The organism is Larkinella terrae, assembly GCF_009668025.1.
In the GTDB taxonomy this organism is placed as follows: Bacteria; Bacteroidota; Bacteroidia; order Cytophagales; family Spirosomataceae; genus Larkinella; species Larkinella terrae.
This window is the reverse complement of record NZ_WJXZ01000005.1, coordinates 113,456-169,778: the sequence shown is the minus strand read 5'-3', so window position 1 is coordinate 169,778 and position 56,323 is coordinate 113,456. Positions and strand designations below refer to the sequence as shown.

At 52.1% G+C, this 56,323-nt stretch carries 47 protein-coding genes (1 of these 47 only partly in view); 25 read left to right on the top strand and 22 right to left on the bottom strand.

The genetic code is table 11. From position 1 onward, the window contains the following. Positions 1–50: 50 nt before the first annotated feature. The 13 genes from GJJ30_RS10445 to GJJ30_RS10385 form a co-directional block, all read right to left on the bottom strand. The gene (locus GJJ30_RS10445) at positions 51–1,313 is read right to left on the bottom strand and encodes an MFS transporter (protein WP_154175090.1); all 1,263 of its coding nucleotides are present in this window, start codon (positions 1,311–1,313) and stop codon (positions 51–53) included. A gap of 1 nt (position 1,314) precedes the next feature. After that, positions 1,315–4,113 carry a TonB-dependent receptor gene (locus tag GJJ30_RS10440; protein ID WP_154175089.1) on the bottom strand — a complete coding sequence of 933 codons (2,799 nt, stop codon included), beginning with the start codon at positions 4,111–4,113 and terminating at the stop codon, positions 1,315–1,317. A gap of 7 nt (positions 4,114–4,120) precedes the next feature. Continuing rightward, positions 4,121–6,379: a CRTAC1 family protein gene (locus GJJ30_RS10435; RefSeq protein WP_205880553.1), complete on the bottom strand. Its 2,259-nt coding sequence runs from the start codon at positions 6,377–6,379 to the stop codon at positions 4,121–4,123. 136 nt (positions 6,380–6,515) lie between these two features. Then, the gene (locus GJJ30_RS10430; RefSeq protein WP_154175088.1) at positions 6,516–7,076 is read right to left on the bottom strand and encodes a carboxymuconolactone decarboxylase family protein; all 561 of its coding nucleotides are present in this window, start codon (positions 7,074–7,076) and stop codon (positions 6,516–6,518) included. Between the two features lie 50 nt (positions 7,077–7,126). Next, on the bottom strand, positions 7,127–8,179 hold the full coding sequence (locus GJJ30_RS10425) for a cobalamin-independent methionine synthase II family protein (protein WP_154175087.1): 1,053 nt from the start codon (positions 8,177–8,179) through the stop codon (positions 7,127–7,129). Between the two features lie 41 nt (positions 8,180–8,220). Continuing rightward, positions 8,221–10,437, bottom strand: coding sequence for a TonB-dependent receptor family protein (locus GJJ30_RS10420; protein WP_154175086.1), 2,217 nt, complete (start codon positions 10,435–10,437; stop codon positions 8,221–8,223). A 9-nt stretch (positions 10,438–10,446) separates the two neighbouring features. Then, positions 10,447–11,994 carry a vanadium-dependent haloperoxidase gene (locus GJJ30_RS10415; RefSeq protein WP_154175085.1) on the bottom strand — a complete coding sequence of 516 codons (1,548 nt, stop codon included), beginning with the start codon at positions 11,992–11,994 and terminating at the stop codon, positions 10,447–10,449. A gap of 62 nt (positions 11,995–12,056) precedes the next feature. After that, positions 12,057–12,959, bottom strand: coding sequence for a hypothetical protein (locus GJJ30_RS10410; protein ID WP_154175084.1), 903 nt, complete (start codon positions 12,957–12,959; stop codon positions 12,057–12,059). Positions 12,960–13,318: 359 nt separating this feature from the next. Further along, the gene (locus GJJ30_RS10405) at positions 13,319–13,870 is read right to left on the bottom strand and encodes a hypothetical protein (RefSeq protein ID WP_310588227.1); all 552 of its coding nucleotides are present in this window, start codon (positions 13,868–13,870) and stop codon (positions 13,319–13,321) included. A gap of 182 nt (positions 13,871–14,052) precedes the next feature. Then, the gene (locus GJJ30_RS10400; RefSeq protein ID WP_154175083.1) at positions 14,053–14,286 is read right to left on the bottom strand and encodes a hypothetical protein; all 234 of its coding nucleotides are present in this window, start codon (positions 14,284–14,286) and stop codon (positions 14,053–14,055) included. 58 nt (positions 14,287–14,344) lie between these two features. Next, positions 14,345–15,115 carry a DUF2490 domain-containing protein gene (locus GJJ30_RS10395; RefSeq protein WP_154175082.1) on the bottom strand — a complete coding sequence of 257 codons (771 nt, stop codon included), beginning with the start codon at positions 15,113–15,115 and terminating at the stop codon, positions 14,345–14,347. A 65-nt stretch (positions 15,116–15,180) separates the two neighbouring features. Then, positions 15,181–16,002, bottom strand: coding sequence for a hypothetical protein (locus GJJ30_RS32180; protein ID WP_205880552.1), 822 nt, complete (start codon positions 16,000–16,002; stop codon positions 15,181–15,183). A gap of 208 nt (positions 16,003–16,210) precedes the next feature. Beyond that, on the bottom strand, positions 16,211–17,674 hold the full coding sequence (locus GJJ30_RS10385) for a sodium:solute symporter (protein ID WP_154175081.1): 1,464 nt from the start codon (positions 17,672–17,674) through the stop codon (positions 16,211–16,213). A gap of 134 nt (positions 17,675–17,808) precedes the next feature. Between GJJ30_RS10385 and GJJ30_RS10380 the strand changes: the two genes are divergently transcribed. Both GJJ30_RS10380 and recR read left to right on the top strand, forming a co-directional pair. Next, positions 17,809–18,087 (top strand): ATP-dependent Clp protease adaptor ClpS, encoded by a 279-nt coding sequence (locus GJJ30_RS10380; RefSeq protein ID WP_154175080.1) that lies wholly within the window; start codon positions 17,809–17,811, stop codon positions 18,085–18,087. Positions 18,088–18,168: 81 nt separating this feature from the next. Further along, positions 18,169–18,780, top strand: a complete 612-nt coding sequence (gene recR / locus GJJ30_RS10375) for a recombination mediator RecR (RefSeq protein WP_154175079.1) — start codon at positions 18,169–18,171, stop codon at positions 18,778–18,780. A 16-nt stretch (positions 18,781–18,796) separates the two neighbouring features. Here the strand turns inward: recR and GJJ30_RS10370 are convergent, their stop codons facing one another. Further along, positions 18,797–19,762 (bottom strand): c-type cytochrome, encoded by a 966-nt coding sequence (locus GJJ30_RS10370; protein ID WP_154175078.1) that lies wholly within the window; start codon positions 19,760–19,762, stop codon positions 18,797–18,799. A 201-nt stretch (positions 19,763–19,963) separates the two neighbouring features. On the opposite strand from GJJ30_RS10370, the gene GJJ30_RS10365 reads away from it, so the two are divergent. The 4 genes from GJJ30_RS10365 (at position 19,964) to GJJ30_RS10350 (ending at position 24,010) form a co-directional block, all read left to right on the top strand. Beyond that, positions 19,964–20,674, top strand: a complete 711-nt coding sequence (locus tag GJJ30_RS10365) for a superoxide dismutase (RefSeq protein ID WP_154175077.1) — start codon at positions 19,964–19,966, stop codon at positions 20,672–20,674. A gap of 136 nt (positions 20,675–20,810) precedes the next feature. Further along, the gene (locus GJJ30_RS10360; protein ID WP_154175076.1) at positions 20,811–21,767 is read left to right on the top strand and encodes an isopenicillin N synthase family dioxygenase; all 957 of its coding nucleotides are present in this window, start codon (positions 20,811–20,813) and stop codon (positions 21,765–21,767) included. Positions 21,768–21,871: 104 nt separating this feature from the next. Then, positions 21,872–23,083, top strand: a complete 1,212-nt coding sequence (chrA, locus tag GJJ30_RS10355; RefSeq protein ID WP_154175075.1) for a chromate efflux transporter — start codon at positions 21,872–21,874, stop codon at positions 23,081–23,083. Positions 23,084–23,146: 63 nt separating this feature from the next. Continuing rightward, complete coding sequence (locus GJJ30_RS10350; protein WP_154175074.1) at positions 23,147–24,010, top strand: tetratricopeptide repeat protein; 864 nt, start codon at positions 23,147–23,149, stop codon at positions 24,008–24,010. A gap of 31 nt (positions 24,011–24,041) precedes the next feature. Here the strand turns inward: GJJ30_RS10350 and GJJ30_RS32305 are convergent, their stop codons facing one another. Next, positions 24,042–26,441 (bottom strand): PAS domain-containing sensor histidine kinase, encoded by a 2,400-nt coding sequence (locus GJJ30_RS32305; protein WP_170299163.1) that lies wholly within the window; start codon positions 26,439–26,441, stop codon positions 24,042–24,044. A 364-nt stretch (positions 26,442–26,805) separates the two neighbouring features. Here GJJ30_RS32305 and GJJ30_RS10335 point away from each other — a divergent pair, with 364 nt between their 5' ends. From GJJ30_RS10335 to GJJ30_RS10250, 18 genes are all read left to right on the top strand, one after another. Further along, positions 26,806–29,688 carry an FG-GAP repeat domain-containing protein gene (locus tag GJJ30_RS10335; RefSeq protein ID WP_170299162.1) on the top strand — a complete coding sequence of 961 codons (2,883 nt, stop codon included), beginning with the start codon at positions 26,806–26,808 and terminating at the stop codon, positions 29,686–29,688. Between the two features lie 196 nt (positions 29,689–29,884). Continuing rightward, on the top strand, positions 29,885–33,217 hold the full coding sequence (locus GJJ30_RS10330) for a putative Ig domain-containing protein (protein WP_154175072.1): 3,333 nt from the start codon (positions 29,885–29,887) through the stop codon (positions 33,215–33,217). Between the two features lie 927 nt (positions 33,218–34,144). After that, entirely contained in the window at positions 34,145–35,416 is a 1,272-nt protein-coding gene (locus GJJ30_RS10325) for a site-specific integrase (RefSeq protein ID WP_154175071.1), read from the top strand. After that, entirely contained in the window at positions 35,409–36,215 is an 807-nt protein-coding gene (locus tag GJJ30_RS10320) for a hypothetical protein (protein ID WP_154175070.1), read from the top strand. Before GJJ30_RS10325 ends, GJJ30_RS10320 begins: the two co-directional genes overlap by 8 nt. 121 nt (positions 36,216–36,336) lie before the next feature. Then, positions 36,337–36,702, top strand: a complete 366-nt coding sequence (locus GJJ30_RS10315) for a helix-turn-helix transcriptional regulator (RefSeq protein WP_154175069.1) — start codon at positions 36,337–36,339, stop codon at positions 36,700–36,702. A gap of 261 nt (positions 36,703–36,963) precedes the next feature. Next, positions 36,964–38,682, top strand: a complete 1,719-nt coding sequence (locus tag GJJ30_RS10310; protein ID WP_154175068.1) for a YfjI family protein — start codon at positions 36,964–36,966, stop codon at positions 38,680–38,682. Positions 38,683–38,767: 85 nt separating this feature from the next. Continuing rightward, positions 38,768–40,012 (top strand): DUF6371 domain-containing protein, encoded by a 1,245-nt coding sequence (locus tag GJJ30_RS10305; RefSeq protein WP_154175067.1) that lies wholly within the window; start codon positions 38,768–38,770, stop codon positions 40,010–40,012. 34 nt (positions 40,013–40,046) lie between these two features. Next, positions 40,047–40,391, top strand: coding sequence for a hypothetical protein (locus GJJ30_RS10300; protein ID WP_154175066.1), 345 nt, complete (start codon positions 40,047–40,049; stop codon positions 40,389–40,391). 32 nt (positions 40,392–40,423) lie between these two features. Next, positions 40,424–40,660, top strand: a complete 237-nt coding sequence (locus GJJ30_RS10295; protein WP_154175065.1) for a ParB N-terminal domain-containing protein — start codon at positions 40,424–40,426, stop codon at positions 40,658–40,660. 8 nt (positions 40,661–40,668) lie between these two features. Continuing rightward, entirely contained in the window at positions 40,669–40,902 is a 234-nt protein-coding gene (locus GJJ30_RS10290; protein WP_154175064.1) for a hypothetical protein, read from the top strand. Continuing rightward, a complete protein-coding gene (locus tag GJJ30_RS10285) occupies positions 40,889–41,545 on the top strand; it encodes a methyltransferase domain-containing protein (protein ID WP_154175063.1) in 657 nt (218 codons plus the stop codon). The genes GJJ30_RS10290 and GJJ30_RS10285 overlap by 14 nt, the downstream gene beginning before the upstream one ends. Continuing rightward, positions 41,533–42,534: a DNA cytosine methyltransferase gene (locus tag GJJ30_RS10280; RefSeq protein ID WP_170299161.1), complete on the top strand. Its 1,002-nt coding sequence runs from the start codon at positions 41,533–41,535 to the stop codon at positions 42,532–42,534. Before GJJ30_RS10285 ends, GJJ30_RS10280 begins: the two co-directional genes overlap by 13 nt. Positions 42,535–42,558: 24 nt before the next feature. Continuing rightward, positions 42,559–42,984 carry a DUF5681 domain-containing protein gene (locus GJJ30_RS10275; RefSeq protein ID WP_154175061.1) on the top strand — a complete coding sequence of 142 codons (426 nt, stop codon included), beginning with the start codon at positions 42,559–42,561 and terminating at the stop codon, positions 42,982–42,984. Continuing rightward, a complete protein-coding gene (locus tag GJJ30_RS10270) occupies positions 42,893–44,446 on the top strand; it encodes a terminase large subunit domain-containing protein (RefSeq protein WP_154175060.1) in 1,554 nt (517 codons plus the stop codon). Before GJJ30_RS10275 ends, GJJ30_RS10270 begins: the two co-directional genes overlap by 92 nt. 251 nt (positions 44,447–44,697) lie before the next feature. Further along, positions 44,698–45,462 (top strand): hypothetical protein, encoded by a 765-nt coding sequence (locus GJJ30_RS10265; RefSeq protein ID WP_154175059.1) that lies wholly within the window; start codon positions 44,698–44,700, stop codon positions 45,460–45,462. A 76-nt stretch (positions 45,463–45,538) separates the two neighbouring features. After that, positions 45,539–48,418, top strand: a complete 2,880-nt coding sequence (locus GJJ30_RS10260) for a coiled-coil domain-containing protein (protein WP_154175058.1) — start codon at positions 45,539–45,541, stop codon at positions 48,416–48,418. A gap of 29 nt (positions 48,419–48,447) precedes the next feature. Then, positions 48,448–48,912: a hypothetical protein gene (locus GJJ30_RS10255; protein ID WP_154175057.1), complete on the top strand. Its 465-nt coding sequence runs from the start codon at positions 48,448–48,450 to the stop codon at positions 48,910–48,912. Between the two features lie 99 nt (positions 48,913–49,011). Then, complete coding sequence (locus GJJ30_RS10250) at positions 49,012–49,515, top strand: hypothetical protein (RefSeq protein ID WP_154175056.1); 504 nt, start codon at positions 49,012–49,014, stop codon at positions 49,513–49,515. A gap of 146 nt (positions 49,516–49,661) precedes the next feature. On the opposite strand, the gene GJJ30_RS10245 is transcribed toward GJJ30_RS10250, so the two are convergent. The 7 genes from GJJ30_RS10245 to GJJ30_RS10215 all read right to left on the bottom strand — a co-directional run bounded on the left by GJJ30_RS10245 (position 49,662) and on the right by GJJ30_RS10215 (position 55,660). Next, on the bottom strand, positions 49,662–50,237 hold the full coding sequence (locus GJJ30_RS10245) for a hypothetical protein (protein ID WP_154175055.1): 576 nt from the start codon (positions 50,235–50,237) through the stop codon (positions 49,662–49,664). A 367-nt stretch (positions 50,238–50,604) separates the two neighbouring features. Beyond that, positions 50,605–50,781, bottom strand: coding sequence for a hypothetical protein (locus tag GJJ30_RS10240; RefSeq protein WP_154175054.1), 177 nt, complete (start codon positions 50,779–50,781; stop codon positions 50,605–50,607). Between the two features lie 1,059 nt (positions 50,782–51,840). Next, a complete protein-coding gene (locus tag GJJ30_RS10235) occupies positions 51,841–52,341 on the bottom strand; it encodes a hypothetical protein (RefSeq protein ID WP_154175053.1) in 501 nt (166 codons plus the stop codon). An 84-nt stretch (positions 52,342–52,425) separates the two neighbouring features. Then, a complete protein-coding gene (locus GJJ30_RS10230; protein ID WP_154175052.1) occupies positions 52,426–53,280 on the bottom strand; it encodes a transglutaminase family protein in 855 nt (284 codons plus the stop codon). Between the two features lie 20 nt (positions 53,281–53,300). After that, positions 53,301–54,203, bottom strand: coding sequence for an SAM-dependent methyltransferase (locus tag GJJ30_RS10225; protein WP_154175051.1), 903 nt, complete (start codon positions 54,201–54,203; stop codon positions 53,301–53,303). A gap of 23 nt (positions 54,204–54,226) precedes the next feature. After that, on the bottom strand, positions 54,227–55,318 hold the full coding sequence (locus GJJ30_RS10220; RefSeq protein ID WP_154175050.1) for a fatty acid desaturase family protein: 1,092 nt from the start codon (positions 55,316–55,318) through the stop codon (positions 54,227–54,229). 9 nt (positions 55,319–55,327) lie between these two features. Further along, entirely contained in the window at positions 55,328–55,660 is a 333-nt protein-coding gene (locus tag GJJ30_RS10215; protein WP_154175049.1) for a winged helix-turn-helix transcriptional regulator, read from the bottom strand. A 444-nt stretch (positions 55,661–56,104) separates the two neighbouring features. Here GJJ30_RS10215 and GJJ30_RS10210 point away from each other — a divergent pair, with 444 nt between their 5' ends. After that, positions 56,105–56,323: the 5' portion of a hypothetical protein gene (locus tag GJJ30_RS10210; protein WP_154175048.1), read on the top strand. The gene runs 75 nt beyond the window's last position; only the first 219 of its 294 coding nucleotides appear in the window; it begins with the start codon at positions 56,105–56,107; its stop codon lies off the right edge, out of view.

Here is a 56,323-nt window from a genome sequence, read left to right as displayed (position 1 = left end):
TCGAAGACCCTGTCAGCGGCTAAAACGGTTTCTTAATTAAAAAATATTAACTATTTCAAGCCGCTGACAGGGTCTTCGACCGTACGACGGCCCGGCGCTGTCAGGGCGTTCCCAATCCAGATGGCGATGAAGCCGATAACGAAGGTGCCGGAAAAGGCAAATATCGCGGAGCCATACCCGCCCAGCGCCGTGACCAGGGTGCCAATGAAAAAAACCGCCGTTGCCGTAACCAATCGTCCGATGTTGAAACAGAAACCGGTAGCGCGTCCTCTAAGCTGGGTTGGGAATAAGTCGGGCAAATACGCCGACATCGTGCCCTGACTCATGCCGAACAGCAGCGCCAGCAGGGCGATTTCAACATACACGAGGGGCGTCAGAACCGAATTGGTTTTGAACACCACCGCCACCATCACGAAACAAGCGGCAAACACGAACAACATCGTTCGGCGGTGACCAATGGCTTTGACAACAAAGCCGGACAGGATTCCCCCGATTACGCCCCCGCTCCCCATCAGCATCATCGACAAACCGCGTGCTTTCTGCGCATCGCCGATCACCAGACTCTGCACCCAGGTCGGCACCCAGGAAAAAACCGCCCATAAGCCCACCAGCATGGAGCCGAACGCCAGTGAACCCAGCCACAACGACCGCCGGTAGTGCGGATCGAACAGACTGATGTCTGCCGATGCCGCTTGCCGGTTCACCTGCTTCCAGCCTTCGGGTTCCTGCATCAGACTGGCAATCAGCAGCCCCACCAACAGCGGAAGTCCGCCAATCCAGAACGCCTGCCGCCAGTCCGGCAGCAGATTGTTGACCAAACCGGACAGCATAATGCCCACCGGAAACGCGACGGCCAGAATCCCCAGCGCAACCGGACGGTTACGTTCCGGCCAGATTTCGGCCACGATAACGGTGGTCAGGACCAGCACCCCGCCAATGCCGAAACCAACGGCAAACCGCAACAGGACGACCGTGATCCAGTTGGGCGCAAAAGCCGTCAGCAGCGTGCAACCACCGTATAAAATGACCGCGCCGACCAGCGAACGCACGCGCCCCAGCCGGTCACCGAAATAGCCGAAACTCATCCCGCCCAGCATCCAGCCGTACAGGAACGTTGCCCCGATATAGGCACTGACCCGGTCGAGTTCGGCTTTGTCGGCCTGACCGAGCAAATCGCGAACGACCACCGGCAGGTATGTCGACATCAGCGTCGAAACCGTTCCGCTGAAAATATATACCAGCATACAAAGCGTGAATACCAGGCTTCGGTAAGCCACTGTGGGCTGGGCAGTTGGGACTTGAATCGTTTCCATGTTAGCGCATGCCTTGGTCGAAGGTCAATGATACATAGTACAAGCCGCCCACAGCCGGCGAGCCATACGCCTGCACGACATATTGGTTCGTCAGGTTACTGGCTCCCAGTTTTACGGCGGTTTTCAGCGACGGCACCCGGTAGGTTACCTGTGCATCGAGCAGGCTGTAGGCCTGAATCCGGCCCGGACGAAGTTCATTGAACGAACCGACCCAATCAAAGGCATCCTGCCAGTGCCAGGCCACGTTGAAGCCGAGGTTTTTGGCGATGTTCCGATTACCGACCGTCACATTCGTTTTGTACCGGGGCGTGTTGAACGACGGAATATTGTTCGGATTGGCACCTTTCAGATTAAAGTCCGACCAGGTTCCGTTGCCGCCGATCGTGTAACCGCCCGGCACGAAATAGGTCAATCCCAGCGTGGCACCCTGTGCCGACACCTTGTCCGACGCGTTGGTATAGAGCTGAAAAACCTGGTATTTAGAGTTCAGAATGTCCTGCGCGGCTGCGGGGTTGATTTTTCCGTCGCTGCCCAAAACCGGGCTGTCGGGCCGGATAACGACCTGATTCAGAATAAAATTCTGGTATTCTCCGAAGTAATAATTCGCATCAACCGCCAGCCGGTTGTTGATCAGGCCCCGGTAGCCCACCTCGAAACTTTGCACTTTTTCCGGTTTGATGTAAGCGACATTCGATTTCTGTAATTTATCCTTATTATTTCCAACGGCCTCCTGGGGCGTTTTGCCCGACTGCATATCGGCCAGAAAACCGTTTACAAAACCGCCCACCGTCGGTGAGTTGATCGAATTTTCGTAAACGTTCATGCCCGCGCTGTTGGAAGGTGCCCCACCCAGGATGGTGATCGGGCCGACATTGAGTTTGATAAACTGGTCGCTCGGCGTCGGGTTACGAAAACCGGTCTGAAACGACGCCCGGAAATTATGCGCTTCCGTGGGCGAGAAGACGATCGACGCGCGCGGGGTAAAATAACCGGCAAAATTCTGGTTCTTGTCGTACCGCCCCGAAACCGTCAGTTTCAGTTTGTCGGCCAAAAGTCGCTGACTCGCCTGCAAAAACGCCCCGTATTCATAGTACAGAATCCGTCCACCTTTGTCATCGAACAGGGTTCCGTTCGTGAACAGGCTGTACTGGCGAAAATTCCCCCCGGCGAGCACTTCGGTTTTCGACAAACCCGCCTTTTCCAGCGCCGATGAGAAATTGTACTGGGCATCGGTATGGTGCATTTTGGTCTGGCTCAGAATACCGGCACCGGCCAGGCCCTGAATCCCTTCCAGCCGTGCTTTCTCGCGGTTAAATTCTGCCGAACCGGGCAAATACCGTCCCTGATCGGCAAACGCGCGGGCGGCTGCGTGGTTGGCCGCCGTTATACCCGATGCTTTCCCCTGATAAGCCGTCGTGTACCGCGTAAACCACATATCGTCGGCCTGGTTGGCCGGAACAACGTTTCCGCTCAGGTCGCGCACCCAGGTCCGGTCGATTTGCTGACCCAGCGACCGGGTGTTGAATGAATCGTGCGAGTCTTCCTGATTGGTATACCAGCGAACAAAATAATTGGCTCCCCGCAACTCAATCCGGTGTTGCAGCAACGAAAAACCGTTGACCGAAAACCGGTTGCTGCCCGTATAATTGGCCGTTCCCTTGGCGTAATTGTACGAATAGATCGCTTCCAGATTCGGTGTAATCCGGTAGTGCAAAGCGCCGTTCAGCTTCAGGCTGTAGACGTTATAATCGGTCAAATCGCGTTCTTCGTAGCCGGTGCGGGCCACTTTGCCAATGCCGGTGATTGTGCGGTTTACCTCATCGCCGTAAATGTTCAGTCCGTTGTACGCCGGATTGTTACGCCCTTTTTGTTCGGTCGGGGTGGTGGCATCCACATCCGTGTAATCAGTCGCAAACCAGTCCAGCCCTTTCATGTACGACACATTCAACTTGAAAGCCAGTTTGTTATTGAAAGCCTTCGCATACCGCAGCGCGTAATCGTGGTAGAGTGCCGCGCCGGTGTTCGGATCGTTAATGTGGTTGACGCCGACTTTGGCCTGGGCGCTCAATCCCTGATACTGAAACGGATCTTTGGAATGCATCAGCAAGGCACCGTTGAAAGCCGCCGGACCATACAGCGCCGAAGCCGCACCCGGAACCAGTTCGACGCTTTCGACGTCCAGGTCCGACAAACCGTACTGGTTTCCAACCGAAAATCCAAAACCGGCTGGCTGGTTATCAATGCCGTCGATCAGTTGCAAAAACCGGCTGTTACCCGTGCTCGCAAAACCGCGCGTGTTGATCTGCTTGTAGGTTAGCCCGCTGGTGACCATATCGACGCCCTTGAGGTTGTTGATACCCTCGTAAAAACTGGCCGAGGGCGTTTCACGAATGGCCCGAATGTCCATTTTTTCGATGCTGACGGGCGCTTTCAGGATGTTTTCTTCCACCCGTGAAGCCGCCACAACGACGTCCTGCAACACCTGCGTACTGACTTTCAGCGCAACGGCAACGGGCTGGTCGGCGTTGGTCACCGGAATGACCTGTCTTTCGTAGCCAACCATCGTAACGATCAGCGTCCACGGCCCCCGTCGGTTGGTTGCCAGGCTAAATTTGCCGTTGGCGTCGGCCACCGTGCCCGACAACTGGTCTTTCAGGACGACGGTAGCACCGGCCAGCGGGGCTTTCGTGTCGGCGTCGGTCAATGTTCCCGACAGGCGGGTTTGCTGGGCGACGGCCACGCCACTCAGGAATAAAGCAAGGCAAAGACTGAATAAGAACGTAAACGGTTTTTGATACATGATTTGGTTACGGTTTTTGAGATAGTAGTGCTAGCGGGGTCCGGCAAAGCACCCCTTTTTCGTCTTTGAATTCGATTTTTTTAAGACTGATTTTCTCCACCTGGTCGTTGCCTTCGGTCAGCCGGAGAAACTGGTTGGGTTTGATGTTGCGGAAAACCTGCTTTTTCCCGTTGGCCTGCCACTGAACTTCGATTTCATCAATGACGGTCGCCTTCCCGATGCCGATTTCCCGGCGCAACGGAGAGGCTCCAAAGCTTCCGCCCGAATTCACATCGCGGTAAACGCTGCGCAGGACGCCGTTTTCCCGGAAGGTCACCCTGACCCGGCTGCCAATGGCGGCCCGGTTGGTGCTGGTGCCCTGGAGCGAGAGGCAAATCCAGTTGTTGGCATTCTGGCCCGGATTCAGGAATAACGAATTGGGATAAATGTCGCCAATGTAGGCCCCACCCATTTCAATGAAGATGTCCTGATCCCCATCGTTGTCCAGATCGGCAAAGGAAACGCCGTGGCCCTTCTGAACATTCCCGACGCGGGCCGAAGCCGTCACATCGGCAAATTGTTTACCGTCTAGATTTTTAAATAATTTATTGGGAACCAGCGACCTGTAACTGGGGTTACCCGAACCCAGGTACATATCCAGCCAGCCATCGTTGTCGATGTCGCCAAAATTGGCACCCATCGAGAAGACGGTTTTCCGCACATCGGCCGATGCTGCAACGTTGGTAAATGTGCCGTCCTGGTTGTTGCGGTACAAATAGATCGTTCCGTTGGCACCTTCCGGTTTGTGCAGGGCTTCGGCGGCTTCGTAGAAGGAAAGGGCTTTGTGGAAGGTGTAATCGCATACGAAGATGTCCAGCCAGCCGTCGTTGTTGTAGTCCCAGAACCAGGTCGTAAACGAATTGCCGTTTTCTTTCCGCAATCCGGCCTCATCAGAAACATCTTCAAAATGCACGATTCCACCCATCATGCCCTGGTTTTTTAGCAAATACCGGTTGCCGTCCATCGTTGACAGAAATAAATCCGCCAGACCGTCGTGGTTGTAATCCCCCGATGTCACTCCCTTGACATAGCCGACAATGGCGCATCCGGCTTTTTCCGCAATTTCCGTGAACGTGCCGTCGTGGTTGTTGATGTACAGTTCGCAGGGGTGGGTTTTCACGACAGACATCATCGAACCCGACGTTTCGTTTCCGATGAATACGTCCACCCAGCCGTCGTTGTTAAAATCGTTCCAGGTAGCGGTTTGGGTGGGATGGAAAGACAGCAGACCGCTGACGGTGGTTACATCAGTAAACGTGCCGTCGCCGTTGTTTTTCAGCAGCGAATTGGGTTGTTCCCCAAATTTGCCCATCCAGGCCCCTCGCAATACGAAAATATCGATCAGGCCGTCGTTGTTGTAATCCGTCTGGGTCAGGTTCAGGCCGCCGGTGATGCGGTGTAGACCCGATTGCGCCGACTGGTCACTGTACGTGCCATCGCCGTTGTTTTTGAAAAAATGCATCGGATCTTTCAGCCCCCAGGCCGAAGTCACCAGATCCAGGTAGCCGTCGTTATTAAAATCCTCGATGATGACGCCACCGGCCATGTTGCTGGTGTTCAGTTTGAGCCCCGGCGCAATGTCCTGAAACGGCGCAATCTGGTGGGTCAGGTCGGTCATTTTCGGAATAAACCACTTCGCTGGCACTTTCGACGGATACTGACCGAGAGTCATGTAAGCCAGGTTCACTAACCAGCGCGATTCCAGATCATCAGGGTATTTTTCCAGAATTGTTTCGTACAGTTCAATTGCTTTTTTCGAACCGGTCTGAATGGTATGAATTCCCCCGCCCTGAAGCGGCAATACGCAGGATTCCACCGAATGCAGACCAACGCAATTGGTCTGCTCACCCAGGCGCAGGTACGCCATTGCGAGATCGGTCATCACCAGTTGCGTTCCCCGCGTATTCCCCGTATCGATGTGCTGAACGATATCTTCCAGTATTTCAATGGCTTTCTCTTCCTCGCCCAGCTTCAGATACGCATCCGATTTCGCGAAATTGTACATGATCCGCTGCTGTTCGCCGGTAACGGTTTTCAGCTGGGAATTGGTGTAGTTCAAAACCGCTTCCGGACAGAAGCTATTTTCAGGATCGCTGTATTTGACGGAAAGCTCCTGTAAAATCTTAATCATCTCCTCGTGCGACGACGGTTTCTGCTGGCAGCCAACCAGCATCCCGATCAGGAGGGTCAAAACTAAAAACCGGTTATATACACTCTTCTGGATCATTTGAGTAGGCGTTAACCTGTGACGTATGTGGATATATTCTCAGTGAAAAACCAGCTTTTCAGACCCGTGGCTCCGCAATTCCGAACCGTCCGGACAGACCTCTGTCAAAGACTGGTGTTTCAAATCACAAAAGATGCTACGATTTTTGCGGAACTGGGAAACCGTCTTTCGGACGCAAGTACCCGTTCACAATGCGCTCGCCCAGCCGCTGGTAATACGCCGGATCGGTTGGGGTCACGGTGGCCATGCCATCTACGTACTTGTTGTACAGACAGAATAGCGCCGTAATCAAAACCGTGTCGTGAATTTCCCGGTCGGTGGCTCCGGCCTGCCGGGCGCGTTCGACGGCTTCGGGCGTTACGTCCTTGCCACTGTTTTGAGCACGGGCCGCAATGGCCAGCAAAGCCTTCATCTTCTCGCTGACCGGGGCGGTTTCGTAATCCTGCTTGACGTGCCAGGCGGTTTCGTTTTCGCCCAGCAGCAGGTCGGCGGCTTTCGTGTGGGCTGCCGTACAAAACCGGGTCTGATTCCGATTCGACACCAGGGCCGCAATCAGTTCGCGCTCACCCGGTGACAGGGTCGATTCTCCGCGTAGCAAAATCTGCGTCAATTCCCGGATGGGTAAAGCCGTGTCGAGCCGATACTCGAGCAGGCCGGTGATTCCCGGCAAATGCTCAGGAAGGGGTATATGGGGCATTTTGGTAAGGTCGAAAAGGTGATAAACAGAAAACCGATGCGGAATAAGACTTACGCGAAGAGTTGTTCTTCCGCCAGTCTTGTCCCCTCAACACGCGCTTTTATTTTCGCAAAAGCGGTTTCGCGGCTGGTCGAAACATCATCGGAAAACGGCGAGAAACCGCAATCGTCGGTAGTTCCGAGTTGCGCCAGTGGAATGTATTGGGCCGCTTCCAGCACCCGGTCGCGTACTTCTTCGGGCGTTTCAACCACCGGATTCAGCACGTCAATCACGCCGACAAACACGAACTGGTTGGATTTCAGGTTTTCCCTGATCGCTTTTAATACCTTCCCCCGATCGGGTTCACTCGCCAGCTGGAGGTAAAAATTCCGGACATCCAGATTGAATAATTCGGCCAGCAGATCGGCGTAATCGACATCGGCACTGTGCGTCGAATCCTGATCACCACCGGGGCAGACGTGAACCCCGATCCGGGCTTTTTCTTCTTCCGAAAACCGGGCAAGCACCTGGTTGTTCAGGGCGATAAAATGACGCAAAACGCCACCCGACGGGTCCAGTTTCAGCGATAACCGGCCTTCCGTGAAGTCGATCTGCACCTTAGTAGCACCGTTATCCAGGCAGCTGCGGATGTCTTTTTCGGCTTCGTCGATCAGGTCGCTGATGAATTCGGGCTGCGAATAGCCTTCAATGCCGTCGGCCGGATAGATTAAACTCAGCGCCGACGCGGAGATAACTGCCTGTTTCAATGGCATATCCGTACATGATTTCGCCTTTGCCAGGTAGCTACCGGCAAATTCGCCGAAACGAAACGGCGTTTTTTTCAGCAAGGGTAATTGCCGGAAATGGCCATCCGCAAAATCAATTCGCATACCTCCCGGCACAATCATATCGGCCCCGCTTAAGGGATAGGTAGCAAAGCTGGATTTGGTCTGTTCGCCATCCGTCAACACCGGCGAACCCGTGTTTTCGAGTTCCAGCAGGGTCTGCCGAACGGCTTTGTCGTATAAAAGGTCCAGTTCTTCAGCGGGTACTCCCGACTGAATGGCCTGAATCAATTCAATGGGGCGGGGTATACTCCCTATGGATTCCGTTTGTAGCTTCATAAAAGTCTGGTCTATCGCACCGGATATTTCCGGCACGCGATTTACAACTTGATTCCCAGCGTCAACACCCCGGACCGACCGTCAGACGGCCAGATTCCCGGACCCGGATAGAATGTCGGGCGTTTGGTGAAGTACGAGGTATTCAGCAAATTATTGACACTTCCCCGCAGGGTAAAGTGCCGACCAATGCGCCACGTCGCGTTCAAATCCCAGATTCCGTAGGCCGGAACCGGACCTTTTGAGCCATTTGGCAAGGCAACCGGTGTATTCAGGGCGTCGGAGTAGGTTTTGCTTACGTAGCTAAATTGGGCCGTCAGACTAAAGGTTCGGTAACGGGCCGTCAATCCGTTGCGGCTGGTCCAGCGCGGAGCCGATTCGACCTGGTTGCCATTGATGGTTTTGTTATCCGTGCCGGTCGAAACGCGGGCGTTGGTATACCGGGCGTCGACATAGGCGGTGGATGTAAAGCCGGTCAGGGCAAACTGGTTGGTCCGGATAAACTGGGCCTCGATCAGGGTTTCAACTCCTTTCGTGCGGCTGTCGCCTACGTTCGTGCGGAATACGGTGCTCTGGCCATCGGCATTGTTCAGAATCAGGCTTCCCAGGCGGTTTTTGTACGGCAGATAAAAAGCCGTCAGGTTAACGTGCAGCGCGTTCCAGTATCCGTCCATTCCCACTTCGGCGTTAAAACCGGTCGCATCCTTCAGGTTTTTGTCCACCTGCTCATACACCGAGGTCGGAATGATGTCCTTGAAAATCACCGGGCGATAGGCTTGTGACCAGCCGCCGTAGAACTTCAGTTCCGGGTTGACGCGGTATTGGGCGTTGACGCCGAGCAGCGCAAACCGGTGGTCGATGTCGTTCGGCAGATTCAGCGGATCGTAGTAACTGATGGTTCCCCGAAGCTTGGTCAATCCGCTTTCGACCCGAATACCGGGCGACACGGTCAGCTTCTGCGTCAGGTGAAACTGGCTTTCCGCAAAAACCGCCAGGTTGCTGGTGTAAAAATGCAGATCGCGGGTAAACGGTCCGGTAATCGACAAATCGAAATCCGAGCCCGTCGTGCCTTTGCCCAGTTGCCGCCGGTTGAGGTCGTTGTTCATCATCTGAACACCCACCACGCCGGTTGCCGACACATTCCCAAGGTGGTAGGAATGCAGCAGACGCAGTTCAGACGTATAGCTATGAAACTTGTCGATATCGACCTGCCGGTTTCTGGGCAATCCGGTTGCTTTGATCAGGGTGTCGGGCACGTTGGCCAGCGCATCGAACATGACGCTGTTGCGGGCACCCAAAACCGCCGACGCGAGTCCCATCAGCCGGGTCCGGTCGGTGATTTGCCAGTCCAGTTTCAGCGAAGGCACGTAGATATCGGGATTGAAATAATTCCGACTGCGCGTTGCCTGACGCGGATTCTGGGCAAACATCTCTTCGGTCAGCGGCCCCGGAATGCGAAATGTGTATTCCGAACGGCCCAATTCCGCGCTGATTTTCAACCGATTCGTAGCCTGATATTGCAAACTGACAAACTGCGCCTGGGCGTTGGAGGTCGCGTTGTCGCGGTAACCGTCCGAATGCCGCCGGTAGTAATAGCCGTAGTAAGTCAATTTGCCAACCCGTCCGCCGATGGCGTTGTAGGTGCTCCGCAAACCGTAGGAACCCACCGAATTGATGGTCTCAAAACCAAAGCGACGCGTCGTGTCGCCCGATTTTGTCACGTAGTTCAGCATACCGCCAAACTGCGCCCCGTATTGCAGCGAAGCCGTTCCGCGCACCATTTCAACCCGCTCGATGCTTTCCATTGGAGCCGAATAATGGCTGGCCGGATAGCCGTACATGTCCGAATTGGTCAGAATACCGTTCTGGCGAATGTTATACTCCCAGGACCGGTGCGGATCGAGACCCCGCGTGGCGACGTTCATCTGGTTGCCGGTTCCGTCCATGTCGTAAACAAACAGCCCCGGAATTCGGGCGAACACCTGCCGGGCATTTTTCTCCGCGATGTTGGCGTCGACTTCGGTCAGCCGAATGACTTCACTCCGTTTGCCACCCAACAGGTATGTTCCCTGAATGTCGGGCAGCGACTGGGTCAGTCCTTCCCGCATACCGGTCACGTTCACTTCCTGAAGCATCCGGGTTCGGACGGAATCGGCCGGTGCTTTCCGCGTTTGCGACTGGGCAAAACCGGGCACTAACGAACTCAATACCAAACCGGTAGACAGGCTTAACGTAATTAAGCCTTTTTTATCGACCATCATACTGTTTGATTAAAAGCCCGAACCGTCGGCTTTACCCCGTGCAATGGCGTATTTACCGACTTCGGTGCCTGCTTTCAAACCTTCCGTACAATCAAAGCGATAGTGAATCAAACCGTAGATCCGCGACACGGATGCTTCCTGGGCCTGTTTGTTAAATGTTTCAGCCTGATCCGGGAAGATGTAGCCCAAAACCGTTGCCGCAGCCGCCGAAAATGTCGAGTGTCCGGACGTGTAAGACGGAAAGTTGGGCAAACCAACCGAGGTTTTCACCTTGAACTGCTGCGGACGCGGATAGTAGTAGTAATACTTCGTGTCCCAGCAAACAATGGCGGCATCCATCTCGGCGGTTCCCAGCAGGGCCAGCGTACGCGCCATCCGAACTTCGCTGTGTCTGGCTTCGTAGCTCACGTTAGCCGCCGTCCGGTGCCAATGGCCGGGGGGCGTGTAGCTCCCGGCACCATCGGCCCAGTAATTGGCAATCCGTGCCTGTTCCCGGGTCTGGTTTTTCTGGATGTTCTGCAACTCCTCCAGGTCCCTCTTGAAATCCGGGCTGTCGAGTGCCGGTGGTGGCACGGCGCGCAGCGCAACGACCGTTGCCTTGTCGAAGTTCCAGGTCATAACGGCTCCGTAGTTCGGCAGCATCGGCGGGCGAAGCGGTGTTTCCTGGCTCACCCAGGCTTCCCGAAGCCCCCGCGCTTTAGCGTTTTCAATCATTCCAGCCGTTAACGCCTGGTTGTTGGCAGCCGCCATACCATCGGTTTTTGCGCGGGCCATTACTTTGGCAGCCACGGCATTACCCAGGTCCACCCCCGCTACCAGATCGCTTTCCACGTTCATTCCGGCCAACAAACGGCTTTCCCGGTGTTCCTTCAGTTTAGCTTCCAGAAAAGGAACCTCGCCGGGAAACATCGCCTTCAGAATCGTCACCGAAGCCGCGGCAACCACGGCATCTTCCGACGGGTAGGTCGGAATCGTGGAAACCGGTAAGGAAACGGTGATCGTGGCGTCGGTTTTGGAAGGAGCCGCGCGGTTGAACTTGTACTTGTAGTTCCAGGCAGCCACCAGCGCGTCATACTGCGCCACGCTCAGGTAAGCCAGCGCACGGGACGCATAAGGCGGATTGGCAAACGGAAATTTCGGATCAGCCAGCGGATTGGCCGCGTCGGGCACCGGATACTTTCCCTCGGCATTGTAGGCCGGTGGAATGTTGTAACGGGCCGCCAACTCGCGGGCAATTTCGTTCCAGCGATACACGGCTCCGGTGCCCCAGTACGTCACGGTTTCCCGCTGCTCCTTCGTCAGGCTGGCCGATTTCTGTTTCAGGCTGGCCAGTTCCGCGATGTATTCGGGCGAAGAAACCGCTTTCGGCTCGGCCACCGGGATTTCGGAGGAAGACGTCAGCAGGTACGTTTTCCAGGTACCTGCTTTTTCATCGGCCGAAGCGGGCGCGTAAGCACTGCGTTGCGGTTCGTCAATCGTTTTGTCACAGGCAGCCAGAACAGCTACCAATCCCAATCCAATACCTACTGTCTTTATACAATCAATATACTTTTTCATGCGATTACTTTTGTTAACGAGGGTCAAAAACCGGCCATTTCTGATCTGGCCCGGCTAACCCATTACTGGTTTTTCCACAGTTTGAACTGGTACAGCACGCCCACCATCAGGTTTGTACTCTGTCCAACATTCCGTCCGTCGGTCACGTAGCCAACGCGCGCATTCACGCCAATTTGTTTCGGCTGGAATTTACCGTAAACACCCACCGTCGTAGCCTGCATGTTGTTGGTCGGGAACGGCATGTCGTGCCGGCGAATGTAGTCGCCGTGGGTGCAGGACGTCCGTTCGGCCCACAATTCAGCCTGCCAGCCTTTCCGCAAAACGCCCAGGCGCAAACCCATGTCATACGCATTTGGCACGCTCACTTCGTGGGAGTTGTAAACCCGGTCGTCGGCCTGATAGGCATCCCGGTCCACCTTGATGTTGCTACGCCACGAATACGTGCCGTGGGCGTTGACATAAATACCGGTTTGGGGATGTTTGTAATTGGCGATCAGGCGGCCGGAAACCGTCCGGCACTGCAAACCGATGGACATGGGCAGAAAATCCGGAACGTAGTTGCCAACCGGCACCGAGCCCCCCACCACGGCATGAACCGAAAAACCGTGGGTGTTCAAAACCCGGTATTTCAGCCAGCCCGACAGATCCTGAAAGCCTTTCTGGCCGAGCAAATTCCCGGCGCTGGTTTGGGTCCAGACATAAGGCAGACTCAGGATCACGTTGAGGCCTTTGGCAATACCAATTGCGGGCATCACCATCACATTCTGCGTGGTGTGTGTTCCGATGTTGGAATTTGAACGTTTGAGCGAATTTTCCCAGTACTCCGTCCAGGTGCTGCGGCCATACATCGTGGCCACGCAAATCTGACCTTTTCCCATGTAAATGGCATCGTGCGGCATTTGTGCTTTCACCTCGCCCGTTAGTAATACGGCACTGATAACCAGTAATTTGATAAAATTTTTCATTGCATAAAAAAGTGGATACGTGTCGGAAAGACAGCTCATTGTCAATCGATCAGCGAATCAGGTAAGCGTGCTGCGCACTCCGGCGAAAGCTGGATATGTTTTTACCGAAATCCGATCCATCTGATTGATAGACTGGATTTCCCGCACGACCTGAAAGCTGGTCTGACGAAAAACCGTTCCTGAGGTCAATAACCGCAGTTGAAGATTTACCCCGGAGTCGGCGCTCCGTTCAGCATCAACACCTGCTGGCTTGACTCAAATAAATTGGAAAGAAATGGATGATGAACGCAACCGCGTACAGTACTGAACTGCTATCCTTCACGAATCGCAGGTAATCAGCCAATTACGTCAGTTGGATATCAGGAAAGAGACTCCGGTGGCGGAGAAAAAACCGGTAAGCTCCGGCTCGAAAGATAAGAGGTAAAGGAAGGAATTCGCGCGGCTTTCTCGGTCCAGTCGTACAGAAAGAACCAGATGCGGGCGCGGCTAATGGGAGAATAATCCTTCAGAAATAATTTAAGGAGGTTGCTTGCTTTTTTGGCGGTTTCGGAAGTGCCGGTGGCAAATTGCTCTTTCACGAACGAAAGCAAATCCCGCTGAAAAAACGATTTGGTTTTGTTAACGTAGCCGGAAATGTGCAGCGTGTCGCCCGTTACGTCCAGTTTGACAATTTCATAATAACTGCCCCGGTATTTGAAACCCTCCGGTTTTTGTTGCGTCAGAATGGCTTCGTTCGGGTGTTTCTGGAGCGGTATCTGAAACTCAACGATGTGATCGACAGACGAATAAACCGTTAATCGCTCCGATAATTCGTGTTGTTCCTGCCACTGCACGCTGAACAGCACCAACAGATGCCCCAGCATGTGGTAAAGCAAAACGACGAATAAACCGAACGAGATAAACCGTTTCACAAATCTTTGTTTGGCAAATTTTACTCAAATATACTACATCCTTGAAATCTTACTACTTTTTGTCAATATTTTCAAGTTGTTTTTCCGGACTTACCGGACAGTACGTATGCCGGTAAAAGTAACCCAATATAATCCGTTCAACGGTTTTTTCCAACGACGCGCCTGAAAACCGGTTTCTCCGTTTACCGAGCCCGTAAAAAAATGTCGGCTTTGAAGCCATCCGTGCCCAGTTCGCGTCCCAGAAACGGATTCTCCCTGGCGTCATTCACACTCAGCAGAGCAGCCGTTTCCAGCTCATCCGCCGAAAAAGGGTCATTCTTTCCGGGTGATCCTCGCCTTTTCCGTACGGAAGGCTCCCCACTTCGATCAGCTTTTCCGGTTGGCCAGAATGCCGTTTTTCCACCGGATGGTTCCAAACCGGTGGCTCCGCGGACCCGAAGCAGCGTATTGAACAGATCAATAAAAACCGCTGGCTCAATATGGAGTGTACAACCAAACCATCAGGTCGTCTAATCGGAAGGTGGCGCTGTAGGTAACCTGAAACAGATGCAGATACCGGTGGTCCCGGTGCGGATTTCGAACCAGATTCTGGAGCATATAACCCGCTTCGATCCGACCGGTTTTGGCGGTGGTGTACCCAACGCCAACGAATGACCAGTTTTCTCCGCAAAATGCGTTTTTGGAGCTAATCGGGCTGTTGGTAGCCCCGGTCAGGCATAGAAAAAATTCGTGGGTTGCCGAAAGAGAAAAACCTTGTTTCTGCTTTTTTAAATCGTACAAAGGCAAATTATACCCTAGTTGATACCGGAATAAGGTAGCTTTTGACTGAATATCCGTCTTTTTATTCAGCGGATACCGCTCTTCGTACCGCAACCGATGCGTCAGACGACCGATTGGCAGGGGGTGATTGTAGCCCGTTTGCGCCCAAAGGCGGTTTTCGTTAACCCGCAGCCCAAACAGATTGTGACGGGCGAAGGCATACCCCAGGGCGGCAGTCCAGTCCGGTTTTAGTTTGTAAATGATTCCCGGTTGAACGTACAGTTGCAGCTGCGTGGCCGGATAATGAACATTCTCAACGGTTTGGTTAAAGGCGTCGACCGTCGACGACGCCAGGACGTTGTACAGAAATTTCGAGTGGATCGTACCGGTTTGGGAAACCGACGGAAAAACCCCGAAAAAATGCAGCGGTTGAGCCGCCAGTCCATGAATCGACAGCGTCAACAAAATCACGAAAACAGGCTTCATGGTAAGACAGGAGAACGGAAATTGCTCTACACCACTCACCAAAAGCTATGCCAGTTTTAGGACCATTATTGAGCAGCCAGGTCGACCGTTACTGAAAACCGGGTTGGTGACATGGTCGGACCGCTGTAACCGCCCCCTCCTCCACCGTAGCCATAGCCACCGTAACCTCCGTATCCACCATACCCGCGACGACCGTACATCCCCCCCATGCCACCCATGCCCATGTTGCTGGAGTTCGACATGCTCTGTTTGGGTTTTTCGGCCACGCCGGATTCAAAACCGATGGCCAGCGGAGTGCCCGGTTTGGCGTTGATCAGGGCCAGGGGAATGGTGAATTGATACACCAGCCGACCGGCTTTGTCTTCCAGATGCCCGGTAATTCCGGATGGGTCGCGGGAAGCCGGAACCAGCATTTCATCATCTGCCACCAGACGGATGAGTTTCATTTCGATTTTCCGATCGATCATCTGCTTCATCATCGTCGATTTGTCGGTCGGACCGGCTTTGGGGCCCATCGACAGCGGCCGACCCGTAGCGGGGTCCATTTCTTCCGCGAGCGGGAACTGAATGCCTTTCCAGTTTTTCCGTTTGCCCTTTTGATCGAGCCAGATGGTGCTGCCGAACAGCAGGGATTTGAACTGATCCTGATCGCTATCCAACTGGATGGTCAGGAACAATTTATCGGCGTTGTTGGTCGCAACGACGTGAACCTTAGCACCTTCCATGTACACTTCGTTGGGCGCAGCTCCTTTGCCAGTCGTGGTGTCGGCAGAGGCTTCTGCGACGGGTGCCGCGGCCCAGATGCTTTTCACCGATCCTGATTTTTGACCAAATGCCACGGTTGCCGTCAAAACAAGCGCCGTGCTGATCAATGCGTTTAGTTTCATTACCTGAGTTGAGAAATAGTTGAGAACGGGTTTGTAACTCGTTCTGATAAGGCTTGCTAAGGTACAGTTTTTTCAACCGATCCCTTACAAATAAACCTGTAAGGTCTCCAAGACCTTGCAGGTTTGGATTTACTCTTACTGTTGGCTTTTACTTATAAATAAACCTGCAGGGGTTGGGCGGCCCCGTCTTTAAGACCTTACAGGTCTATTAGACAGCTACCGGTTCGTCAACGGCTTTCTTTCTGGAAACCGCCCACAAGCCGATGTACGTAATTAAGCCATTGAGAACCAGCCGTTCAAAACCAAATTTGTAGCCATTGAACCACTCGGCTGAATGGTTATTGATGAACAGCGTCAGGAACGGCGAGGCCAGGCAAATGAACGGCACCCAACCATCCCGAACGGGCCGTTTGGTGAATAATCCGAAGGCGTATAAGCCCAGCAGAGGTCCATAGGTGTAACCGGCCAGATCGAAAACCGCCGTGACCACATCCTGACTATTGAGTTGGTTGAAGACAATAATGACTAGGAAAAACAAGACCGAAAAACCGATGTGTACCCAGTGTTTGATACGCGCCCGCTCGGTTTCAGGGCGACCTTCCACGTTCATGAAGTCGATGCAGAACGAGGTGGTCAGCGCGGTCAGGGCGGAGTCGGAACTGGCGTAAGTGGCCGCCGTAATTCCCAGTAAGAATGTAATTCCAACCACCAGACCGAAGTGATTGAGCGCCAGCAGCGGGTACAAATCGTCGGATTTGGCCGGGATGGCAATGCCTTTGGAATTGGCATAAATGTAAAGCAATGCACCCAGCGAGAGGAACAGGAAAACGACGATGGCGAAGGTTGTCGTAAACCAGAGCATGTTTTTCTGCGCTTCGCCGATGTTCTTGCAGGTCAGGTTTTTCTGCATCAGGTCCTGATCCAGCCCGGTCATGACGATCGCGATAAAAACGCCGGAAATGAATTGCTTGAAGAAGTTTTTCGGATCATTGGCGTCCCAGAAAAAGATCTGGGAATAATCGCTTTTCGATATGGTCGAAACCATTTCACCGAATGAGAGGCCCAATTGCCGCGAAATCAGGATAATGGTTAACACCACGGCCGTCACCAGAAACGTGGTTTGCAGCGTATCGGTCACGATAATGGTTTTAACCCCACCTTTGAACGTATACAGCCAGATCAGCAGAATGGTGATGCCCACCGACACTTCAAACGGAATGTGGAAGCTGTTGAAAATCGCGATTTGCAGCACCCCGGCGGCAATGTACAGCCGGATAGCCGAGCCCACCGTCCGGGCCAGCAAAAAGAAACCCGCCCCGGTTTTGTACGACCAGAATCCGAACCGCTTTTCGAGGTAGCCGTATATCGAAATCAGGTTCATTCGGTAATAGAGCGGCATCAAAACCGTAGCGATGACGTAGTAGCCCACAATGTTCCCCAGAATCACCTGAAAATAGGAAAAAGCCTTGGCGCCCACGGAGCCCGGCACCGAAATAAAGGTGACGCCCGACAACGAGGTACCGATCATCGCAAAGGCCACCAGGTACCAGGGTGTCTGGCGGTTAGCGGTGAAAAATGTATTCGTATCGGCTCCTCTGGCAGTATACCAGGAAACCGTGATCAGCATGGCAAAGTAGGCAATTAATATCGTTAGCGCGATGTTGGGATTCATACCGGACGGGGCAACTTTTTACGGATACAATGGGTTATAATTCCGGAGGTTTGGTTAATTCTCCAGATTGAAAAAACGTGGCAAAAGCAGCTAAAATTTCGTAAATTTGCTAAACAAACAAGAAATTCCGTGTAATGCAACCGTTCGAAGAAAATGACGTCGAGGTATTGGAAGAAGTTGTTGATACCGACCTGTATAACCTGGTGGTTTTCAACGACGATGTGAATACATTCGATCACGTGATCGATACCTTAATTGATGTGTGCGAACACACGCCCGAGCAGGCTGAGCAGTGCACGATCATTATCCACCACAAAGGAAAATGCCGGGTCAAAAATGGCTCCTGGGAAGAACTCGTTCCAAAGCGTAACGAAATCTGCCGCCGGGGTATTTCCGCTGAAGTTTTAAAATAATTGAGTGAATGTGCGATTGAGTGAATTAGTGAATAAAACTCAATCACTCATCCGCTCAATCACTCATTCACTCAATTTTTCATGGAGTTTCCTTCCAAACTGATAGAAGACGCGGTCAACGAAGTATCCAAACTGCCGGGGATCGGGAAAAAAACCGCCCTTCGGCTCGTGCTGCATTTGTTGAAGCGGGATGAAGAACAAACCAAAAGTCTGGCCGAAACGCTGGTGGCCGTCCGGTCGAAAGTCAAGCACTGCCGGAAGTGCCACAACCTCTCGGACCACGACCTGTGCGGAATTTGCGCCAGCCACAAACGGGACCGTTCGCTGATCTGCGTGGTCGAAGACACGCGCGACGTGCTGGCCATCGAGAATACGGCGCAGTACAAAGGCATGTACCACGTGCTGGGCGGCATCATTTCGCCCGTCGAGGGCGTTGGACCCAGCGACCTGAAAATCGACTCACTCGTCGAGCGGCTCCGGAACCCGGACAGCGAAGCGGTGAAAGAAGTCATTCTGGCCCTCAGCCCCACGATGGAAGGCGATACGACGGCTTTTTACCTCCAGAAAAAACTCAAAGGGTTGCCGGTTAAAATTTCCACGATTGCGCGTGGTGTCCCCATCGGCGGTGATCTCGAATACGCCGACGAAGTAACGCTGGGTCGCAGTATTCTGAGCCGGATTACCTACGAATAAAATGCGTACCCACGGATTAGGGTCTGTGGGTACTGAAAATTTCTACTTTATTGCGCACCGGTTTGACGGTTTTCAAATACTCATAAATTGCTCCCAAATCCTGTTCGGTCATTCCGGCATAGAACTGCCACGGCATCACCGTGTTAAAACCGCTCCCGACTTCGGGGGCTTTGAACGTGGCCGGATCGTAGGTTTTAAAGCGCCGGATGAAGTCGGCTTTCGTCCACGACCCAATCCCGGTTTCGGCATCCGGCGTAATATTGGCGGTTTTCAGCAATCCACCCGCCAGCCGGATTTCGGTTCCGCCCGCAAAAGCGGCTTTTTTCGATAAACCGCCCATGCCCCGCCGGGTATGGCAATCACCACAACCGGCCATCGTGACCAGATACCTCCCGTAGTCAACGCCACTTTTTTCCGTCGGCATGGCCTGAAAACGCGCTTTATGCGGCATCATTTTCATCGCCAGTTTGATGGGCGCTGCCGGTTTTGATTTCTGAACGACGTTTTCAACCGGTTCGAGGGTGCGCAGGTAAGCCAGAATGGATTTGGCGTCGTTTTCATCCATTTTTCCGTAATTCGAATAAGGCATCAACGGGAACAGCGGTTTGCCGTCTTTCGAAACCCCGGCCGTCATGGCCAACAGAAACTCCGTATCGCTCCAGTTTTTCAGCGCAAACGGGGTGATGTTTTTGGCGTAATACGTCCCCGGCAACCCGTAGTTTTTCCCGAACTCCTCGCCCCCTCCGCCGAAGGTTCCCGGCACAACCGGCCCGGCCAGACGCGCATAATCCCGTTTCGAATGACAATCCATACAAACCGCAACGTGATTGGCTAAATAGCGACCCCGCTCAATTTGGGCGGCTGTTTTTGGAAGGGAAACCGTGCGAATCCGCCCCGTGGCTGGCGAGTAAGCTTTCGGATGAACACAGGAACCGGCAACGGCCAGGAAAACCGGGGCCAGAAGGACAAAAAAACGATTCATTTCAGGAGCTGTTTACTGATTGGGCAAAAATACGCAACGGCGCGCGTTTCATCTTCACCGGATTACCGCTCTTGAGCGAACGGAAACCGAAACCGGTGTCATTTGTTACAAAAAAGTCGCTTTCTTTGCGATTCGCGAAAACAATGCTCTAAGGGGCGTGTTTTCCAACAAACCGAGTATCTCACCTCAAACCAGTCGGATATGAATCGCAGTGAGTTTTTGAAATTAGCCTTTGGTAGCGCCTTAACCCTGAAAGCCCTCCAGTCATCCGCTTTTGCCGGATCGTTCCAGGCCGAAGGTCCGTTTAAATTAGCCCCGCTTCCCTACGATGCCGGGGCGCTGGAACCGCACATCGACAAGCAGACGATGGAAATCCACCACGATAAACACCACAAAGCATACGTCGACAACCTGAATAAAGCCGTTGCGGGTTCACCGATGGCGTCGTTGTCGATTGACGAACTGGTGAAGAAAGTAGACAGTAGCACGCCCGCGGCCGTTCGCAACAACGGGGGCGGCCACTGGAATCACACCTTTTTCTGGAATATCCTCGGCGCCAACGGCGGCAAACAACCCTCGGGCAACCTGGCTGAAGCCATCACTAAAAAGTTCGGTTCGTTCGACAAACTGAAGGAAGAATGGGGCAAAGCCGCGACGGGCCGTTTCGGTTCCGGCTGGGTGTGGCTGATCGTCAACGGCAAAGACCTCGAGATCGTTTCAACGCCCAACCAGGATAATCCGCTCATGGCCCTCGCCGAGAAAAAAGGCACCCCGGTTTTGGGTCTGGACGTTTGGGAACACGCGTATTACCTGAAATACCAAAACCGTCGGCCCGATTACGTGGCCGCTTTCTGGAACGTAGTCAACTGGTCGAAAGTCAACGAACTATACAATGCGGCCATGAAGGCATAAGCTGGATAATCAGGCTTTTAGACTTGTCGGTTATGAATTTTACGGCCAAACATCCGCGCTGTAAACGCTAAAACCGGTACGTCTGAAAGCCTTTTTTTGTACTTTAGCGCCCGAATCAACAAAGGACATCAACAACATGAGCGACATTTTATACGACCAAATTCCGTCGCTGGATCTGGCCGATTTCAACTCCGGGGATTCGGAACGGAAGGCCAGATTTGTGCGGGATTTGGGAGCCGCGTTTACTAACATCGGTTTTGTTTCGGTCCGGAATCACGGCCTGACGGATGAGTTGACGGCGAATTTGTACGATTCGGTCAAGGCATTTTTCTCGGCCGACGACAACACGAAAAAGAAGTATGAGTTTCCCGAACTGCACGGCCAGCGCGGTTACGTGGGTAAAAATAAGGAAACCGCCAAAGGATTCAAGGTGGCCGATTTGAAGGAATTTTACCACATCGGACAGCCGGAACCGATTGACGGAATGCCGGATAATGTGTTTCCCGACGAATTTCCCGCGTTCAGGGAAAATACACTGGCGACCTACCAAACGCTGGAAAATGCGGGCCGGGCGCTGCTGCGGGCCATTGCCTTATACCTCGAATTGCCGGAAGATTATTTTGAAGACAAGGTTGCCCACGGCGACAGTATTCTCCGGGCCATTCATTATTTTCCGCTCAACCCGGATCTGGTCCAGCCCGGCGCCGTTCGGGCGGCCGCTCACGGTGATATCAACCTCATTACGCTCCTGATGGGCGCCAGCGCCGAAGGGCTGGAAGTGCTGCGTCGCGATGGCAAATGGATTCCGATTACGGCCCTTCCCGACCAGATCATTGTCAACGTCGGCGATATGCTCGACCGGCTCACCAATCACAAGCTCAAATCGACCATCCACCGCGTGGTGAACCCGCCCCGCGAGAAAATGAATAGCCCCCGGTTTTCGATTCCCTTCTTTATGCACCCCCGGGGCGACATGGACCTGACGAGTCTGGAGAGCTGTATTTCGACCGAACATCCAAAGATTTACGAAAACATGACCGCCGGTGCTTTTCTGGATGAGCGCTTACAGGAATTGGGGTTGAAAAAGAATTAAATTCCCGTATCTTTAATTCGAGTAACCCGCTTGTTTTTGTCGCATTGTGATCCGTTTTTTGTAAAATATCTGGTCACAATGCGACAGAATATAGAATTCTCTGTATGGCCTCTTACCTATCTACGCTCTCTCCTATCGCTCCGGTAAGGCGCATACGTTATATTATTTTCCTGAAAGATGTCTATATTCTGGCCTGCACCACCTTTGGCGGCCCGCAGGTGCATCTGGCCATGATGCTCGACCGGTTTGTCAATAAACGCCGGTACCTCACCGAAGCCGAGTTACTGGAACTCAATGCGTTGTGTCAGATTCTGCCCGGCCCCACGTCCACCCAAACCATTACGGCGCTGGGTTTTAAAATTGGTGGACCCAATCTGGCGTACCTGACCCTGATTGTCTGGTCGTTTCCAAGCGTGTTGATCATGACCTCGGTAGCCATCGGAATTTATTACGTGCAGCAACGGTCGATTTCGCTCAATTTCACGCGGTTTATCCAGCCCATGGCGGTTGGTTTTCTGATTGTTGCCGGTTACCGAATCGCCAAAAAAGTAATTTCAAACCAACGGGGCGTGGTTCTGGCGATTGTTTCGGCGCTCGCATCCTACGCATTTCCGTCGCCGTATATAACCCCCGTTTTGCTGGTGGCGGGCGGATTTGCCACGGCTTTTCTCTATGAAAAACACGAAAAGATGGAAAAAGCCCCGATCAAGATTCGCTGGGCCAACTTCTTCCTCTGGATCGGCGTCCTAGTCGTAGCCGCTACGCTGGGTGCCATTACCAAATCGCTGCCCCTCCGTTTATTCGAAAACTTTTACCGCAACGGCAGTCTCGTGTTCGGCGGTGGTCAGGTGTTGACGCCCATGCTGTATAACGAGTTTGTCGAATTTAAACATTACCTGAGTCGGCAGGAGTTTTTGTCGGGGCTGGCCATTGTGCAGGTGACGCCGGGGCCGGTTTTTTCGTTCGCTTCTTACATTGGCGTCCTGTCAATGCGGGCTTCCGGTTTGAGCGGCCAGCTTCTCGGTGGTTTTGCGGCTACCGCCGGAATTTTTCTCCCCGGCACATTCCTGATTTTCTTCGTTTACCGATTCTGGAATCAACTGAAACGGTACCGCGCCGTTCGGGCGTCGCTGGAAGGCATCAACGCGGCCAGCACCGGCCTCACGGCATCGGCGGCCATCTCCCTTTTTCAGCCAATGGCCGAGCACGGGCTATCGGTTTTGGTGGTCGTCGGGACCATTTTGCTGTTGGAGTATTCCAAAATACCGCCTTATTTGTTGATTATTACCGGGCTATTCCTCGGTTTTCTGGTTTGAAACAACCGGTTTCCGCGACGAAAAAACCGCTCGATTAAGCTTATCACGACCGATCCGGCCCGTATGGAAATTTTAGTAACCGGCGCCATCATTGGCTATATCATTTATCTCCGCTATTACGCGGATTTGCGGACGCCATCCGAGAAGGAGCGCGACCAGTTGCAGACCGGCATCAAACTCTATGCAAGTTGTCAGTTTGAGGAGGCATTCGCTTATTTCAACGAAAAGATTCGTGCCAAACCGCAATCGAGCATTGCCTATCTGTACCGGGCCCGTTACCAGCGAATGCGCGGAAATCTACCGGCGGCTCTGGACGATTTACAAACCGCTATCGGCTACGACGACACGGTCGTGGATTTACACCTGGAGCGCGGTCAGATTCTCTTTGAACAGCACGATTATGAAGCAGCTTTTCTGGAATTTGACAAGGCGGTTTTTCACGCACACGGCAACCTGGCAGATCCGTTTCAGTGGCGGGGACTGGCTCTTCAGCAACTCAATCAGCTCCAACAGGCCCGGAACGATCTGGAGCGGGCGCAGGCCATTGTGCAGGAACAAAAAGACGGAACGGGTACTTCTGCAGGCAAAGAGCCTTTTTTCGACCGGCGGTTTTTGTTCAATGCCCTGCTGGTTCTGATCAACAGTTGCGTGCTGCTGTTTGTCATCAAAGAAACCGCCGTTGTCCACTGGCCGTATCTGTTAGCCGCGGTTTCGGCGGCCGCCATCGGTTTTGCGCAGCCCCGGAAAGGCTGGCTGCTGGCGTTGCTCCAGGCCGCTATCTTGTGGATCGGGTACACGTTTTTTACTTCTCCGCCCCAGGGCGGTGGCGACAGGGAACTGGAGTTGTTCTGCCTCTATGGTTCGATCGGCCTGACGTTTGTGGGTAGTTTTGTGGGGGGCGTTCTCAAACGGGCCATGGGAACGTGAACCGGTTAGTAGCGGTTTCAGTGGCTTCGATTCAGGCCGGAAGGTACACGCTGAAAACCGCCCCCTGCCCCGGTTGACTCCTGGCCGTAATCGCCCCGCCGTGGTTGTCTACCACCCGCTGACAAATCGCCAGACCAACACCGGTTCCCGCATATTCGCTTTTGCCGTGAAGCCGCTGAAAAACCTGAAAAATACGGTTTGCGTATTTTTCGTCAAATCCAATCCCGTTGTCCTGCACATCAATCTGGTGATACATCGCCGATTCTTCACTGGGTTGCACCCCGGGTGGTAACTCGCTCTGCGGACGAAGGAAATAGTCAACGCGGATTTGGGGCAATTGACCGGGAGTCACAAACTTAATGGAATTGGCCAGTAAGTTCTGAAATAACTGCCCCAGTTGTGACTCGTCCCCCCGGACCACCGGCAGCGCGTCGACCGTAATCTGAGCCCCCGACTGGCTAATGTTCCAGTCCAGCGTAACAAGCACTTCGGCCATAATGGCTTCCAGCGAAACCGGGCCGAACACCTGCTGACGGGTTGAGATCCGCGAATAAGCGAGCAAATCCTTGATCAGCGTAGACATGCGGGCACCGGCCGCCATGATCCGCTGCAGGTGATCCTTGCCTTCCTCGTTCAGTTGCTCATTCAGTTGCTGGGTAAGCAACGAACTGAACGACTGGATTTTGCGCAGTGGTTCCTGCAGGTCGTGACTGGCGACATAAGCGAACTGTTGCAGGTTGTCATTGGAGCGCTTCAGATCCACGTTGGCCTGGCTCAGGTCGTGGGTTCGGGCGTTCACCCGTTCCTCCAATTCCGCAGACAGACGCCGGTACCGTTCTTCACTCTGCCGAAGAGCTTCCTCCGCGCGCTTACGTTCGGTCACATCGCTGGCCGTTCCAAACCACTCCAGAATCTGGCCCTTCTCGTCCAGAATGGGTACGGCCCGCGAAAGGGTCCACCCCACGGTTCCATCCACCCGGATAATCCGGTGTTCCAGCTCAAACACCCGTTTGTCCGCAATAACCTTGTCGATCGCACTCTCGACCCGGAGCTGATCCTCCGCCGGGATGTATTTCAGCAGCCAGTCGCGGCTGGGCTCCCGGGTATCGGCCAGAAATGTCTTGCCTTCCAGTTGATTCATCTGCCGCCAGTCGGCGCTCATAGTATAGACCACGTCGGAACTGGCCGTCACAAACAGGCGAAAACGCGCTTCACTGGCTTTCAGTGCGGCCTCAGCCCGTTTCCGTTCGGTAATTTCGTCGAACAGCACCGCAAACCGCTCCTCGGCGAACCAAAAAGCCGTCAGGGAATACCATTCATCAAGGGGTTGAAAATATTCTTCCGCCCGGATAGTCTGGCGGGTGTCGATGACCTGCTGATAGGTGGCAAACCATTTTTCGTCCAGTCCCGGCAGAATTTCCCAGGCGGTTTTCCCCAGCGTTTGCGCCGGATCCAGCCCGGTCAGTTTTCCAAACGCGGAATTTACCTGCAAAAACCGGTAATTGATCATCTTGCCGCTGTCGTCGCGGATGGCCTCGCAAACCGTGTAGCCTTCCTGCATGGACTCAAAAAGAGTGCGGTAATTTTTTTCCGATTCTCTAAGCGTCTCCTCGGCCCGCTTGATTTCGGTAATATCGCGGGTCGTACCGGCCACGGCTTCCACCTCGCCCCGTTCATTCAGCACCGGAGCAAACACATAGTCGTAAATTCGTTTGCCAAGCGTGGCGTGGGGAAAAGACACCTCGCCCCGAATGAGCTGTTTGGTGGCCACGACCTGATCGATTTCCCGTTCGTGCATCTCGGCGTGCCAGGGCTCATACCCATTTTCCAGCAGGTTGTTCCCGATCGCATTGTCCCAGGTTCGGCCCCACATGTCGAGCAGCGCCCGATTGGCGTAAATAAACCGGTAGCTCAGATCAAAGACGTACATCAGGTCGGGGGTGCTGCCCGCAATGGCTTCGTAAATTCGCTGCTGCCGCTGGGCCTCCTGACGGGTGGCTGCTTCCCGCTGCTGAGCCAGAATCTGTTCAGTTACGTCCTGCGCCACGCCCGCAAAGCGGTAAACTTCACCGGTTTCTGAAAAGTAACTTCGTCCGTAGAAACGCACCCAGCGCATCTGCCCATCATCGGCGCCCAGCGTCCGGTAAGTTTCATCGAACAAACCGTTCGACCCGGCATTCATCGCCCGCGCCACGGCCTGGGTGACCCGGTCCACATCATCGGCGTGAATGTATTGAATTGCCTGCTCATAGGACAGATGGTTTTCTTTTGCCAGTCCGAATAACGCCCGGCAGCGGTCGTCCCAGAGAACCTGATTAGTAGCAGGGTCTAACTCCCAGACACCCAGCCCAGCCGCCCGGAGGGCAAAATCAATATCCAGTCGCTGGGTAAGCTTTTGGGTTGAGTCTAAAGGCCGTTGATCGCCGTTCATGGTTGAATCACGAAAAAATAATATCTCCCGCAAAAATGATCGGATAACATCCGAATAGCAAGTTAATCCATTTAAGTGGTACAAAAGCTACCTCAAGCATTGAACTTCACGGAGCTTCGCTGAAACAGACGGGAATTCAGGCTAGGAAAACAAACCGGTCAAGACCGGAAATTCAGCGGTTTTTACCCTCAACTATGCCTTTCCTGATCCATACTGAAAATTTAAAAATCAGGTCTCTTTTTAACAGATTTCCAGATAGTGGGAAGATTGTTATAGTAATTGGGACAAATACGATAGCCCAAGCGGGATGAACCCCTTAGGTTTGACGAGTGGAATCCAAACCCCTCCACGAATGGTATACTTTATGAAAACAACACTACGTTTGATCCTTTTTCTGACTTTCTCGCTGCTGGCTACGGCGGGTTGGAGTCAGTGCTTTTCGCCGGTCGAATCTTTCACAGCCGTCAATACCCGCAGTATTACCACGGCTGATTTTAACAACGATGGGTACCCGGATCTTCTCACCTGGGTTAATTATCCAGAAGACTATGTATATATCCACCTGAACGACAAGGCCAACCCCGGTCAGTTTAACGGGCATACTAAAATCGACCTTCCTGAATTCAATGACATTCCGGTTGTCGCCGATTTCAGCCACGATGGGTACGCTGATTTCATTGTCAAGAAAGATTTCCAATTTTACCTGTATATCAACAAAGGAGAAAGTACGGTAGCGTTTCTGGAGCCGGTCAAGATCATCGATTTAGAAAGTTCAAGTAGCACAGCTGATCTGCTATCCGGTGATTTTAATGGAGACGGATACCCGGATTTATTGGTCATCGACGAAACACAGGACCAGACGTATCTTCGACTCAATGATCCCGAACATCCGGGTACGTTCTTGGCTGCCAGTAGCCTGATCAACGGAGATATTAACTCGTACGATGCAACAACGGTGGATTGGAACGGGGATGGCAAGACCGATTTTTTTGGAGAAATGGTCGATGGAGGAAATTATACCTACTTTCTTTATTTGCGCAACAGCAGCGGAACCGCCTTTGAAGCTCCCGTTGAAATTCCATTGCCGGAAGACTTTACGTTTTACCGCACGAGTGTAGCTTTCGGGGATCTGAACGGGGATGGAAAAACCGATGTGGTCGGCGAAGTGGATTACAACCTGGGGGTTATGCTGAATCAGAACAATGACTTTACCTCGTTTACGCGGTATACGGGCAGCCAGTATTTAAACAGTACGTTTTTGAGAGATGTCAATCTGGATGGTTATCTCGATATCATTGTGAGCGACGAAAATTCGGTTATCTCCATTTACCTCAACACCCCCGCCAATCCGGGTACTTTTCAGGAACCGACCACCTATGTGGGAGATGGGAATGGGCATAAGGCCGTTATGGCCGATTTTAATAAAGATGGACTCGAAGACCTCGCCCATGGTTTTTATGATTATAATCCAGGAAACTATAACGAAAGTGTCGTACTCTTTTTCAATTGTGCCCCGGCGACGCTGGTCAAGATCCTTCCGCTAACCGCATCGACCGTTTGCGTAGGCAGCCCCGTGAGTGTAACGGCCACCGCCACGAACTTTACGCCCACCAGCTACACCTGGAGTAGCCTGCCCGCCGGTTTTTCCGGTTCGGGTAGTACCACGACGTTGACGGCCCCCACGGTGGCTAGTCCCACCACCTTCACTCTGACGGTAACGGCTGTCGCGGGCGGAATTACCCGAACCAGTTCCACTACTCTGCTGGTTCAACCCGCACCGACGGCCCCCAATCTGACGTTCAACGGCTCCAATTCGGCTTCGGTGATTCAGAATACGCCCTTCGTTTCCCTCAACATTGCGAACTGTCCGGGGGGAACGCTGACCTGGAAAGGTCCCGACGGTTCCAGCGGCACCGGAACGACGATCAGTGTGCCCACTTCCGCCACCGGAACGCTGGTGTATTCCGCCACCTGTTCGGTGGGAAGCTGCACCAGCCCGCCGGGTTCGGCCACCATTTCGGTGACACCCCCACTGGTGACCGGTTCGTTCGACGGTTTTGTTTACGGCGCGGATTGTGCCAGCTTCCGGGGCTGGGCCTGGGATCGCAACAAGGTCAACACCGCCATCTCGGTCGATATTCTCGATGGACCCACCGTTATTGCCTCGTTTCTGGCCGATGTCTTCCGGCAGGATCTCCAAACCGCCGGGAAAGGCAATGGCAAACACGCCTTTAGCTGGACAATTCCCGGAAGCCTGAAGGATGGCTTACCGCACAATCTGTCCGCCCGCGTCAGTGGCAGCAACTTCATTTTGAAGGACTCGCCCAAAGCCCTCATTTGCGTTGGAACCGGAACGCCCGAAAACAAAGCACCGGTTCCGCCTTCACCCACCATCCTGATCGCTCCGCTGGCGGCTCAGGTTGGGGTGCCCTTCTCGGGAACACTGGTGGCTTTTACCGATCCAGAAGCCAAACCGCTGACGTATGCCCTGACCGGTTTGCCCGACGGTTTATCCATCAACACGACCAGTCGCGTGATTTCGGGAACACCCACCGTCGCGGGAACCTTCGTGCTGGCGTACTCGGCCACCGATGAAGGCGGTTTGACCAATAGTGTCAGCTTCCTTTTAACGGTCAATCCGGCATCAACCACGACGGTAACCGGTGATTTTGAAGGCTATCTGGATAAACTGGATTGCGGAGGCATCCGCGGCTGGGTCTGGGATCGCAAGAAGCCCAACACGCCATTGACGGTCGAATTCTTTCTGGACGGATCGGGTACGGTTTTGGGCAGCACGGTCGCCAACATTTACCGCCCGGATTTGAAAGACGCGGGCAAGGGCAACGGTTCGCACGCCTACAGTTTCAGCCCGCCAGCCCCTGTAACGAACGGCACGCTGGTGCGGGCCCGGGTGCTGGGCTCGACCTTTGAACTGAAAGGTTCTCCGAAGGTTTATCAATGTGCTCCGGCCCGGCTGTCGGCCGAAACCGGTTCGCAGTTACAGGTGACGGTGTTGGGTAACCCGGTTTCCGACGAGCTTCAGGTTGAAATCCGGGGGGCGGAAGGTCAGGCGCTCCGACTGCACCTGACCGATGCCAGCGGACGGCTGCTGAACCAGCGACAAATTGAAACTGCCAACGCTGTTGAACAGCAACGGTTTTCGGTACAGGGGCAAGCTCCGGGGTTGCTGCTGCTGCAGGTGCGCACCCTTACCCAAAGCCGAACCCTGAAAATAATTAAACGCTAACTAGTGACGCAAGCAATAGCTAAGGCGCAGACCACCGATCTGCGCCTTTCTTTTTGCCGGGTTTGCACCACCGTTTTCATTTTTTAACCAATGGGAAGATTGTTATAGTAATTGGGAAAATTGCGATAGTCCGCTCGTGATGAACTGTTTATGTTTGTCCGGTGGAAGAAAACCACTCTATAGCTAGTTTACTCATATGAAAAAAAATCTACTCCCGTGCAGCTCAATCAGCCTGCGCCTGTTCACGGTTTTTGCGCTGCTCTGTGCGGCTCTGACGGCTTCCGCCCAGATCCATGTAACCCCAAACGGGGGCGTCAGTACGCAGGATGGAACGTCCTGGGCAACCGCCTACCCCGGCAGCGCCTTACCGGGCGTATTATCCAACCCCGCGAATCTAACGGTTTTGGTCGCCAGCGGGTTGTACAAACCGACAACGACCGGTGACCGCACCCAATCTTTCACGGTTGCATCCGGCGTGCAGGTGTACGGCGGGTATGATCCTTCCAACGGAAACCGGACCACCAACCCTTCCAGCACCACGCTTTCGGGCGACATTGACAACAACAACACGCTGGATGATGGCAACAGTTATCACGTCGTGCGGTTTTACGGAGTCAACGACCAGACCCGCCTGGATGGTTTTGTCATTACCGGTGGAAAGGCCAATGGTGCTGGTACGGATGGTTGGGGAGGAGGTGTTCTCAATCTGGAGTTGACGGATCAACCCTCAGACCCTACCATTGCCAAATGTACTTTTATCCTGAACTCGGCGTCTGTTTTAGGCGGAGCAATGATGAACAAAGCATTCCTGGCCGGGAGCAATCCCGTTATTACGTATTGTGACTTTATCGAAAACAAATGCGATGATCGCGGTGGGGCCATTTTTAATGACCGAACCGGTGACTCCAACAACCCCATTTCCATCAGTCACTGTACCTTTACCGGTAATCTCGCATTTTCCGGTGGAGCCATCCATAACAATTCGGAGGGTGGCGGTACCAGCAATACCCGCATTACCGATTGCACTTTTACCCAAAATAGCGCCAATTCAAAGGGTGGGGCCATTTATAATTCGGGTGCCAGTGGCGGAACCTCCAATCCCCGCATTGAGCGTTGCAGCTTTAGCCTGAATAAAGCTTCCATTCATGGGGGAGCCATCGTCAATGATGGTTCACATGGTACCAGCAATCCTACTATTATCTCCTGCCGTTTCAGTCAGAATGAAATCCCAGCGACCGGAACGGGTTTTGTGAAAGGAGCGGCAGCGATCCAAAATAACGGAGAGGGCGGCAACTCCAGCCCTGTCATCACCAATTGCAGTTTTACCAAGAACAAATCAATCGGTGATGGAGCGGCCCTGTACGGAGATGCCCAGAATGGAGGCCGAAGTACTCCGGTCATTACCAATTGTAGCTTCAATCAAAATGTTGGGCGAAATGCCATCGGGGTCATCTTTTTAGATTGCGGTGGCCCCTATAATCAGGTTGGAATTGCTACGTTTATCAACTGCGTCCTGTTTGACAACGGAACCAACCCGATTAGTTCGTTTTATGGCACCGTCATTGCGAACAACAGCCTGTTCGATGCGCCGTATGCCTACACAACCGACCCCTCCAACCTGACCACTACCACCTCTCCTTTTGTGGATGCCGCCAATGAGGATCTCCAGTTGGTAGCCTGTTCGCTACCGGTGAATGCCGGGAACAACAGCGCCACTGCGCTGGCAGGTATCACCACCGATCTGGCCGGCAACCCGCGCTTTGTCAACACGGTCGATATGGGAGCTTATGAGTTTCAGGGCATCACGATTGTAAACCAACCCGCTTCATCCTCAGCGGTTTGTGCCGGAAGCACCATCAGCGTGCCCGTTTCCGCAACGGGTCCCGCTGCCTTATCGTACCTATGGTTCAAGGATGGAAGTCCGCTCAATCCCGCCCAAACTTCGGCCACACTTAGCCTTACCAATGTACAGGCAGCCCAGGTGGGCAATTATCAGGTGGTCATCACCTCAACCTGCAACTCGCTGACATCGAATGCCTTCAGTCTAACCCTTAGCTCCACCCAGGCGGCACCGGTTTTCAGTCTGCCCCCCAATATCTCTTTACCCATTTTGCAAAATACACCCTTTGTCACCTTAACCGTCACGGGCTGCGAAGGGGGAACCCTAAGCTGGCAAGGACCCGGTGGGATCAGCGGCAGTAGTGCCACGATTTCGGTTCCTACCTCGACCACCGGGAATTTTGTGTATTCCGCCACCTGCCAGGTTGGCAGTTGCACGAGCCCACCCGGTTCAACCACCGTAACCATCAATCCCTCATTGGTTAATGGTTCGTTCGACGGTTTTGTCAACGGCGCCGATTGCGGCAGTTTCCGCGGCTGGGCCTGGGACCGCAACAAGGTCAATACCGCCGTTTCGATCGATATTCTCGATGGCCCTAAAGTAATCGCGACCCTGCTGGCCGATGTGTTCCGGCAGGATCTGCAAACCGCTGGCAAAGGCAACGGTAAACACGCCTTTAGCTGGGCGATTCCCAATGAACTCAAAGACGGATCCGCTCATAACCTTTCCGCCCGGGTCGCTGGCAGCAGTTTTATTCTGAAAGATTCCCCCAAGGCGCTGATTTGCCAGGGAACGGGAACGCCCGAAAACAAAGCCCCGGTGGCCCCTTCACCCACCATTCTGATCGCTCCGCTGACGGCGCAGGTCGGTGTTCCTTTCTCCGGTACGCTGGTGGCTTTCACCGATCCCGAAGGCCAGCCCCTGACCTACGCCCTGACCGGTTTGCCCGACGGGTTGTCTATCAACACAACCAGCCGCGTGATTTCGGGAACACCCACCGTCGCCGGAAGCTTTGTGCTGGCCTATTCGGCTAACGATGGAGCTTTAACCAATTCGGTGAGCTTCCCGCTGACGGTCAATCCGGCATCGACCACGACAGTGACGGGCGATTTTGAAGGCTATTTGGATAAACTGGATTGCGGAGGCATCCGCGGCTGGGTCTGGGATCGCAAGAAGCCCAATACTCCGCTGACGGTCGAATTTTACCTGGATGGCTCGGGCATGGTTTTGGGCAGCACCGTCGCCAACATTTACCGCCAGGATTTGAAAGACGCGGGCAAGGGCAATGGTTCACACGCGTATATCTTTACCCCGCCGGGCACGGTGACCAACGGGACAAAAATCCGGGCCCGGGTGCAGGGCAGCACCTACGACCTGAAAGGTTCGCCGAAAGAATACCAATGTGCGCCCGCCCGCCTGTCGGCGGAAACCGGTTCCCAGCTACAGGTGACGGTATTGGGCAACCCGGTTTTCGACGAGCTTCAGGTGGAAATTCGGGGAGCGGAAGGGCAAGCCCTGCGGTTACAACTCACCGATGCCAGCGGACGACTGGTGAGTCAGCGGCAGATTGGAACCGCCAGCGCCGTTGAGCAGCAGCGCTTTTCGGTTCAGGGACAACCCTTCGGCTTGCTGCTGCTGCGGGTCCACAGTGGGCTGAAAAGTGTAAGTGTGAAGGTGCTGAAGCAGTAAGTTAGATGTGTTGTTAGAGTCTGGGAAAGGCGCGGGTCGGTGATCTGCGCCTTTCTGGTTAAGAAGAAAACCCGGCCCGCTGTAGCAATTTGCCATTCGGAAGTGACAGAGAAACCGCGTTTTTTCCAGGTACTCGTATAAATTTGTCTCTGGTGATAACTCCAATCCTTGTAATGTTCAGGTTCTTTTACACCCTTTTCTTTGTTGGCGTAACCATCTTAGGCTATTTTCTGACAGATTATTTATTTAAAAAATTAGGTCTGATGGTTATCCTGACACCCGGCCCCTATTTGATCGGCTATGGATTAATGAAAGTTGCCAGATACAGGCAATACTGAGGTTTATCTTGCAAAAAATACCGGAATGGCGGTTTGCAGGTTAATAAATATTGTCCCTAATAGCAACACTGTCAGAGATTTACCCATCTTGGTGCGTGGAAAACGTTGGCGAACATAGTGAGGATCAGATTCGGACGAATAATCCCAAATTGCGAATCCATTTTCATTCAATGCGTCAGCAATCTGAGCGAATTTCCCGTCGCAACCCGATGCCCGATCTCTCATTTGGCCGTTAAGGCTCCCTTTTATCCCACTGCTCCCCGGGTTTGGTCGAAAACCGCCCTGACAGCCAATCAATCGGATTAGGGGCCACCAGAGTGCTGGATTAACTAAAAAAGAAAAGCACTTACATTACGTTGTAAGTGCTTGACTGTAAGGTGACCCCGGACAGGTTCGAACTGTCGACCCACTGATTAAGAGTCACCTCCCGGCAGTATACTAATATCTACTGACTTCTACTAAAAAGTAGTTAGGTGCGCTAATTATTAGGCTTTTAAGCTAATATATTTACCAAAATCTACTTTTGCATTTACCATTATCTACTAACTTTGTGTATCAAACTGTGTCGCAAATGGGTTTGATACACTGAATGAAAATCGCTGCTCCTACTGTCGCTGTTGTTCAGGACACCCGTCGAATCAAGGCCGATGGCACTTACCCGTTAAAGCTCCGCATCACTTACCAGCGACTCCGCAAATATTATAGCATCGGAGTCGACCTCACTCCTACCCTTTGGACGGACGTGGAGGACAAGACCAAGACCCGCCGGGAGCTTCGGGACATTCGGGAACGGAACGGTGAATTTGTTACCCGCGCTGAAAAAGTTATTCGTGGACTGGACCCGTTCAGCTTTGAAGCCTTCGAGGGATTGTACTTTCAAAGTGAAACGGAGAACACCCGCGAACTATCCCTACGTTCTGACGTCGCCCACCAGTTTAACAAATACATCGCTCAACTGAATCAGGAAGGTCGGGCGGCCACCGCCAATTCATACGGCAATGCTTTGGCTTCGCTGGTCGATCATAAAAAGGGGTTAAAGTTTGCCGACATAACCGCCGACTTTCTGAAGGGGTACGAAAAGAAAATGATACTGGCCGGCCGCTCCATAACCACCGTCGGCATTTACTTACGGGCACTGCGAACGCTGATCAACCAGGCGATTGATAACGGCACATTGACTCGGAAAGACTACCCCTTCGGAAAGAACCGGTACGTCATCCCCAGCGGTGTCAACATCAAAAAGGCGCTGACGCTGGCCGAGGTTGAAAAGATATTTCACTATCCGGCCATTCCCGGCAGCCAGGAGGACAAGGCCCGCGACCTCTGGCTATTTACCTACCTCTGCAACGGGGTCAACATGAAGGATATTTGTCAGCTGCGATGGCGAAACATTGACGGTGACAACATCAAGTTCATTCGGGCCAAAACCGCCCGATCTACCAAGTCGCGCCAGCGCCCCGTTGTCGCCCTGCTGACGGAAACAGCGCACGATGTGATCAAGAAATGGGGCAACCCAGACCATAGGCCCGACGCCCGGGTATTTCCATTTCTACCAGACAACATTACCCCTCAGCGAGAACTTGAATTAACCCACTACCAGATCAAGTTCGTCAATCGCTGGATGAAACGCATAGCTCAAAAGCTCGGCATCGATAAGGACGTTACTACCTACTTCGCTCGCCACAGCTTCGCTACCGTGCTAAAGAGATCCGGCGCGCCCATTGAATTTATTTCCGAAAGCCTGGGGCATACCGACCTACGGACTACAGAAAACTACCTTGACAGCTTCGAGGATGATGTAAAACGCGAGTACACGAAAGCATTGCTCAACTTCAATAAAACCGTTTTAGCAAATGATTGACCTGGATAAGTACATAAGCTCGGATGATGAGACTTATAATCGGTTTGCGCAAAGTCTGATCATTCGATATGGAGACGAGAACGAAGGTCGGACATCGGAGTTCAAAAAGAGTGTGGGTATTTTACTCCCCGCGCTCCATGAGGCTTATTTCTTTATAGTTGAAAATCCCAATAAATGGTATGCAATGATTCAAAAGGTGCAGGAGGTGGTTCAAAAGAATAATTTCGATGCTACCGAGGTGGTATTTTTCATTGACCAGTTGCTGCAGGTAATTAAAAACGAGGACGCTCTAATAAATTTAATCAATTACCGGAATAAGTACGCTCCGTTTCTTGACGATCCGGAGGTACAGTACAATAACTCTCCGTTCAATATTGACATTTTGCTGTATGGGCTTTCAAGGTTATCGACAAATGAACAAAGGTTGGCGCTAATTATCTCTGTGCTTGAGCAATACCAGTCCGAATTTTCTCAACTCAATCCAGAGTTACAGCGGATTATTCACCAAAACAACTTCCTGGAGCGATGCACTGCCGAAGGGGAACGAATAGGTACCTTAATTCAAGTGGCAAGAAGTGCCGGAAAGGTTAATAAAAAGGTAGATGAGGGGAGCAATCCAGATAATGCTGAAGAAAGGACTCACGGAAAAGGTACTGAAATGAGGTACGAACGTTTACGGAAGACTTATGCCGGGCATAAAGATATACTTAAAGACCATCAAAAAGCAATTCAAGCTACAATCGAAGAAACAGGGTCATCAGAATCTACTATTGAGCGAGCACTAGGTTTGAAAAAATAGATCCAGGCCAATTTGGATTTGGCCCGGTGCCAATTTGGATTTGGCCCCCCAGAACTTTACTTTTTCGGGAAAATCGCTATTTTATTTGCGCTGGTCATTTACTTAAACAGTAGATCAGCGCATGATTACCGAAGACATCTCCCTCAAGTCGTTTTTTGCCGCTCTGCTTACACCGATCGTTCAGAGCGCAGTACAGGCGGAATTTGATCGACGGCCCTTTCCATCGGCCTCGAATCAATCCACACCACGTAGTAACCGCATCGGAGGCACCGAGCTGGTTAAGGAGTTAACCGGTTACAGTGACTCAACCATCTACAACAAGGTTTCAAAAAACGAAATTCCGGTTCATAGCCGGGAAGGTGGTAAACTGTTGTTCTCGGAAGAGCAACTTCGCGAGTGGATCAGCCAAGGACGCCCCAAGAATCAGGAGTTAACTCAATCAGTTGATTCATTCCTTGGGTCACGTAAACGTCGCACCGCAGCATGAATCCCTCACTCGATGCGCCAGTAGGTCTGATTGAATCAGATCCCAGCGGAAAGGCGTACCCACTCATGACAGCAGGGGCAAATCCGGACTGCCTGGTCCTCGGCAAGCTGCCGAACCTGCTTACATTCTTTCTTTTCTCTTCCTGCTCTGGAGCTATTCCTCCAATCGTTCAGGCGTTGCAAAACGCTGGTGCTATCGTAATTGACTATAGCGACCTATGTAGCCATTCAACAAGATGCCAACCAAAAAAATAGGGGCCATATGATTCGCGACAATCAATACAGCCCCTCTGATACGATGCAAGGACAGGGTGAAGATACAGTAAATTACACTAATAGTCAAGGTGTTACCGGTGATTTGTGGGGCGAGTTCAATGATGAGATCAAAAAACTTAACCAACAGAAAGCTAAAACGTCCGCAACATCGAACGGACATGAGCACATCAACTTCAAACCGGATCGGGAATACCACGACGAAAGAACCGTCTGGCCAACTCCGCGAACACTCGAAAAGCCACTACTGCCGGTTCTGCCATTGACAGACGAAATGATACCGGAATCGTTGCGCCCATGGCTAACCGATATTCAATACCGGATGCGCTGCCCGGTTGATTACCTGGCATCGGCGGCAGTCGTTATGATTTCGTCATTGATTGGAACGCGCCTGGCAATCAAGCCAAAAACGAGAGATAGCTGGACAATCATACCCAACCTCTGGGGTGCAGTTATCGGTGATCCATCCAGCTTAAAAACTCCATCTGTTCAGGAAGCCTTCGCTCCGTTGAATCGGCTGGTTGTCGCTTCGATGGCAAACCACGAAGATGCCCTGGCAGAATATGAGCGCGATTTAATCGAATACGAAGCAAAAAAGAAAGCGTACAAATACCAGAAGGATTTAGAAGCAAAAGGCAAGTCTGTGGACTTCTCAGCGGAATATCCGGAGCCGCCGGTGAAGCCCAAAGAGCGCCGGTATATGACCAATGACGCCACTGTTGAGAAGCTGGCGGAGCTGCTCGAAGAAAATCCGACCGGCCTATTGCAGTTCCGTGATGAGTTGATCGGATTACTTGCCGGATGGGACAAATCAGGCAGAGAGGGGGATCGGGCGTTTTATCTGGAAGCCTGGAATGGTAACGGGCGGATTACAGTGGACCGAATTGGACGGGGAACACTCCACATTAAACGGATCTGCATCTCGCTTTTTGGGGCCATTCAGCCTACGAAGTTATTGGGTTATTTGAAGGCTGCGCAAGGGTTTGAAAATGACGGGTTTGTTCAACGTTTGCAGCTCGCCGTTTACCCTGATAAACCGGAATGGAGTTACGTTGATCAATACCCTGACACACGGGCGCGGGATGCGGCATTTGACCTGATCCAGCAAATTGCTGATTCTGATTTTAGCGAATTTGGCTGGTGTATTGATGAGTACAACGATTTTCCGTATACCCGCTTTGACGACGAAGCCCAGCAGGTCTTTATCGACTGGCTCACCCATTGGGAAAAAGAGGTTCTGCCAAACGAAAACGGGCTGGTCTTGGAGCACTTTGTCAAATACCGCTCTCTGATTCCCGCGCTGGCGCTGGTGTTCCACGTCGCCGACTCGCTGGCAAATCCGGTAGCTGTCTCAGGCACCGAGAAACGACTGGTTTCCAAGCAAGCCATTGATCGCGCTTTACTTTGGTGTGAGTACCTGATGTCCCATGCCCGCCGGATTTACGGGCTACTCGACGGGCTCAGCGTGGCAGCCGCCAAAGAGCTACTACGCCACATCCGGATCGGTGATCTGAAGGATGAATTTAAGGTGCGCGATGTGGTCCGCAAGGGCTGGTCAAATCTCAACACGAACGACCTGGTGGAGTGCGCACTGGAAGAGCTACAGGAACAGGGATGGATTCTGCCCATGAAGCCGAAAGAGTCCCAGAACGGCAGGCCAGAAGCTACGCAGTACAAAATTCATCCGAAAATTATTTCAAAAACGTAGACTGACTTACTGACAAAACTGACAAAACCCCCAAAATACCCTTTTGTCGGTTTTGTCAGCGTCTCAAATAGCCAAAACAACAACTATGAGCACTCCATACAGATACAAACTTCATTCTAAGTCAGGGAAACTCTACTGCCCGAGCTGCGGACGCCGGACGTATGTACCCTACCGGGACGACCGGACCGGCGATCTGCTGCCCGAAGAGTTCGGCCGGTGTGACCGGGAAGCCAACTGCAACTATTCATTCTCGCCCTACGACAAAGGCACCAGCGGAGTAAGCTACTCTGATCAGGTTTACGAAGCCGACCGCCAGCAGTGGAAAGGTGGACAGGTAACGCCACAAGCCAGGCCAGCTCCTGCACCTAAACAGCCGCCCACGCCGGAGTTGCAGCAGATCCCGGCAGACGTCTTTACGCGCTCCCTCGGCAATTACGAAGCCAATCACTTCGCCTATATGCTGAAAGGGCATTTCGGAAACACCCACGCTCAGGAGCTTATTGAGCGGTTCCGAATCGGCACATATAAGGCTAATTACCGGATTACTCAAAATGTCGGCGACCGGTTCAAGGTGGAGGACTTCGGCAAAGGTGGAACGATTTTCTGGTGTCAGGATGTCGATGGCAACACCTACGGCGGGCAGGGCGTACTGTTCAGTGTGGATGCCCGCACCGTGAAGTTCAAGGATGGTGAAGGTGGATTTGACCGGTGCAACCGCCCGATTCACTACCTGATCAAAAGCTACCTCAAAGAGCAGGGCAAGGCGCTCCCTGAATGGCTCGAACGTTATGAAGTGACCGGCGACAAGTTCCCGTACCCATTCGGTCTGCACCAGTTAGCCACCGCCCCGCCCGATCAGACTATTGGGATCGTTGAGAGTCCCAAGACCGCCGTACTCGCTGCGGGCCATTTTCCAGATTTGTGCTGGATGGCGATCTGGTCACTGAGCTATCTCAACAAAGCCCGGCTGAATCCCCTACGGCGCCGGAACATTGTCCTGTTTCCCGATACCTCTGCCAACGGAACCGCCTTCGAGCGGTGGAAGCAGAAAGCCGATGAGCTGAATACAAAGGGTTTCAATATCACTCTCTCGGACTACCTCGAACGCGCAGCAACCCCAGAGCAGAAAGAGCAGGGGTATGACCTGGCCGACTTTATTCTCAAGGAATGGGTAGAGAAGAAGGGCTATCCGCCAACGTGGGATAACAAGCCTAACGCCATGCCGACCATCGAACTATTGCAAAGTCCTAACGGTGAATACTGGTCCAATCAAACCGGGGTCGAGCCGGGGCGGGTCCTGCGGCCGGTACCACTACACCGAGTCGGTTAATCAATCAATTCATACAATTAGAACTACCATGCAAATGCAAGCAATTCTCAATGACACCCAAACCGGCAGCGAGTTCAGCCATTTGATTCTAATGGCCGAATGTGACGGATTCTCAGTCAGCGAACACCTGCCCGAACACCGACACCTGATCATGTACCGTGGCACACACGACACCGACCACTTTATCTACGCCGTTGGATACTCAAACCCGGAGCACATCGATTTGCGAACCATCAAATACAAGAAGGAGTATTCGCGCCAGCCAATTAGCACCGAGGTAGACAAGGTGAGCCGCTTGCTGTTGTTCATTGGCTCTGTCGACCCGACGGATGAAACGGCAATAGCGGCCATTTTGCAGGCGACCGTCGGAAGATTCTGATTAGAGAATTTCACTTTCAAACAGCAAATACAATGCAAACAATGACCTACCGCCCACTGGCGGACCTCCACGAGTTAGAAGGCAACCCGCGCACGATCCGGGACGACCAATTCGAGATTCTTTGCCAGTCTATTCAGGAGAACCCGGCCTATTTTGAAGCCCGTCCGCTGATCCTGTCCAACCGTACCGGGATACTGGTCATTCTGGCCGGAAATCAGCGTTACAAAGCGGCCCAAAAGATCGGACTGGAGAAGTCCCTACTTTTCTGATTGAAGGCTTGAGCGAAGAAAAAGAGCGGGAGATCATTATCCGCGATAACGTCAACAACGGCGAATGGGACGAAGAACTACTGGCCGCCGAATGGGATAAGGATCTGCTCGGCGAGTGGGGCCTGGAACTTTCGGGAATGGATGAAGCGCCGAAATCCCGGAGCACCAAAGACGGTGACGAGATGACCGGCAAGATTGCCACCAAACACAAATGCCCCAGCTGCGGCCATGAGTTCGACTAACTTCAGTTTCGATACGATTCAGAGCTTTGATGATCACATTGAGCTTTCGATCCCCAATTACGTAAACCTGCGCGAGTCGGTTCTGCGGGTGGCGACCCACTTTATCGGCGAGAACGCCCTGGTCTATGACCTCGGCTGTTCCACCGGGCTACTACTGGCAAAGGTTCGGCTGATCGCTCCTGAATCGGCACGGCTGGTCGGCATCGACCGCTCGGATAACCTGCTGGGTAAGTCCGGCAGTCAGGGCGTAACATTGATCAATGACGATCTGACGCGGGCGGACTTTTCGCTCGAATCCTGCGAGCTGGTGTTCTGTTTGTTCACGCTGCAATTCCTGCCACTGGCGGCCCGGAAGACGCTGATTGAGAAAGTGCATAGCGCCCTGAAGCCCGGCGCGGCCCTGATCATTGCCGAAAAGCAGTACGTCGATAACGGCTACATTCAGGACCTGTTCACGTTCAGCCACTACGATATGAAGCTGGAACACTTCACCGCCGAGCAGATACTCGATAAGCAGTTATCGCTCCGGCGAATCATGCGCCCGCAGAGCGAAGAGCAGAACCTCGCTCTGTTGAAGGTGTTCGGATGCGTTACCCCGATCTGGCAGTTCTTACAATTCAAAGCCTGGCTATGTATCAAGTGATTTCGACGTTCTCCGGCATCGGCGGCTCTTCGCAGGGTTACAAACAGGCCGGGCTTAAAGTGCTGGCATCCGTGGAATTCCTCGACTACCAGGCGGCTAACTACCGGCTGAATCATCCCGGCACGAAGGTTTACCAAAGCGATATCCGAACACTGGAACCGCTGGCAATCCTTGCCGAGTTGGGCCTTCGCCCGGGCGATCTGGACGTATTGGACGGTAGCCCGCCCTGTTCGTCGTTTTCGACTAACGGCATTGTTGCCGACGGTTGGGGTAAAGTCAAGCAGTACGGGAACCGTGAGCAGCGCACCGACGATCTGTTTTTTGAGTACATCCGCTTTCTCGAAGCCATGCAGCCCAAAACGTTCGTCGCTGAGAATGTCAGCGGTCTGATCAAGGGGGTATCGAAGGGCTATTTCAATCAGTTCTTTGAAGCCTTCGAGTCGGCAGGTTACAAGGTTTCGGCGAAGCTATTGAATGCCGCTAATTACGAAGTTCCCCAGATTCGACAGCGGATTATTTTCGTGGGTGTTCGCTGTGACCTGGGCTTAAACCCGGTATTCCCTCAACCGTTCGGCAAGATCATCACCGCCAGCGAAGCGATCCGGGCGTATCAGATCGACAAGTCCGAGGACGTCAGTATTTCCGACCTGCAACGAGAGTACTGGAACATGACCCAGCCGGGGCAATCAATGGAAGATGCCAACTTTCGCAAGACCGGTCGAAAAGGCTGGTTCTCGAAAATGAAGCTGCACCCGCTCAGGCCCGCCAACACGATCACCGCGCACGCGGGTGATGACTTGTTTCACTGGAAAGAGCCGCGGCACTTTTACACCGACGAGTTAAAGGCCCTGCAATCGTTTCCGAATGACTACCGACTCGAAGGTTCGCGGATTCGCTGCACCGAGGGTGTCGGTCGAAGCGTGCCACCGAAGATGATGGAAGCCATCGCCCGAACGCTGGCGAGGGAAGTACTGGACAAAATTAGATAACACAAATACAGCGAAAATACAGCGATGCCAAACCCAGAAAACATCGAGCCACACAAGTTCCCGAAAGGTGTTTCCGGTAATCCATCCGGAAGGCCGAAGGAATCGAAGAATCGAAACACGACAGCCCGTATCTGGCTAGATACGGAGGAGAACGTAAAAAATCCAATTACAAAGGAAGAGAGCCGGTTAACGCAGGAAGATATTATGACGCTTGCCATGATCAAGAAAGCGCGAGGTGGTGACGTAGGTGCATACAAGGCATTGCTTGATAGTGCGTATGGATCACCAAAGCAATTCATTGAACATACCGGCGAGGATGGTGGGCCAATGAAATTTGAAGACCTTTCTAAATTAAGCGATGATGAATTACGACAAAGACTTGCTACTTCAAGAGCTGCAGCAGCAGCAATTCGAGAGCGAATTGATCAGCCGGAGACTGGCGAGGAATAACTTCCGGGATTTCATACCGCACATCCGGCCTCAATATTCTGCACAATGGTTTCACGAGGTTATCGCTGACAAGTTACAGGCGGTTTACGAGCGCAAGATTCAGAAGCTGATGATTTTTGTTCCACCTCAACACGGAAAGTCCGAACTGTCGACCCGTAGCTTTCCGGCGTGGATATTGGGTAGAAGCCCGAACACAAAGATTTTGATTGCTTCTTACTCATCCACGCTGGCCAGCAGCTTTAACCGCGATATACAGCTTCGGATGGATGACGAGCCATATCTGGCGCTATTTCCAGATACTCGGCTAAACGGCAGTAATGTCGTAACCGTGTCCACCGGTGGCACACTTCGCAATAGCGAGATATTCGGTGTAGTCGGTCACGAGGGTTTTGTCAAAACAGTGGGCGTCGGAGGATCCCTGACTGGCACGTCGGTAGATATTGGCATCATTGACGATCCAATTAAAGACCGCGCAGATGCACAATCGTTAACGATTCGTGAAAGTACGTGGAATTGGTACACGGATGTTTTCGAGACGCGGCTACACAACCACTCCGCGCAGGTGATGATCCTCACCCGTTGGGAGGAGGACGACCCGGCAGGTAGGGCATTGGACCGGGACGGACTATGGAGTTCAACCAATCCTTACGGATGGCACGTGATCAGTTTTCCGGCTCTGCGAACAAAAGATCAGAGCCAATATGATCCGCGTCCGGTTGGTGCTGCGCTCTGGCCGGAAAGACACAGCCAGGAGAAAATTGAAAAAGTAAAAAGAGACAACCCGTTTACGTTCAACTCGATGTATCAACAGGACCCCAAACCTTCCGAGGAATCGCTGGTCTTTCCGAACTGGATCGAGATTGACGAAATGCCGCACTGTGACAGCTATTTCAACGTAATTGACTTTGGCTATTCTATAGACCCGACGTTTATCGGCAAGGTGGGCCGTAGTGGCCGCAACCTGTACGTGGACGAAATAGCTTATACGCCGGGTTTGATGAATCCTGATATCCTTGACCTCTTCCACGCGGCTGGGCTTGATGCTAATATTCAAACGATCTGCGACCGGGCCGAACGAAAGTCCGTTGATGAGCTTTCCGCCGGGTATTATAAGCCGGATGGTGTCAAGGTAGCAGGCATTAACGCAATCCCCAGCGAGAAAGGACCGGGTTCGGTTATCGCCGGAATCAGCAAGCTAAACGAGTACACGGTGCATTATACCCGCCGGAGTCGCAACATTGGCAAGGAAGTCCGAAACTACAAATACATCATGCTCAATGGTAAGCCGACCAACGATCCGATTGATAGATGGAATCACGCGATGGACGCGATCCGGGGCGGGGTATGGACGATCTACGGAAAGCCACCGGTAGAACACAAATCCTCAGCGACCCGCATTACGGTTCAGATGCGAAGCAATTTCGGCGGTGGTGGACCTGCTCGCGGAGGGCGTTCGTGGTAATGATCAAAACAAGCCCGTAGAGCCACGATCTATTCAAGTCGAACAATCCGTAAATAATTCCGAGATCGTCGCGCAAATCAAGGGAAACCGGGATTAGCTGTGACATTTCGCCCCGAATCAGGGAAAAATTCCCACAGGAAGGCTATTTAAAAGAATAATTTCCTTTAGAATGGATATTTCAGTACCTTTTATTCATTATTTAAACAGCAATAAGAAGAATGGCGACAATTGACTTAAATCTCGATCAACCAATGGATGACTCATCCGCCCGCAAGGCAGGCGAAACAATCTCCAAACTACAATTATCCCTTAAAAAACTAGAGCGGCATTTTGGTTTTCTCGGCGTCACCCGCAAGCGGGACGCATTAACGGTTCAGTGCAGGAACGGCGAGTTTGATTTGCCAAGACGTTGGGAGGATGTTACCCTGGAAGAGTACCTACGCTTATCCAAAGGTGGCTTTACTCCCCAGAATGCTATTTTGTCGCTGGCGAGCGATCCCGAAGTGGCCGCCAGACTGTCGACAACCGAGTACAGGGCCGTGATTAAAACGCTGGACTACCTGTCTCAGCCGGTCCAGGTGGATGATTTGCCCGTTCCGACGGTCATTGCCGGAATGGCCCTTCCGGAGAATGCCCGCGAACACTTTGGATTTGTGCAGGAGCAGGCTATGAACGAGGAAATGGAAAAACTTGAAGACCTGTCTACATTGGATTGGGTGATTCCGACGCTTCGCATATTCATGTTTCAACTTATGGATGAGCCGGTATTCACGTTGCATCGACAACTTAACGGCATCAAACCTAAAATGCTGAAATACTACGAATGGAAAGTAAAGGAACTGCCGTTTATGCAGGCGATACCGCTGGCTAAACATTACCTCAGCATCTGGCAGGGCACCGATTCGCTGCCACGGGTCAGCGAGATCGTACTGGTTTACAATAAACAGAGTACGCCCATCATACCGGAGCCAATTATCCGAAAGTCCCGGTGGCGCCGGTTGGTCGAAGCCTGGTAAAACGTCTGCTTCACGGCGCGGATTCGGTTTTCGGCATCCGCGCCAATCTTAAATAATCACAGTAAACAACTTAACAATGGGAGATACTATATTACTACGTCTTGAATACGATCAGGGTGACGCCCGCGAACGGGTCGTTGATCTGAAACAACAACTCAAAGCCGCCCGCGAAGAGTTTAACAACCTGTATAAGCAGGTGCAGGCGGGCACGATGACCTCGACCGAGTTTGCCAAAAAACAGGCCGAGATTGAAAGCCAGATTAAAAGCCTGAAAACGGAACTGGCAGCCAATGTGCAGGTGGTTAAACAGCAGGACGCAGCCAACAAAGCGGCAACGGATAGCCTAAGCAAGATGGGTGCCAGCCATAAGGAGGTTGCCCGGCAGGCTACCGCCCTGACCCGCACCAAGCAGGATCAAACGGCCGCCACCGAAGCCGAACAGGAGGCAATCGACCGACTGATTGACGGACTGGACAACCTGGAAAACAAAACCGAACGGGTTACTGATTCCACCAGAAAGAGCGAAAAGGCAAGTAAGGACAGCAAAAAGTCAGTAACGGATTACATTAAAGAGTTAAGTCCGCTAGGTGTTAATCTGGGCGACCTCAGCGATAAGTTCCAAAACGGATGGGACACAGCCACGACATTCGGTAAAGGCATTCTTTCACTACGAGGTGGACTTGTCGCCCTAATGGCTGTCCCTATCGTTGCCGCTTTTACCTTGATTGTGGCTGCCCTGACCCGCACCCAGAAAGGGGTGGATTTTCTCGAACGCAAAACCGCAGCGTTTACTGCCGTTCTCGGCTTTCTGGCGGATAAGGTCGGCAACGTAGGCGAAGCGATCTACCGGGCGTTTACGGGTTCGGAAAACATTATCGGGCAGATTGGCGAGACGATCAAAAAGCAGCTGATCGACCGCTTTACGCTTGTTAGCAATATCCTGAGTTCCATCTGGAAAGGTGACTGGAAGGGAGTACGTGACGGGGCTCAAAAGTTTGCCGATGACTTCAAAACCCTTTACGACCGTGGCAGGAAGTTCGGCGAACAATTGGGCGAGGTTGCCAGTAAGCAAGAGGAAATCACCCGCAAAAGCCAGCAGATGCGCGAAGAGGAGCGCAAACTGAACGTGGAACGCGAGAAGAACATGGCAACCATCGAACAGCTTAAAATGCTCTCGGACGACACGAGCAAATCTGAATCGATACGTCTGAAAGCCGCCCGGGATGCCTTCAACCTGGAACAATCCACGACGGCCAAATTAATCCAGTTGGAAGAGAGACGGAAGGCCAACAAGGAAGATGAGTTGAAGCTAGGCAATAAAATGGCGAAGGATAATGAAGATCTGGCGCAGATTGAAATTAATATTTCCAAACTACGGGGCGAAAGCGCCACACGGTTAACTGAGCTTCAGAACAAACAACTGTCAATCCGCAAAGAAGCCAGCGACAAGGCCAAAGAGTTATCCAAGCAGGAACTTGAAACGGAGATCGGCAATCTGGAACGGCTGCTGAAAGTCGCCCAGGAGAACGGCGAAAAAACGCTGGCGATTGAAGAGGGTCTGATTGAGAAGAAAGCCCTGCTGGCCAAAAAAGATGCCACCACTAAAAAGCAGCGGGACCTGATCGATGCCAATGCAGCAGTAGAGTTAACAAACCTTCGACTCAAAACCGCTATCGATGAAGAAAACCGACTCGGCGAAATCCGGGAGTCGGGTATCAAGTACCGACTCGAACAGGTTAACAAGGGATCCCGCGAAGAACTCGATTTAATCAAAGACCTGATTCAATCCCAGAGCGATGCCGAGAAATGCAGCGTAACCGAGAGCATCAAAAACAAAGAGCAGCGGGACGCTAAAATCAAGGAGATCGACGCCCGAACGAAAACGGCATTGCTGCAGGCTGAAACGGATTTCGCCAACGCTCAGCGGGATATTCAGGAAGCCACCGACGACCGGCAGAACGCCCGGTATCAGAAACGGTTAAGCCGCGAGGTATCCTCCATTGATGACCGACTGGCAGTCGTTCGCAAAGGGAGTAAAGCGGAACTGGAACTTAATATTGATCGGCTCAATCAACTTGAGAAGCAGGAACGGGAACAAAACGAGAAAGACCCGATTCGGCTTGAGGAAATAAGACAAAAGTACATTAAACTCCGCGAGAAAGCCGATCAGGATTATTTGGCGAGTGTAGTAGAGCTAGGGCTTTCTGTCGCTGGAGAACTTAACAACACCTTGTCTTCAATCTATGCAGCCCAGGAAGCGATTCAATCCAAAGCCTTGCAACAGCAGCAGGAAGCAGCCTTGAAATCAGCGGGCAACAACGCCGAACTCAGGGCGGCTATTGAGGAGGAGTATGAAAAGCGTCGGGAGAAACTGGAAAAGGAAGTCGGTGAGAAAAAACAGCGGGCCGCCCGCATTGAAGCTGGAATCAATACCGCCGTGGCCTTCACCAAGGCGCTAACTGTTGGCCCGATCCTCGGCCCGATTCTGGCGGGTTTTATCGCCATACAGGGATTTGCCCAGCAAGCACTGATCAGTGCCCAGGAATTTGCCGAGGGTGGCGTATTTGAGCTTCCGAAGAGTGGCCCGATTGTTCGCGGTGTCGGTGGGCCAAAGTCGGACAACATCAACGCGAAGCTATCGCCGGGCGAATCGGTGATTAATGCGAAAAGCACAATGATGTTCTATCCGCAGTTGTCGGAGATCAACCAGCGCGGAGGTGGCCGGGCGTTTCCCGGTACCGAAGCCCTTTCTCAGCCGATGACGATTCCGCTACCGGATCACATCATGCACTACGCCGGTGGTGGAGTATTTGCCAGCAATCAAGTCGAGCGTATCGACTACAACAAACTGGCGCAGGCGATGAGCCAGCTTCCGGCGCCACGCGTGGCAGTTGACGAAATTTCACGAGTCCAAAACCGGGTCGCCGTTCGTGAAGCCGCGAACGATTTCGGTTAACGACCATTGACCGTCTAAAAAAATCGAACATGAAAACGATTTTCATTATTGCTCAGGCTCTCCGGCTCATTCGCTTGTCGGCGGTCGTTCGTCGGGAGTTTCCGGAATGGAACGGCAAACGGCCCAACGAACTAATTAGAGACTATTGCGACCATTGGGCCGTTCAGGTTGCCCTGGACGAAATGCAGCGGTACGAACACGTTGTCCTTCAGGAGTCGGAAGGACGTAAGCCGGACCCCTGGCAGCCCCTCAGATGCCCGCCTTTGTATCTACGTATCCTGCGATACAAAGGCCGCCACTTTTCCAAGCTGCATTACGTTCAACGCACAACGGTTGAAACCATCAAGGCGCACTGTGCACTGGTGACAGTCTGGAACAAAAATCGAGAACTAAGCCAGCTACCGTTCCGAACGCAGGAGGAACTTAACCAATACATTGATCAGCGGATTATGGAAGCGTTCATAAACGCGGTGCCTGAGAATCGCAGGAATTAGGCCCGTAGCGCAATGATCTGTTTTTGATGCTTATCTCACGATTTAAAACCGTTCGCCTGTTGTGCGTCAGATTTGGCCGCAACGGGCGAACATTGCATTATGACCCAATTCAAGATCAAGGTTTATCTGAGTGAGAGCCAGGTGGCCGAGCCAATCGGCGGACATTTCTTCATGGTTACCCGCACGAACTGGTGCTTCGTAACTGCCGGTTCGGTGCGGTATACGCAGGGTGTTGCCGGAGAGGATCACTGCGTTCATCCGCTTGCCCACTACAGCGACTGCCAGCCCGCCGACGGGGAAGCCTGGAGTTTGTCCGAAACAGATTCCTGCGTTGATGAAAGGTTTGTCGAAATGCCCGAGGGGTACAGGGTCTACCACCGGGCCATTCGTCAGCTACCGGTCTACTCGTTCGAGTACAAGCCCGAGCGGTTTAGTCCCGAAGAGGTTGCCTTTCATTTCCCGCTGGCCCGGCGCTGGTTCGGCGCGTTTATCTCGGGTTCGGAATACGTCTATTCGGGTGGCTACCTCATCCGGCGCGGACTTACGAATCTGGAGCAATTACTGGAATCTGAGGTAGAGGAAAACGAACTTATTCACGTTTGACGCAATGGAAAAAACAACAGGTTCAACCAAAAGACGCCGTGAGCAAATCCGACTGGCCGCTGCCTTCCTCATCCTTAAATCGAAGCGAGAAAGTGGCTGTAAAGCCCCAGCGACGGGCAAAACGGATGCGTAGCGATGCGATCTGTCTACAGGTCTTTTAGTGGGTTATTTTTACTTTTTGCGTATTCTGAACGGACCTTCTCGAAGGCTTTCCGATTGCACATTTGCGCTTCATAGGCTAAGCTAATATGCGATACGTTGAAGTAGTGATGCTGGTCAGTTCTGGAGTCTGCTTGTACGGACTTGCCACGCCAGGTTGCAATTGTTTCACCTTTAGCTTTGCCTGATCCATATTTCTCGGTAAATGCCTGCTCAATTTCTGACGATCCATCAGACCAAAAATCGACTAGGTTACCCCTGTAAAAAGTAAGGAACACATTATTAAAATTCACGCCCGCAACATTGAGCTTGTGGGCGTTAAACTTTTTGGTATTAGGACACAGTGACCCTTCTGCTGCATGGCTACCGACCTTGCCTTTTTGAATTGCTTCGACGGTATCAGGTAGCACCTCCTCGAACTTCGCCCCCAGCGACTGAGCAATCCCGGTCAGGTCGGACACCTTCGTTTTGCCGATCTTGAACGGGCCAACGCCCTCGATTTTATCCTGAGCGTTCGCCGAGGTGATCAGGAAGGTATATGCGATGAGTAACAGTGCTTTCATATCCGTAGGTATCTGATACAATGATACGAGGTGAAAGCATACGGCATGCCAGGTTTTACTTATTCGGTCGCCCTGTTACGTGGTCTGTCAGAATTCGATGTGGCAGTAAAAAGGTAACCAAAAGAAATCCCCAGCAGCAGAACCACCGGGGAAATAACAAAGGGCTGGAAACGTCCTAAGCAACCAGCCGACAGGTAAAGAAAGTAATATATCCTGTGCCTCACTCCGCCAAAAGGATTCGCTGTTGATTAGCGATGACTGGTCCGCATGAATGGCAAAAGAGTAGCTATTAAGTCCAATAGCCTGAGGCCGATGAACGTCTCGTTCCTGGATTTATAAGGATAGTTTACCAAGTATTATCAAAAGCTCATCTCCAAGACCCTCTTTCTATTGGAATAGGCTGGGGAGCAAGCCGGGTGTTGGTATGAAACGGATCTTTTAATTCGGCCAAGGGACCAAAAATCCATTTTAGAATCATTCCAGCGGTTGTCACCTTCAGGGCACGACGCAGCTGTGAGATCAGGACGATTCGGAATACTTTCATGGCAATAAAGTTTAAGGTGAAAAAGTAAGCAAGTCCCGAAAAGCTCGAAAGTCCTTGCAAAAAACGCACTATTGCCTCATCAAAAAGCAATCATCACTCAATGCGCAGCTCGAGAAATAGCCCGGGAAAGCAGAAAATGGGCCGTTGAAGGAGAAGCAGGTAAAGGCATAACGAATGCACCACGTATTAATTCCTGATTAAGCGTATTTATTTTCAGTTTGTAATTGGGACAAGTTGGAAACGACGCTTACCATCCTGGCTACATCGGTGGACCGAGGTGGATAAACTATCATCACAAGAAATAGCGTTCCCTGTCAAGCAGACATCTCTATGAAAGGTCTGAGGAAAATTTTTGAAATCAGGACTTTGCTTGTCAATAGCGCTAATCTGATAGTGCCTATTAACCATCCCTGAATCTATCTCCAACGACGTTTTTAGTCGCCGTTGGAGGTTTTTGGGTATTTAAGCAGTAAGCAACTGAGTAGTTTGCGTAAAAAGATTATTAATCCAAATCAATAATCTTTTTTGCTATCGCGTTTGGCCTGCTTGTCTGCTCGCTTCTCCTTCAGCGTTTTTGCTGCTTCTTTTTTGTCACTACCTTTCGTAGGAGCTTTCTGTTGGGCCATGATTTTAGGTTTTAGTTGACAAGAAAGGTACCGTAAATAAATGGCATTTGGACAAGAAATAATTAAAAAGAAATACCTGTGACCGCGGCCCCTGTTTACCAATTGCCTGTTAACAACCTATTGGGCAAAAGTTTTACTGAAAATATGTGGTCCAATCAAAACCAGGAGGTAGTACATTATCCTTAGGCACTACTTCGTAGTCACCAAGCAAAATGCGTGCATCATGCCGTAACAGATGGGCCTTTGTTCAACTCCTCGGCATTGGCCAGGAGCACTCGAATCATCTGGGGTATTTGATCCCGGATGCTTTATTAATAAACGAAAGGAATAACAGGTGCAATGTTCCGGTTATTACCTTAATTACAATCACATAGGTATATCCTATTTAAATTTATTTAGGGCCAGATTCCAAAAATCTGTCAAGGCATGAATTTTATGCCAGATTAGGTCTGTTTGTCTGTTGTGAATTAGGGAATGACAGATAGGATTCCACTTCATCAACCAGTCGCACCAAGTGATGCTTTAAATAAATTCGCTGATCGTCAATAAAAAATGCCTGTTCATTGTCGTAGTCGACGGAAAAAAAGCAGCCATTGGCAAAATAGCCGTTACCCTGATTAAAATACCGGTTTAATCGGTTGGCTGGGAGATGATCAGATAAATCTGTAATCAAGGCCGGCAAGCAGGAACGCATCCAGACCACTAGCGATGTAATATCCTGAATCTTTCCGTTTACTCCTACTGCTTCGGTAAAAGCAATTTCCTGTCCCAGTTGCCGGAAATGCTTCAGCAAATCATCAACGGTCATTATTAATTCGGCAAAGGTGGCTTTCCAAGGCTCTTTTTCATCGGAATCCCGGTAGAAGGTGAGCGACTCGATGAGTTTATGAACACGAATCAAGCATAGTTTTATCAGTTCGGTGTTAGTCGTCATATCGTTTGATAGATTTTGGGTTAATGCCTTTCGGTAAGCAGGAAATAAGAGAAAAAATCAGTTATAAAATGGCAGAATCTTTATCTAGGGTATGTGGACTAAGGTTTGGGCGTAGATTACCCTAACTTCGCAGCGATCACTGGTACCTGAAACCGGCGCTGCCGATGACGGTTGTGGCGTACAAGCCAGCGGTATGTGGCCTTCCGTCGTCAACGTTCCCGAAGTTGGGTCAAGGCCAATCCAGCCCGCTCCAGGAATGTAAACCTCCGCCCAGGCGTGCAAAGCCAGCAAATCCGTCTGTGAATCATCCCCGGACACCTGAGCCAGATACCCTGAAACAAAACGGGCGGCTAAGCCCATTTGCCGCAAAATCTGCACGAGCAACCAGCCCGAGTCCCGGCAGGAACCAATCGCCCGTTGCAGGGTTTCTTCGGCGGTTTGTACGCCGGGTTGCAGACGTTCGGTATACGTGATAGCTTGATAAAGCTGTTGGTTGAGACGGATTAGAAAGTCCACCGTGTCCCGCCTGGTTTGGTCGACCTGCCTTACCCATTGACGTAGATAGGGTCCCGGCTCTGAATACTCCAGGTAAGGCGCCAGGTCTTTTTTGAGCTGGGCATTATACTCGAACGGAAAGGTGGCAGCGTCGGTATCCACAAAAAAATCGAAGGGGTTAACCGGTTCCAGCCTGGCCACAACCCGAACCTGAATGGTCATGGTTTGAACGGCATCCGTGAAATCGACCCGGGCAACAAAATTGCCAAAAGGATCCTGTTGCCAGTGCAGCACGTGATTGGCCGGTTCGATCGTCAGCGAATACGATTCAATGGCAGCTAGGGAATGAGCGGCTGGTTTTAATCGGACCAGGTGGGATGACAGAAAAACCATTCGATCATAGTTGTATTGGGTATGGTGGTCTAAAGCGACTCGGATAGCCATTGTGGGTTGAATAAAAACGATTACACTTTTTCGAACACCAGCCGGTAATGGTCCATGATCTGACGCTGAAAACAGATGCGGTTTGGACTCCTACGAAAAACAGCGATTAAATCTTGAAAGGCCTTGTTAGTCAGTAAGCGGGGTAACAGTGAGACATATAAGGCGTATTTGTTCCACTGAAAGGCCCGGAACCGCTTTCGCCATTGACCAATGGTTTCAATGTAGTCCAACCGTCCACTACTTTGCGACACTAGCTTGAAATAGGGCCCTGCACTGCGAACCACCTGCTCAAGGCCATCGGGTAGCCACGAACCCGGAAATTGGGCAATCATCAGTGCCATCGCGTAGGAGTCCGAGTCTTTGGGGGCTTGCAGACTGATCTGTTCGAGCGGGACCCTGTTTTTACCGAAGACCATCGTTTGCATGTAAAACCGACCCCCTACAGGCAATAACGCATGAACTTTGCGAAAAAAATCGGCATAGACCTCATCCTGCTCACCCGCCTGGTATTGCTGAATCGAACAGAAATGTTCCAGCCCACCGATGCAGGTGACGGCATCGAATAACCCATAGTCTTCCGGTGTGATCAACCGGCAATCCTTTACTTCCACCATTAGTCCATTCGCCACACAGGCAGCCGCCTGGGCGGATGACAAAGTTACCCCCGTCCCTTTTACACCCCGTTCTTTCAGGTAGGTCAGGAACGGTCCCCAGCCACAACCCATATCGAGGACTTTTGATTCTTTGTTGATGTGAAGGCTTTCGGTTATGAAGCGGTGTTTCTGCCGCTGGGCCTGTTCCAGGGTTAGTTCAAAATTACCGTTGTACATCGCTCCGCTGTAGTCACCGGTCTGCCCCATGCTCAACCGAAAAATCTGATCAATCGTGGAGTAGGTAAACTCCAAATCCTGTTGATTAGCCATTGTTTTGTAGAGTAAGTCCTGACCTACGCGGCCGAAACGTCGGCCCGCCGACCCAATTTTTTTAGAAGACGATAGTGGGAATGGATCGCCGAGAAAAAGCTGGAATTTTCCAGGTAAGGAAGATCAAAGTCATGGGCGGTTCGCTTGACAATAGCGGTAATGGCCGGGTAATGAATATGACAGATTTTAGGAAACAGGTGGTGTTCGATCTGGCGGTTGAGTCCACCACAGAAAAAGGCAGCTACCGCCGAACGGGGGGCAAAGTTGGCCGTTGTTCGCAACTGATGGATCGCCCAGGCTTCCTCAATTCCCACGCCTTCGGTCGGAACCGGAAACGAGGTACCCTCCACCACGTGGGCTAACTGGAAAACCAGTCCTAAGATCAGACCCTCCACCAGGTGCATGAGGATAAAACCGATCAGCACCTGCCACCAGGAGATGTCTAGTACCAGATAGGGTAGCACCAGAAAGAAAAAATAGTAAACCGCTTTGGTCGCAAACAGCATAATATACTGCCGCTGGGGATGAGTGGAATTATCATGCTGACCAATCTGTTGTTTGAAGAACTTGTGGTAGTCTTTGCGAAATACCCACGACAGGGAAGCCAGGCAATATAATGCAAAGGCATACCAATGCTGGAAGCGCTGCCAGGACCGTACCGGCTCGTCCACATCCACCCGAATCAAGCCGGGTGCAATTTCGATGTCTTCATCGTGGCCGGGAATATTCGTGTACGTATGGTGAACCACATTGTGGGTAATTTTCCAGACGTAGGGGTTGGCTCCTAATAGATAAAAACTGCTGCCCAGGAGCCGATTGACCCAGCCTTGGGACGAAAAAGCGCCGTGCAGGGCATCATGGGAAACGTTGAAGCCGATAAAAGCGGCAAAAGCCCCTAATCCCACGGCCATGGCCAGCATTGTCCAGGGGCCGTATTGGTTGGACAGAATAAGGGTGTACAAAAGTAGATAGCCACCTAAAAAGAAACCCGCTTTAATCCACATGGCCATATTGGCGTGGGTAGAAAGACTTCTTTCTTTAAAGTAGCCATCGACGCGCTGTCGCACGGTAGCAAAGAAAGCGGATCGTGTCGTATTGGTGAATTTGAGTTGCATATAGTAACGTCAGTTAAATAAGTGGCCGACCTGCTGCAATTGACGCAGGATAGGTAAAGCCAGTCGGCCTTTTTTAGTAAGGGAATACTCGACCCGGGGTGGAACTTCGGCATAGACCGTTCGGGTTAAAACATCCAGTGCCACCAGGGCTTTCAGCTCGCCCGCCAACATTTTCTCACTCATGGATGGTAACTGCTCACGAAATTGCCGGAAGCGAAACGTGTCTTCCCCGATCAGCAGGATAATCGTCAGTCGCCATTTGCCGGAAATAATGACCAGGGCTTTACTAATGAGGGTAAAATCCACCGGGGTGGGTACATTGTTTCGGTTTTTGGGGACCATTGGACGGGGTTTTGAGCCATGAACCGACTCGATTCAGATGACCGCCAAACGGCCGTGAAAAAACGTTAAACGTGTTGCGATGAGGCTGACAGGTTAAAAATAGAATCGTTCGGCGGTTGTCGCCAATGGCACAGCAAACTAGCAGGGAAGAAAGAGAGTTAAAAGTGAAGCACCGGTGCGGGCCCTATAGCAGAGGTTACAAACTTACAACGCAGTAAGTGACAACCTTAGTTCATAAAATGAACATTAATTTAAATATCAACAAAGTAGACTATGGCCATTGATGCTGTAAACCGAAGCGATCAGCCCACAGGCGTTTTGTTCGCTCTGGAGTAAATTGTGATTCGTGCGACATGAAAAATCGGTTTTCCGAACGGCTTTATCGAGAATGCGGTTATCAAACAATTCGCCCTACTTTTTCTTATTAGTATAGCTCTCCCTGGCATGATGATCCCTGACGAACTGAATACCATTATTTTATTTCCAGGATTCAATGAGGTGACTTTACCGAAAGACGCTGAGTTGATTGATATACGGATAGAGGGATATCAAGTTAACATGTTATTCAAAACAAAAGGTGAACCAGCAAGTGTAAACCGTCAATTTTACGCGGCCTTTAATTCTGCACCAACCGATTACACCCAAGGCATTTTGCGACTCTTA

What these genes read in the sequence shown, in the direction of transcription:
- GJJ30_RS10295 (WP_154175065.1), top strand. Translation starts at nt 40,424, where the DNA reads ATGCAAACAATGACCTACCGCCCACTGGCGGACCTCCACGAGTTAGAA.
- GJJ30_RS10310 (WP_154175068.1), top strand. Translation starts at nt 36,964, where the DNA reads ATGATTCGCGACAATCAATACAGCCCCTCTGATACGATGCAAGGACAG.
- chrA (WP_154175075.1), top strand. Translation starts at nt 21,872, where the DNA reads ATGGCCTCTTACCTATCTACGCTCTCTCCTATCGCTCCGGTAAGGCGC.
- GJJ30_RS10350 (WP_154175074.1), top strand. Translation starts at nt 23,147, where the DNA reads ATGGAAATTTTAGTAACCGGCGCCATCATTGGCTATATCATTTATCTC.
- GJJ30_RS32305 (WP_170299163.1), bottom strand. Translation starts at nt 26,441, where the DNA reads ATGAACGGCGATCAACGGCCTTTAGACTCAACCCAAAAGCTTACCCAG.
- GJJ30_RS10420 (WP_154175086.1), bottom strand. Translation starts at nt 10,437, where the DNA reads ATGATGGTCGATAAAAAAGGCTTAATTACGTTAAGCCTGTCTACCGGT.
- GJJ30_RS10220 (WP_154175050.1), bottom strand. Translation starts at nt 55,318, where the DNA reads ATGCAACTCAAATTCACCAATACGACACGATCCGCTTTCTTTGCTACC.
- GJJ30_RS10215 (WP_154175049.1), bottom strand. Translation starts at nt 55,660, where the DNA reads ATGGTCCCCAAAAACCGAAACAATGTACCCACCCCGGTGGATTTTACC.
- GJJ30_RS10320 (WP_154175070.1), top strand. Translation starts at nt 35,409, where the DNA reads ATGATTGACCTGGATAAGTACATAAGCTCGGATGATGAGACTTATAAT.
- recR (WP_154175079.1), top strand. Translation starts at nt 18,169, where the DNA reads ATGGAGTTTCCTTCCAAACTGATAGAAGACGCGGTCAACGAAGTATCC.
- GJJ30_RS10425 (WP_154175087.1), bottom strand. Translation starts at nt 8,179, where the DNA reads ATGAAGCTACAAACGGAATCCATAGGGAGTATACCCCGCCCCATTGAA.
- GJJ30_RS10240 (WP_154175054.1), bottom strand. Translation starts at nt 50,781, where the DNA reads ATGAAAGTATTCCGAATCGTCCTGATCTCACAGCTGCGTCGTGCCCTG.
- GJJ30_RS10260 (WP_154175058.1), top strand. Translation starts at nt 45,539, where the DNA reads ATGGGAGATACTATATTACTACGTCTTGAATACGATCAGGGTGACGCC.
- GJJ30_RS10330 (WP_154175072.1), top strand. Translation starts at nt 29,885, where the DNA reads ATGAAAAAAAATCTACTCCCGTGCAGCTCAATCAGCCTGCGCCTGTTC.
- GJJ30_RS10315 (WP_154175069.1), top strand. Translation starts at nt 36,337, where the DNA reads ATGATTACCGAAGACATCTCCCTCAAGTCGTTTTTTGCCGCTCTGCTT.
- GJJ30_RS10430 (WP_154175088.1), bottom strand. Translation starts at nt 7,076, where the DNA reads ATGCCCCATATACCCCTTCCTGAGCATTTGCCGGGAATCACCGGCCTG.
- GJJ30_RS10255 (WP_154175057.1), top strand. Translation starts at nt 48,448, where the DNA reads ATGAAAACGATTTTCATTATTGCTCAGGCTCTCCGGCTCATTCGCTTG.
- GJJ30_RS10435 (WP_205880553.1), bottom strand. Translation starts at nt 6,379, where the DNA reads ATGATCCAGAAGAGTGTATATAACCGGTTTTTAGTTTTGACCCTCCTG.
- GJJ30_RS10440 (WP_154175089.1), bottom strand. Translation starts at nt 4,113, where the DNA reads ATGTATCAAAAACCGTTTACGTTCTTATTCAGTCTTTGCCTTGCTTTA.
- GJJ30_RS10380 (WP_154175080.1), top strand. Translation starts at nt 17,809, where the DNA reads ATGCAACCGTTCGAAGAAAATGACGTCGAGGTATTGGAAGAAGTTGTT.
- GJJ30_RS10230 (WP_154175052.1), bottom strand. Translation starts at nt 53,280, where the DNA reads ATGGCTATCCGAGTCGCTTTAGACCACCATACCCAATACAACTATGAT.
- GJJ30_RS10265 (WP_154175059.1), top strand. Translation starts at nt 44,698, where the DNA reads ATGGATGACTCATCCGCCCGCAAGGCAGGCGAAACAATCTCCAAACTA.
- GJJ30_RS10270 (WP_154175060.1), top strand. Translation starts at nt 42,893, where the DNA reads ATGATGAATTACGACAAAGACTTGCTACTTCAAGAGCTGCAGCAGCAG.
- GJJ30_RS10325 (WP_154175071.1), top strand. Translation starts at nt 34,145, where the DNA reads ATGAAAATCGCTGCTCCTACTGTCGCTGTTGTTCAGGACACCCGTCGA.
- GJJ30_RS10360 (WP_154175076.1), top strand. Translation starts at nt 20,811, where the DNA reads ATGAGCGACATTTTATACGACCAAATTCCGTCGCTGGATCTGGCCGAT.
- GJJ30_RS10280 (WP_170299161.1), top strand. Translation starts at nt 41,533, where the DNA reads ATGTATCAAGTGATTTCGACGTTCTCCGGCATCGGCGGCTCTTCGCAG.
- GJJ30_RS10395 (WP_154175082.1), bottom strand. Translation starts at nt 15,115, where the DNA reads ATGAAGCCTGTTTTCGTGATTTTGTTGACGCTGTCGATTCATGGACTG.
- GJJ30_RS10285 (WP_154175063.1), top strand. Translation starts at nt 40,889, where the DNA reads ATGAGTTCGACTAACTTCAGTTTCGATACGATTCAGAGCTTTGATGAT.
- GJJ30_RS10235 (WP_154175053.1), bottom strand. Translation starts at nt 52,341, where the DNA reads ATGACGACTAACACCGAACTGATAAAACTATGCTTGATTCGTGTTCAT.
- GJJ30_RS10335 (WP_170299162.1), top strand. Translation starts at nt 26,806, where the DNA reads ATGAAAACAACACTACGTTTGATCCTTTTTCTGACTTTCTCGCTGCTG.
- GJJ30_RS10250 (WP_154175056.1), top strand. Translation starts at nt 49,012, where the DNA reads ATGACCCAATTCAAGATCAAGGTTTATCTGAGTGAGAGCCAGGTGGCC.
- GJJ30_RS32180 (WP_205880552.1), bottom strand. Translation starts at nt 16,002, where the DNA reads ATGAAACTAAACGCATTGATCAGCACGGCGCTTGTTTTGACGGCAACC.
- GJJ30_RS10225 (WP_154175051.1), bottom strand. Translation starts at nt 54,203, where the DNA reads ATGGCTAATCAACAGGATTTGGAGTTTACCTACTCCACGATTGATCAG.
- GJJ30_RS10245 (WP_154175055.1), bottom strand. Translation starts at nt 50,237, where the DNA reads ATGAAAGCACTGTTACTCATCGCATATACCTTCCTGATCACCTCGGCG.
- GJJ30_RS10445 (WP_154175090.1), bottom strand. Translation starts at nt 1,313, where the DNA reads ATGGAAACGATTCAAGTCCCAACTGCCCAGCCCACAGTGGCTTACCGA.
- GJJ30_RS10370 (WP_154175078.1), bottom strand. Translation starts at nt 19,762, where the DNA reads ATGAATCGTTTTTTTGTCCTTCTGGCCCCGGTTTTCCTGGCCGTTGCC.
- GJJ30_RS10275 (WP_154175061.1), top strand. Translation starts at nt 42,559, where the DNA reads ATGCCAAACCCAGAAAACATCGAGCCACACAAGTTCCCGAAAGGTGTT.
- GJJ30_RS10410 (WP_154175084.1), bottom strand. Translation starts at nt 12,959, where the DNA reads ATGAAAAATTTTATCAAATTACTGGTTATCAGTGCCGTATTACTAACG.
- GJJ30_RS10305 (WP_154175067.1), top strand. Translation starts at nt 38,768, where the DNA reads ATGAGCACTCCATACAGATACAAACTTCATTCTAAGTCAGGGAAACTC.
- GJJ30_RS10415 (WP_154175085.1), bottom strand. Translation starts at nt 11,994, where the DNA reads ATGAAAAAGTATATTGATTGTATAAAGACAGTAGGTATTGGATTGGGA.
- GJJ30_RS10300 (WP_154175066.1), top strand. Translation starts at nt 40,047, where the DNA reads ATGCAAGCAATTCTCAATGACACCCAAACCGGCAGCGAGTTCAGCCAT.
- GJJ30_RS10385 (WP_154175081.1), bottom strand. Translation starts at nt 17,674, where the DNA reads ATGAATCCCAACATCGCGCTAACGATATTAATTGCCTACTTTGCCATG.
- GJJ30_RS10365 (WP_154175077.1), top strand. Translation starts at nt 19,964, where the DNA reads ATGAATCGCAGTGAGTTTTTGAAATTAGCCTTTGGTAGCGCCTTAACC.